Annotated in this window: 54 protein-coding genes, 1 tRNA gene and 2 pseudogenes (2 of these 57 cut by a window edge); 45 read left to right on the top strand and 12 right to left on the bottom strand. The window is 46.5% G+C overall.

Going from position 1 to position 57,391, the window contains the following annotated elements; translation table 11 throughout:
• A protein-coding gene (locus tag QM657_RS10610) for an NADP-dependent isocitrate dehydrogenase (RefSeq protein ID WP_415066618.1) crosses the window boundary here: on the bottom strand, window positions 1–726 show its 5' portion. It extends 471 nt beyond the left edge of the window; only the first 726 of its 1,197 coding nucleotides appear in the window; its start codon is at window positions 724–726; its stop codon lies off the left edge, out of view.
• Window positions 727–796: 70 nt separating this feature from the next.
• Complete coding sequence (locus QM657_RS10615; RefSeq protein WP_415066619.1) at window positions 797–1,216, bottom strand: metal-dependent transcriptional regulator; 420 nt, start codon at window positions 1,214–1,216, stop codon at window positions 797–799.
• 196 nt (window positions 1,217–1,412) lie between these two features.
• Between QM657_RS10615 and QM657_RS10620 the strand changes: the two genes are divergently transcribed.
• The 7 genes from QM657_RS10620 to QM657_RS10650 all read left to right on the top strand — a co-directional run bounded on the left by QM657_RS10620 (window position 1,413) and on the right by QM657_RS10650 (window position 6,372).
• Window positions 1,413–2,708, top strand: a complete 1,296-nt coding sequence (locus QM657_RS10620) for a cytochrome c biogenesis protein CcdA (RefSeq protein ID WP_415066620.1) — start codon at window positions 1,413–1,415, stop codon at window positions 2,706–2,708.
• Window positions 2,709–2,826: 118 nt separating this feature from the next.
• On the top strand, window positions 2,827–2,982 hold the full coding sequence (locus QM657_RS10625) for a hypothetical protein (protein ID WP_415066621.1): 156 nt from the start codon (window positions 2,827–2,829) through the stop codon (window positions 2,980–2,982).
• Window positions 2,983–3,813, top strand: coding sequence for an N-acetylmuramoyl-L-alanine amidase (locus tag QM657_RS10630; RefSeq protein ID WP_415066622.1), 831 nt, complete (start codon window positions 2,983–2,985; stop codon window positions 3,811–3,813).
• 477 nt (window positions 3,814–4,290) lie between these two features.
• Complete coding sequence (locus tag QM657_RS10635; RefSeq protein WP_415066623.1) at window positions 4,291–4,797, top strand: RNA polymerase sigma factor; 507 nt, start codon at window positions 4,291–4,293, stop codon at window positions 4,795–4,797.
• A 109-nt stretch (window positions 4,798–4,906) separates the two neighbouring features.
• The gene (locus QM657_RS10640; protein ID WP_415066624.1) at window positions 4,907–5,422 is read left to right on the top strand and encodes a zf-HC2 domain-containing protein; all 516 of its coding nucleotides are present in this window, start codon (window positions 4,907–4,909) and stop codon (window positions 5,420–5,422) included.
• A gap of 216 nt (window positions 5,423–5,638) precedes the next feature.
• Window positions 5,639–5,818, top strand: coding sequence for a hypothetical protein (locus tag QM657_RS10645; protein ID WP_415066625.1), 180 nt, complete (start codon window positions 5,639–5,641; stop codon window positions 5,816–5,818).
• Window positions 5,818–6,372, top strand: coding sequence for an AAA family ATPase (locus QM657_RS10650; RefSeq protein WP_415066626.1), 555 nt, complete (start codon window positions 5,818–5,820; stop codon window positions 6,370–6,372). The genes QM657_RS10645 and QM657_RS10650 overlap by 1 nt, the downstream gene beginning before the upstream one ends.
• Window positions 6,373–6,485: 113 nt before the next feature.
• Here the strand turns inward: QM657_RS10650 and QM657_RS10655 are convergent.
• Window positions 6,486–6,557 (bottom strand) — tRNA-Arg (locus tag QM657_RS10655).
• A 111-nt stretch (window positions 6,558–6,668) separates the two neighbouring features.
• On the opposite strand from QM657_RS10655, the gene QM657_RS10660 reads away from it, so the two are divergent.
• The 9 genes from QM657_RS10660 (at window position 6,669) to argH (ending at window position 17,499) form a co-directional block, all read left to right on the top strand.
• Window positions 6,669–7,457, top strand: coding sequence for a hypothetical protein (locus tag QM657_RS10660; RefSeq protein ID WP_415066627.1), 789 nt, complete (start codon window positions 6,669–6,671; stop codon window positions 7,455–7,457).
• Between the two features lie 64 nt (window positions 7,458–7,521).
• Complete coding sequence (gene queA, locus QM657_RS10665; RefSeq protein WP_415066628.1) at window positions 7,522–8,568, top strand: tRNA preQ1(34) S-adenosylmethionine ribosyltransferase-isomerase QueA; 1,047 nt, start codon at window positions 7,522–7,524, stop codon at window positions 8,566–8,568.
• A gap of 24 nt (window positions 8,569–8,592) precedes the next feature.
• Window positions 8,593–10,302 (top strand): ABC-ATPase domain-containing protein, encoded by a 1,710-nt coding sequence (locus QM657_RS10670; protein WP_415066629.1) that lies wholly within the window; start codon window positions 8,593–8,595, stop codon window positions 10,300–10,302.
• A gap of 26 nt (window positions 10,303–10,328) precedes the next feature.
• Complete coding sequence (locus QM657_RS10675) at window positions 10,329–10,997, top strand: redox-sensing transcriptional repressor Rex (RefSeq protein WP_415066630.1); 669 nt, start codon at window positions 10,329–10,331, stop codon at window positions 10,995–10,997.
• A gap of 57 nt (window positions 10,998–11,054) precedes the next feature.
• Entirely contained in the window at window positions 11,055–11,852 is a 798-nt protein-coding gene (locus QM657_RS10680) for a sirohydrochlorin cobaltochelatase (RefSeq protein WP_415066631.1), read from the top strand.
• Window positions 11,849–12,847: an FAD:protein FMN transferase gene (locus tag QM657_RS10685; protein ID WP_415066632.1), complete on the top strand. Its 999-nt coding sequence runs from the start codon at window positions 11,849–11,851 to the stop codon at window positions 12,845–12,847. Before QM657_RS10680 ends, QM657_RS10685 begins: the two co-directional genes overlap by 4 nt.
• A gap of 84 nt (window positions 12,848–12,931) precedes the next feature.
• Window positions 12,932–13,369, top strand: coding sequence for a GtrA family protein (locus tag QM657_RS10690; RefSeq protein WP_415066634.1), 438 nt, complete (start codon window positions 12,932–12,934; stop codon window positions 13,367–13,369).
• Between the two features lie 6 nt (window positions 13,370–13,375).
• Entirely contained in the window at window positions 13,376–16,099 is a 2,724-nt protein-coding gene (locus tag QM657_RS10695) for a YfhO family protein (RefSeq protein WP_415066635.1), read from the top strand.
• A 23-nt stretch (window positions 16,100–16,122) separates the two neighbouring features.
• Window positions 16,123–17,499: an argininosuccinate lyase gene (gene argH, locus QM657_RS10700; RefSeq protein WP_415066636.1), complete on the top strand. Its 1,377-nt coding sequence runs from the start codon at window positions 16,123–16,125 to the stop codon at window positions 17,497–17,499.
• 65 nt (window positions 17,500–17,564) lie between these two features.
• On the opposite strand, the gene QM657_RS10705 is transcribed toward argH, so the two are convergent.
• On the bottom strand, window positions 17,565–18,362 hold the full coding sequence (locus QM657_RS10705) for a histidinol-phosphatase HisJ family protein (protein WP_415066637.1): 798 nt from the start codon (window positions 18,360–18,362) through the stop codon (window positions 17,565–17,567).
• A gap of 215 nt (window positions 18,363–18,577) precedes the next feature.
• Between QM657_RS10705 and gap the strand changes: the two genes are divergently transcribed.
• From gap to QM657_RS10770, 13 genes are all read left to right on the top strand, one after another.
• Complete coding sequence (gene gap / locus QM657_RS10710; RefSeq protein WP_415066638.1) at window positions 18,578–19,609, top strand: type I glyceraldehyde-3-phosphate dehydrogenase; 1,032 nt, start codon at window positions 18,578–18,580, stop codon at window positions 19,607–19,609.
• A gap of 85 nt (window positions 19,610–19,694) precedes the next feature.
• Window positions 19,695–20,906, top strand: a complete 1,212-nt coding sequence (locus QM657_RS10715) for a phosphoglycerate kinase (protein ID WP_415066639.1) — start codon at window positions 19,695–19,697, stop codon at window positions 20,904–20,906.
• 81 nt (window positions 20,907–20,987) lie between these two features.
• Window positions 20,988–21,740, top strand: coding sequence for a triose-phosphate isomerase (gene tpiA / locus QM657_RS10720; protein ID WP_415066640.1), 753 nt, complete (start codon window positions 20,988–20,990; stop codon window positions 21,738–21,740).
• Between the two features lie 291 nt (window positions 21,741–22,031).
• Entirely contained in the window at window positions 22,032–23,570 is a 1,539-nt protein-coding gene (gene gpmI, locus QM657_RS10725; RefSeq protein ID WP_415066641.1) for a 2,3-bisphosphoglycerate-independent phosphoglycerate mutase, read from the top strand.
• A 150-nt stretch (window positions 23,571–23,720) separates the two neighbouring features.
• Window positions 23,721–24,956 carry a hypothetical protein gene (locus QM657_RS10730; RefSeq protein ID WP_415066642.1) on the top strand — a complete coding sequence of 412 codons (1,236 nt, stop codon included), beginning with the start codon at window positions 23,721–23,723 and terminating at the stop codon, window positions 24,954–24,956.
• 8 nt (window positions 24,957–24,964) lie between these two features.
• Window positions 24,965–26,746 carry an ABC transporter ATP-binding protein gene (locus QM657_RS10735; RefSeq protein ID WP_415066643.1) on the top strand — a complete coding sequence of 594 codons (1,782 nt, stop codon included), beginning with the start codon at window positions 24,965–24,967 and terminating at the stop codon, window positions 26,744–26,746.
• 12 nt (window positions 26,747–26,758) lie between these two features.
• Window positions 26,759–27,625: a DegV family protein gene (locus tag QM657_RS10740; protein ID WP_415066644.1), complete on the top strand. Its 867-nt coding sequence runs from the start codon at window positions 26,759–26,761 to the stop codon at window positions 27,623–27,625.
• Window positions 27,626–27,630: 5 nt separating this feature from the next.
• On the top strand, window positions 27,631–29,082 hold the full coding sequence (locus tag QM657_RS10745; protein ID WP_415066645.1) for a sensor histidine kinase: 1,452 nt from the start codon (window positions 27,631–27,633) through the stop codon (window positions 29,080–29,082).
• 16 nt (window positions 29,083–29,098) lie between these two features.
• On the top strand, window positions 29,099–30,073 hold the full coding sequence (locus QM657_RS10750; protein WP_415066646.1) for a GerMN domain-containing protein: 975 nt from the start codon (window positions 29,099–29,101) through the stop codon (window positions 30,071–30,073).
• A 62-nt stretch (window positions 30,074–30,135) separates the two neighbouring features.
• Window positions 30,136–32,580 (top strand): ComEC/Rec2 family competence protein, encoded by a 2,445-nt coding sequence (locus QM657_RS10755; RefSeq protein WP_415066710.1) that lies wholly within the window; start codon window positions 30,136–30,138, stop codon window positions 32,578–32,580.
• A 42-nt stretch (window positions 32,581–32,622) separates the two neighbouring features.
• Complete coding sequence (gene holA, locus QM657_RS10760) at window positions 32,623–33,594, top strand: DNA polymerase III subunit delta (protein WP_415066711.1); 972 nt, start codon at window positions 32,623–32,625, stop codon at window positions 33,592–33,594.
• Window positions 33,595–33,704: 110 nt separating this feature from the next.
• Window positions 33,705–34,019: a FeoA family protein gene (locus tag QM657_RS10765; protein ID WP_415066647.1), complete on the top strand. Its 315-nt coding sequence runs from the start codon at window positions 33,705–33,707 to the stop codon at window positions 34,017–34,019.
• Window positions 34,010–35,347: a FeoB small GTPase domain-containing protein gene (locus QM657_RS10770; protein ID WP_415066648.1), complete on the top strand. Its 1,338-nt coding sequence runs from the start codon at window positions 34,010–34,012 to the stop codon at window positions 35,345–35,347. The genes QM657_RS10765 and QM657_RS10770 overlap by 10 nt, the downstream gene beginning before the upstream one ends.
• Here the strand turns inward: QM657_RS10770 and QM657_RS10775 are convergent.
• Window positions 35,344–36,717 carry a recombinase family protein gene (locus QM657_RS10775; RefSeq protein ID WP_415066649.1) on the bottom strand — a complete coding sequence of 458 codons (1,374 nt, stop codon included), beginning with the start codon at window positions 36,715–36,717 and terminating at the stop codon, window positions 35,344–35,346. The two genes, QM657_RS10770 and QM657_RS10775, sit on opposite strands and share 4 nt — an antisense overlap.
• A 233-nt stretch (window positions 36,718–36,950) precedes the next feature.
• Window positions 36,951–37,454 (bottom strand): hypothetical protein, encoded by a 504-nt coding sequence (locus QM657_RS10780; protein ID WP_415066650.1) that lies wholly within the window; start codon window positions 37,452–37,454, stop codon window positions 36,951–36,953.
• A gap of 662 nt (window positions 37,455–38,116) precedes the next feature.
• Here QM657_RS10780 and QM657_RS10785 point away from each other — a divergent pair.
• Complete coding sequence (locus QM657_RS10785) at window positions 38,117–38,311, top strand: hypothetical protein (protein ID WP_415066651.1); 195 nt, start codon at window positions 38,117–38,119, stop codon at window positions 38,309–38,311.
• Between the two features lie 254 nt (window positions 38,312–38,565).
• Here QM657_RS10785 and QM657_RS10790 read toward each other — a convergent pair whose 3' ends face one another.
• Window positions 38,566–38,742 carry a hypothetical protein gene (locus QM657_RS10790; protein WP_415066652.1) on the bottom strand — a complete coding sequence of 59 codons (177 nt, stop codon included), beginning with the start codon at window positions 38,740–38,742 and terminating at the stop codon, window positions 38,566–38,568.
• A 478-nt stretch (window positions 38,743–39,220) separates the two neighbouring features.
• On the opposite strand from QM657_RS10790, the gene QM657_RS10795 reads away from it, so the two are divergent.
• From QM657_RS10795 to QM657_RS10805, 3 genes are read left to right on the top strand one after another with little or no spacing between them, the layout of a single operon-like run.
• Window positions 39,221–39,415 (top strand): hypothetical protein, encoded by a 195-nt coding sequence (locus QM657_RS10795; protein ID WP_415066653.1) that lies wholly within the window; start codon window positions 39,221–39,223, stop codon window positions 39,413–39,415.
• 24 nt (window positions 39,416–39,439) lie between these two features.
• Entirely contained in the window at window positions 39,440–39,991 is a 552-nt protein-coding gene (locus QM657_RS10800) for a hypothetical protein (protein WP_415066654.1), read from the top strand.
• Entirely contained in the window at window positions 39,984–40,190 is a 207-nt protein-coding gene (locus tag QM657_RS10805; RefSeq protein WP_415066655.1) for a hypothetical protein, read from the top strand. Before QM657_RS10800 ends, QM657_RS10805 begins: the two co-directional genes overlap by 8 nt.
• Window positions 40,191–40,280: 90 nt before the next feature.
• Here QM657_RS10805 and QM657_RS10810 read toward each other — a convergent pair.
• Both QM657_RS10810 and QM657_RS10815 read right to left on the bottom strand, forming a co-directional pair.
• Window positions 40,281–40,429: pseudogene (locus tag QM657_RS10810) on the bottom strand (conjugal transfer protein); the annotation flags it as partial.
• A gap of 294 nt (window positions 40,430–40,723) precedes the next feature.
• Complete coding sequence (locus QM657_RS10815; RefSeq protein WP_415066656.1) at window positions 40,724–40,924, bottom strand: cold-shock protein; 201 nt, start codon at window positions 40,922–40,924, stop codon at window positions 40,724–40,726.
• 193 nt (window positions 40,925–41,117) lie between these two features.
• On the opposite strand from QM657_RS10815, the pseudogene QM657_RS10820 reads away from it, so the two are divergent.
• Together QM657_RS10820 and QM657_RS10825 are read left to right on the top strand one after the other, a co-directional pair.
• Window positions 41,118–41,966, top strand: a pseudogene (locus QM657_RS10820) (nucleoside recognition domain-containing protein); the annotation flags it as partial.
• A gap of 67 nt (window positions 41,967–42,033) precedes the next feature.
• The gene (locus QM657_RS10825) at window positions 42,034–42,261 is read left to right on the top strand and encodes a hypothetical protein (RefSeq protein WP_415066657.1); all 228 of its coding nucleotides are present in this window, start codon (window positions 42,034–42,036) and stop codon (window positions 42,259–42,261) included.
• Window positions 42,262–42,324: 63 nt separating this feature from the next.
• Here the strand turns inward: QM657_RS10825 and ilvD are convergent, their stop codons facing one another.
• On the bottom strand, window positions 42,325–44,040 hold the full coding sequence (ilvD, locus tag QM657_RS10830; RefSeq protein ID WP_415066658.1) for a dihydroxy-acid dehydratase: 1,716 nt from the start codon (window positions 44,038–44,040) through the stop codon (window positions 42,325–42,327).
• 185 nt (window positions 44,041–44,225) lie between these two features.
• Here ilvD and QM657_RS10835 point away from each other — a divergent pair, with 185 nt between their 5' ends.
• Window positions 44,226–44,948, top strand: coding sequence for a FadR/GntR family transcriptional regulator (locus QM657_RS10835; RefSeq protein WP_415066659.1), 723 nt, complete (start codon window positions 44,226–44,228; stop codon window positions 44,946–44,948).
• Between the two features lie 124 nt (window positions 44,949–45,072).
• On the opposite strand, the gene QM657_RS10840 is transcribed toward QM657_RS10835, so the two are convergent.
• Window positions 45,073–45,471, bottom strand: a complete 399-nt coding sequence (locus QM657_RS10840; RefSeq protein ID WP_415066660.1) for a bacteriohemerythrin — start codon at window positions 45,469–45,471, stop codon at window positions 45,073–45,075.
• Between the two features lie 183 nt (window positions 45,472–45,654).
• On the opposite strand from QM657_RS10840, the gene QM657_RS10845 reads away from it, so the two are divergent.
• The 7 genes from QM657_RS10845 to QM657_RS10875 all read left to right on the top strand — a co-directional run bounded on the left by QM657_RS10845 (window position 45,655) and on the right by QM657_RS10875 (window position 53,935).
• Entirely contained in the window at window positions 45,655–46,464 is an 810-nt protein-coding gene (locus tag QM657_RS10845) for a pseudouridine synthase (protein ID WP_415066661.1), read from the top strand.
• On the top strand, window positions 46,454–48,412 hold the full coding sequence (gene ligA, locus QM657_RS10850; protein WP_415066662.1) for an NAD-dependent DNA ligase LigA: 1,959 nt from the start codon (window positions 46,454–46,456) through the stop codon (window positions 48,410–48,412). Before QM657_RS10845 ends, ligA begins: the two co-directional genes overlap by 11 nt.
• Window positions 48,413–48,415: 3 nt before the next feature.
• A complete protein-coding gene (metA, locus tag QM657_RS10855; RefSeq protein WP_415066664.1) occupies window positions 48,416–49,342 on the top strand; it encodes a homoserine O-acetyltransferase MetA in 927 nt (308 codons plus the stop codon).
• 24 nt (window positions 49,343–49,366) lie between these two features.
• Window positions 49,367–50,503: a diguanylate cyclase gene (locus QM657_RS10860; protein ID WP_415066665.1), complete on the top strand. Its 1,137-nt coding sequence runs from the start codon at window positions 49,367–49,369 to the stop codon at window positions 50,501–50,503.
• Between the two features lie 279 nt (window positions 50,504–50,782).
• Window positions 50,783–51,319 carry a V4R domain-containing protein gene (locus QM657_RS10865; protein ID WP_415066666.1) on the top strand — a complete coding sequence of 179 codons (537 nt, stop codon included), beginning with the start codon at window positions 50,783–50,785 and terminating at the stop codon, window positions 51,317–51,319.
• A gap of 46 nt (window positions 51,320–51,365) precedes the next feature.
• On the top strand, window positions 51,366–52,613 hold the full coding sequence (locus QM657_RS10870) for a diguanylate cyclase domain-containing protein (RefSeq protein WP_415066667.1): 1,248 nt from the start codon (window positions 51,366–51,368) through the stop codon (window positions 52,611–52,613).
• Window positions 52,614–52,765: 152 nt separating this feature from the next.
• The gene (locus QM657_RS10875; protein ID WP_415066668.1) at window positions 52,766–53,935 is read left to right on the top strand and encodes a glycoside hydrolase family 18 protein; all 1,170 of its coding nucleotides are present in this window, start codon (window positions 52,766–52,768) and stop codon (window positions 53,933–53,935) included.
• A gap of 62 nt (window positions 53,936–53,997) precedes the next feature.
• Here the strand turns inward: QM657_RS10875 and QM657_RS10880 are convergent, their stop codons facing one another.
• A complete protein-coding gene (locus tag QM657_RS10880) occupies window positions 53,998–55,548 on the bottom strand; it encodes an oligosaccharide flippase family protein (protein WP_415066669.1) in 1,551 nt (516 codons plus the stop codon).
• Window positions 55,549–55,793: 245 nt separating this feature from the next.
• Here QM657_RS10880 and nifS point away from each other — a divergent pair, with 245 nt between their 5' ends.
• Both nifS and nifU read left to right on the top strand, forming a co-directional pair.
• Complete coding sequence (gene nifS, locus QM657_RS10885) at window positions 55,794–56,978, top strand: cysteine desulfurase NifS (protein WP_415066670.1); 1,185 nt, start codon at window positions 55,794–55,796, stop codon at window positions 56,976–56,978.
• A 68-nt stretch (window positions 56,979–57,046) separates the two neighbouring features.
• Window positions 57,047–57,391: the 5' portion of a Fe-S cluster assembly scaffold protein NifU gene (gene nifU, locus QM657_RS10890; protein ID WP_415066671.1), read on the top strand. It continues 93 nt past the right edge of the window; only the first 345 of its 438 coding nucleotides appear in the window; its start codon is at window positions 57,047–57,049; its stop codon lies off the right edge, out of view.

The raw sequence follows: 57,391 nt of genomic DNA on the forward strand, positions 1-57,391 counted from the left end.
AATCCCGGCTTCTTTAAACGTGTCTGCAAATTCTGCGTCAAAAATATCCTGGAAAATGTCCTTAAAGGTGTGGTCATATTTTTTTGAAATGGTGTCCTTGGTGGCAAACCACAAATCCTGCTTCGTATCCAGAGCATAGTTGAAACAGCTTTTTGCAAAGCTTTCAATAGAGCCGTTTAAGTTGTGCATTCCCTGAATGATTCCAGGCCCTTTAAAAGTGTGGACGGTTTCTCTGGTTTCAGTTCCGTCTGCTGCGGTGTAAACCAGTTCCACCTTGCCGGCTCCCGGAATCTTCATTTCCGTTCCCTTGTAGACGTCGCCGTAAGCGTGTCTTGCAATGGTGATGGGTTTCTTCCAGCTTTTTACACATGGATCAATTCCTTTGACAACAATGGGCGCCCGGAATACGGTTCCGTCTAAAAGGGCTCTGATGGTAGCGTTAGGGCTTTTCCACATTTCCTTTAAGCTGTATTCCTTTACACGGTCTGCGTTTGGGGTGATGGTGGCGCATTTGACGGCGACTTTGTATTTTTTCGTGGCATTGGCAGAATCCACGGTAACCTGGTCATCGGTCTGGTCGCGATAGGGAAGTCCCAGGTCATAATACTCTGTCTTTAAATCAATATAAGGCAAAAGAAGATTGTCTTTGATCATCTGCCAGAGAATTCTGGTCATTTCGTCACCATCCATTTCAACAATGGGAGTTGTCATCCTGATCTTATCCATGTGCTTGTCCTCCTTAAGATTATTGGTGTAAGCTATAGTATACGATGAATTATAAAATCACACAAGTATTCTATGTAAATTTATTCAGCCATTTTTGAATATTATACACTGTTTCCGGGGCGATAAAATGTTCTACTTTTTCCACCTGCTCCAGTTCGTCGGAATTCTGGTTGATGTAGCAGAAAAAACGGTGGAGCACATCGTGGCGGAATAATAAATATTCACCCATCTGCATACCGGTCTCTGTCAGGGAAACGGTGCCGTACTTTTCAAAGCGCACGAGGCCCTGTTTTCTTAGGTTTCCGGTCATTTTGGAAGCGGAGGAGGGCTTTACGTGAAGGCCTTCTGCCAGTTCCTTGATGCGGACAGGCTGGCCGTCTTTATGAAGGCGGCAGATCATTTCCAAATAATCCTCCATGGAGGAGGTGATTTTTGTGTGCTCTAAAAGAGAATAGCCCTTTAGGGTATAGAAGTTGGGGGAGGTGGACATGGGGACTCCTTTGTGCAGACTGTTATTTATATTTATTCCCTTATCGTACATTCTATGAGACAAAAGGGGAACCCACATAATGCTTGACACTCTGGCATCAAAATGGTATAGTTTTACTACATAAACTGTAACTGAAAATAGTACAGAACAGAGGGTTTTTATTCAGAACCATGTGCCATTGAGAGGAGGCTTTATTTTGGGATTTACACTAGACGTGAGTGTTCCGGTTTTGACCGTATTTGTGCAGGGGCTGGTCAGCTTTTTTTCACCCTGTGTCCTTCCCCTGATTCCCCTTTATATCGGGTATTTATCGGGAGGAACGGGAGTGAAGGGGGAAGATGGAAGCATTTATTATGACCGGAAAAAGGTCATGCTGCATACCGTCTGCTTCGTCATTGGAGTCAGCTTTGCGTTCTTCCTTCTGGGCCTTGGATTTTCCGCCCTTGGAAGCTTTTTTAAATCCAACCAGCTTTTGTTTGCCAGAATCGGAGGAATCCTTGTTATCATGTTCGGCTTGTACCAGCTTGGCTTCTTTGGACAGTCCGCCATTTTAAGCAGGGAGGGACGTCTGCCTTTTTCAGTCAATACCCTTGCCATGTCTCCCTTTACGGCCCTGGTCATGGGCTTTACTTTCAGCTTTGCCTGGACCCCCTGCGTGGGACCGGCGCTGGCAAGCGTGCTGATAATGGCGGCTTCGGCTTCTACAAAGGCATGGGGCTTTGCCCTCATCGGTGTATATACTCTGGGCTTTATTCTGCCCTTTTTGGCAGTGGGCTTCTTTACGACAGCCGTGCTCGAATTTTTCAAAACCCACAGCAATGTGGCAAAGAATGCGGTAAAAGCAGGCGGTGTGCTCATGGTGCTCATGGGAATTATGATGTTTACCGGAAAGATGAACGGAGTGACCGGATATTTATCCGCTATTCCGGGGCGGACTGTGGAGGAGACAAAAGCGGAAGAAACTACAAAAGCGCCGGTTCAGACTTCTGAAGAGGAAACAAAAGAGAGCACGGAAGCGGCTTCTGAAGAGGAAAGCGAAAGCCAGCCTCTGCCGGCCATTGATTTCACTTTGACGGACCAGTTTGGCAATACCCACTCCCTTTCTGATTATAAAGGAAAGACCATATTCTTAAACTTCTGGGCCACCTGGTGTCCACCCTGCCGGGCAGAGATGCCGGATATCCAGAAGCTGTATGAATCCTATGAGAAGGAAGGGGACAATGCCCTGATCGTTCTCGGTGTGGCTGCTCCCAATTACGGACAGGAAAAGGATGAGGAAGGGATTAAGAAGTTTCTGGAGGAAAACGGGTATACTTATCCGACTCTGATGGATACTACCGGGGAATTGTTTGAGGCTTACGGAGTATTTTCTTATCCTACCACCTTTATGATTGACCGGGATGGGAATGTATTCGGCTATGCCAGCGGCATGCTGTCTGAGGATACCATGCACAGCATAGTGGAACAGACCATGAATGGAAAGAGAAACTGACGGAGCAATAAGATATATATGAAGCAAGGGAGCAGTGGAGACAGACGTCTCTGCTGCTCCCTTTCTCACTTTCGTGTCCTTCTTATCATATGATAAATAAAAAGGACAAGGGGATTTTATGATAAAAAGTGAGGCCACAAAGGATATGACCAGCATAGAACTTCTGGGAATACGGGAAAACTTAAAAAACTCCGATTACGCGGAGATTGAACGTTTCCGTGAATCCTTTGATGCGGATGAAATGGGTTTTGCGGAAGAAAGGGAAGGGATTTAAATGGATGTTCATAAGCTATTGACCCCTTATAATTACAGCAATGGACAGGGACGCTCTATCCGGTATATTGTGATTCACTATGTAGGGGCTCTGGGGGGAGCGGAGGCAAACTGCAAGTATTATGCTTCCGGGTATATCGGAGCCAGCGCCCATTATTTCGTCGGATTTAAGGGGGAAATATGGCAGTCCGTTGAAGATCGGGATATTGCATGGCATTGCGGGGCGAAGATATACCGCCATGCAGAATGCCGCAACAGCAACAGCCTGGGGATTGAGCTCTGCGTCAGAAATAAGGGCAGCCAGTCAGGCACCAGCAGGGACTGGTATTTTGAAGACGCAACTGTAAAGGCCGGTATCCGGCTGACAAAGGAGTTGATGAAGCAGTACGGGATTCCTGCCGACCATGTAATCCGCCACTACGATGTGACCGGAAAGATTTGTCCTAATCCTTACGTATACAATCATACTCAGCATACCTGGGACAGTTTTCAGGCGGAATTGAAAGCAGAACCTCAGTTTAAATCCGGATGGAAAGAGGAAGACGGGGGCTGGAGATTTTATTTGGGGAATACGGGCAATTATGTCAGGAACGACTGGTATCAGGATGGGGAAGACTGGTATTGGTTTAATGATGCGGGATTTATGGAAAAGGATACGTGGAAGACTGGGGCGGATGGGAAGTGGTATTATTTAAATAATGACGGTGTCATGGCAAAAGATCAGTGGATTGTCTGGAAAGGGGAGCTTTACCGGGTTGCAGAGGATGGGAGTATGTTTGAAGGGAATATGTATTTGACTACGGATGACAGAGGGTCGCTGCATATTGGATGAAGGGGTTTTACCATGTGAAAATATGCTTCTTCATGCTTTGAAATTGAGGACTGGTAAGAATTTGCTGGAGGATTGGATATAAAGCCTGAGTGATTTTATGAAGGTTGATTTCTCAACCCCTCCATTGTATAATTTACCTAAAAAGGTATCGGAATTGAGTTTCCGATTGCCCTCAGTCGACAAAATAGCTTATAGAAATAGCATCCTGGACTTTGGACGGTATAGGATGCTATTTCTTTTTTTAGAATACCAAAAAAGTTTTCCATGCCGAAATTATCATGAGAGGAATATATTAGTATCAGAAAATAGGGCTTTCCCTGCAAAAATTTCTTCACCGATATTGTAACATTTTTATCTTTAAAAGAGTCTAATAATTGAGAGACAGTATTTTCGAATATAAAAAGACCGGTTGATGAAATAATATAAGTTGATTATGTTTTATGTTAACATAAATTGGTCAGTATAGGAGGGGGTTGTGTGAGTAAAGATATTGGTGACTTATATGTTCAGTATTATGATGAGATTTATCGATATATATATTTATTTACATTAAATCGATATGATACAGAGGATATTCTACATAATACATTTGTAAAAGTGATGCAGGGAATTAATTCTTTTAAGGGTAAGTGTGATGTAAAAACGTGGCTGTTAGCCATTGCTCATAATGAATGCGTAAATTATTTTAAAAAACATAAGATGGAAAAAGTAAATATTGACAATCTTGAAGACGTGGTTTTAACAATTGATGATGACATTGGAAAGAGACTTTTGTATAAAGAAGAAGTCAAAAAAATAATTAATTATATTCAGATACAAAAGGAGCCAATAAAATCTTTAATAATACTTCGCTTAATGGATGAGCGTCCATTTGAGGAAATAGGTAAGATATTAAATAAATCTGATGTATGGTGCAGGGTCACCTTTTTTAGAAACAAGAAAAAAATAATGGATATTTTAGAAACAGATAAAGATACAATATAAATTAAACGGAGAGCATTGAATATACACGATTATACATCATGGTGAAAGGTGCGCACCATTTTTCAATATTATTAATGCCGCAAGCGTCAGTGGCAGAATGGAGATTGTCATGAAAGATGAAAGGTGTGTTATTGTTGAGGAATTATTACCGTTATACATTGAGAATGAAACCAGTCCAGAAGTGACGAGTTTAATTGAAGAGCATTTAAAATTATGTAAAGGCTGTAACAGCGTTTATAAAAAAATGACAACAGGTATACATATTTCAGCGGAAACCGCTAAACCCGATAAGCGAACAGTGCGTTATATAAATGGCATAAAACTCTGGTATTTATTATGTCCATTATTTGCATTGTTTTTGATTAATATGGGCTGGGGGAGTGCTTTAAGAATATATGAAGGGGCGCTGACTTTATTTTTTGTCTCCTGTATTGCATCAGACGTATTTCATAAAGGAACATGGTGGGATACAGAATGCGTACAGCTGCAGGATGAGATACGAGAAGATACAAAGAAAAGATTGGGCGATTTTTATATAAGACCTTTCTTTATTGCAATCCCAGCGATTCTTGTTGTTCTGGTTTTAGAATTGCCTTGGATAATTACTTATATTAGTTATAAGTGAAATAAGTGTCTGGTGAAGGTTATTTAGAACGATTATTTTATCCGCTTAATTTTCAGTAAAACTAGCAGAAAACAGCAAAACCTGGGAAGAGAAAAGAATAGCAAACGGTGATGTAAGCGTTGCTTTTGGATCATCAACCTTCTTTAAATGGTTTCGTTGCATTTCATGATATATCTATGATATAATTAATTTAATTACCAAGAAGGGAGTGATGATATGTCAAACAATAATGCCTTGAAGATGTTATACGAAGAGTGTCTGAAATTAGAGCCGGATGAGGCGGTACAGTTAATTCTTGGGGCAGAGACTGAAGAAGAACAGGAGTTTTATTCCATGGTCAGTGACCTCGTCCTCCAACAGAGACAGAGAAAAGCGATTGAGGAGAACCGTTTTTAATGAAACGATATGTTATCTTTGCAGGAGTGAATGGAGCAGGGAAGTCTACACTGTATCAAACATTTCCGCGGTATCAGCAGATGCCCAGAGTTAATACGGATGAAATTCTCAGGACATTCGGAGACTGGAAAATTACCAGTGATGTTATGAAGGCTGGTAAGTTGGCTGTTCAGGAACTGAACCGATGTCTATCTGACGGACTTTCCTTTAACCAGGAAACCACACTTTGTGGAAAGACCATTTTCAGAACCATAGAAAAAGCCAGAAGCCAGGGGTATTACATTGAACTTTATTATGTTGGGATTGATTCAGTAGAATTAGCAAAGCAGAGAATCGCATACCGTGTATCCAAAGGCGGTCATGGAATTCCAGATGAGGATGTGGAAAAACGGTATTTGGAAACATTTTTGAATCTGAAGCGGGCTCTCCCTATGTGTAATCTGGCATCTTTATATGATAATACCAGGGAATTTAGAAGAATCGCCATTTATAAAGATGGAATTCCAGTTCGCATTTCTCATAATGTTCCTGACTGGTTTCAACGTATACAGTAGAAGAATCCTTTGTAGTATAGGGAGGAAGAAAAGTCCTGAATGAAAAAACTCAATTAAAAACAAGAAAACGGCGTAATACTGATCCATTCCCAGTATTGTGCCGTTTTTAATCATGCATCTGATAGGAATCGAACCTACGCACGCAGCTCCGGAGGCCACTGCTCTATCCACTGAGCTACAGATGCATCTTTTACATTCTACTATAGATTGTTTTAAAGCGCAAGAGTTATTTGTTGATTTTTGGTTGTTTTTTTGCTAGAATGTATGAAGATTGATGTCCGGGAGGTTGAGCCTGTATGAAGGATTTATTGGAAAAATGGAATACAAAATTGACAGCAGAAACCAGGCGTTTTTTGAAATTCCTGGCGATTCCATTGGCAGCGGTTTTATTGATCGTTGTCATAATTGTGCTGGATAAATCCGGGCCGGAACAGGGACCGGCGGGGAATATGGGAACAGGGTCTGAGGCGCAGCCGCCGGGAAATGAAGGCGGAGAAAGTACGGACCAGGAACCTGCAGAAGCAGATTTTACCCTGCAGGAGGAAGCCATACCCGAAATTCATGATTTAATGGAATCTTATTTTAAAGCCAGAAAAATCTGCGATCCGGAGCTTTTAAATCAGGTGTACGGAGGGACCTATTCCCAGGAACAGATTGGGGAGCAGATTGCCAGAATGGAAGAAGAAGTGAAATTCTACCGAGGCTTTGAGAACCTGATCTGCTATACCGTTCCCGGAGCAGATGATGGGGATTATCTGGTTTATGCAAAATTTGATATCATGTTCCGCCAGGCAGACACTCTGGCTCCCAGCTTGATTTTGTGTTACGCGAAGACCGCTGAGGCTGGAACGTATTATCTGGTGGGAGAGGTGAGCCCGGCCCAGTCTAAGCATATGGAAGAAGCAAATCAGTCCGAGGCTGTTCAGGCCATGGCAAAAGAGGTAAATGAAAGCCTTGAAAAAGCCTTAAAATCAGATGAAAACCTTCTGGCTGTTTATCATACCCTGACAGACGAGATCGAAGAGACAGAAGAAACAAGTGAGACAGAAGAGACAGAGTCAGGCAGTCAGCCGGACAATATGTAAAACATATGCTTCTCTGCGTGGTACCGTGCAGAGGAGCATTTTTGGCAAAGGAGAGAATTGCTTTATGAACGTGAAAGACTTTTATTTTGATTTACCCCAGGAGCTGATTGCCCAGGACCCTTTGGAGGACCGTTCCGCTTCCAGGCTTCTGGTGCTCGATAAGAATACGGGAGAGCTGGAGCATAAGCATTTTAAAGATGTTCTTTCTTATTTAAATAGGGGTGACTGTCTGGTCATTAATGATACCAAGGTGATCCCGGCCAGACTGTTTGGCGTCAAAGAGGGAACAGAGGCAAAGATTGAAATACTTCTGTTAAAGAGAAGAGAAAATGATATCTGGGAAACCCTTGTAAAGCCTGGGAAAAAGGCAAAGGTGGGAACTGTGATCTCCTTTGGGGACGGGCTTTTAAAAGGCACTGTGATAGACATTGCGGAGGAAGGAAACCGGCTGATTCAGTTTTCTTATGAAGGGATATTTGAAGAGATTTTAGACCGTCTGGGACAGATGCCCCTGCCTCCTTATATCACCCACCAGCTTCAGGATAAGAACCGTTATCAGACGGTATATGCAAAGCATGAGGGCTCTGCGGCAGCTCCCACGGCAGGACTGCATTTTACAAAGGAGCTTTTGGAGGAAATTGAGGGTATGGGAGTTTCCATCGCCAGGGTGACCCTTCATGTAGGGCTTGGAACCTTCCGCCCGGTAAAGGTGGAGGAAATTGAGAATCACCATATGCATTCGGAGTTCTATGTGGTAGAAGAGGAAGAAGCAAAGAAAGTCAATGATGCCAAAAAACAGGGAGGAAGAATTATCTGCGTGGGAACCACAAGCTGCCGTACTGTGGAGTCTGCCTCCACAGAAGATGGAATCTTAAAGGCAGGGACCGGATGGACGGAGATATTCATTTATCCGGGATACCGTTTTAAGGTTTTGGACAGCCTGATCACCAACTTTCATCTGCCGGAATCCACTCTGGTGATGCTGGTTTCAGCCCTGGCAGGGCGGGATGCGGTTCTTCGCGCTTATAATGAGGCCGTGCAGGAGAAATACCGCTTTTTCAGCTTTGGAGATGCCATGCTGATTACGGATTTGAAAGAAACAGGAAAGTAAGCGGAGAAAAAGGGGGTAGAACGCATGAAAATGGCTGAAGATTTAAGACAATTTCTCCGCTCCATAGACAGGAAGGGATATCCGGCTTACAAGGGGGCCAAAGGGGAGTACTGTTTTCCCGATTATGTCCTTTCCATAGACCATGTGCAGGGAGACCCTTTTGCATCTCCTTCCAGAATCAGCCTTCATGTGGAGGGGAAAAAAGCAGGGTTTCCCTTATCTTCTTATGACCAATACCACAAGAGGATTGCGCTGGAAGACCATCTTTTAAGACGGTTTGGAAAAAAGGCGGAGCAGTTTAACTTTAAGGCAAAGGGTTCCGGAAAAAGCGGACTCCTTTCTGTAAATATTCCCGGACAGGAGATTTTAGAGCGGACGGCCTGTTCTGTCAGGGAAAGAGACGGAAGCGTGGTGATCCGGCTGGAGGTCGGATTTCCGGCTGATGGAAGGACCATTAACTCCGGGGAGCTGATGAAGATTCTTTTTGATTTTCTTCCCTCCTGTGCCGCGGAAACCTGTTTTTACGGAACGTATCCGGCAGGGGAGAAACATAGGATTGAAGAGGTTCGGAAGCTTTCTGAAGACCAGGAGGAAATCAGAAGGCAGATCGCTGCCAGGGATTTGGCGGCCTTTGTTGCAAACGGCTCCATTCTTCCCAGAAAATCAGGGGTTTCCAAAAGGCCATTGGAAAAGGCCGTGCCGTTTCAGTCTCCGGCTTCCATGGAAGTGGAGATGAATCTTCCAAACAGGGGAAGGATAAAGGGAATGGGGATTCCAAGGGGCGTCACTCTGATTGTGGGAGGCGGATACCATGGAAAAACGACTCTTTTGGAAGCCTTACAATGGGGCGTTTATAATCATATTCAGGGAGACGGCAGGGAGCTTGTCATTGCCGATGCTTCGGCTGCCAAGCTGAGAGCAGAGGATGGAAGAAGCATTCAGGAGGTGGATATTTCCTTCTTTATAAAAGACCTTCCGGATAAGCGGGATACGCTTCGTTTCTGCACCGGGGATGCCAGCGGAAGCACCTCACAGGCTGCCGGTGTCGTGGAGGCCATGGAAAGCGGGGCAAAGGTATTTTTGCTCGATGAGGATACCAGTGCCACTAATTTTATGGTGAGAGATAAGCTGATGCAGCAGGTGGTGAGCCGGGAAAAGGAACCGATCACTCCTTTTATCGAAAGGGTGAGAGGGCTTTATGAGCAGCAGGGGATTTCTACCATCCTGGTTGCAGGAAGCTCAGGAGCTTATTTTCATGTGGCTGATTACATTGTCCAGATGGATTCCTATGTGCCAAAGGACATTACGCAGCAGGCCAGGAGAGCGGCCAAGGAGTATGGAGAAGAGGTTTCTTCTCTGCCTCTGCCAGAGGTGGGATTTTCCCGGATTCCAGCCGGTCTTTCCACAGGAGGAAAGACTGGGCGCTCTAAAATGAGGGTTTTAGGTCAGGACAGCCTTCAGATTGATAAAGAGGTGGTGGACCTGCGTTTTGTGGAACAGCTTGCAGAGCCTGGGCAGATCACGGCTCTGGGATATTTCCTCAAATACGGGGCAGAGCATTTGATAGACGGAAAGAGAACTCTGGTTCAGATCGTAGAGGAACTGGAAAAGCAGGTCTGCAGCCATGGGCTCATTTCCCTGGGAAAGGGAGATGGACTTCCTGCCAATCTGGCTTTGCCCAGAAGGCAGGAGATTTTTGCGGCCTTTAACCGGTGCCGCAGTTTGAGGTTTTAAAGAAAAGACAGGGGAATGCATTTATTATGGAAGAAAAGAAACATATGGTGGGAGGCATTTCCAAAAAGACGCTGGAACGCCTCCCGGTCTATCATCACTATCTGGAACAGAAGAACAGGGAAGGAACGGAGACCATATCATCGCCGGCCATTGCCCTGGAGCTTAAGCTTAACGAGGTTCAGGTGCGAAAGGATCTGGCAATCGTGGCAAGAACAGCCGGAAAGCCTAAGATGGGATATCTGGTTAAAGATTTAATTGGGGACATTGAAGAGTTTTTAGGGTTTCACAATGCCAATCAGGCGGTTTTAGTGGGCGTGGGCCACTTGGGGAAAGCCCTGCTGTCTTATAGGGGGTTTGAGCAGTACGGTGTTGACATTGTCATGGCATTTGATTCCGATGGAAGAAAGGTGGATACAAAGGTGGGGGAGAAAATGATTCTGCCTTTGGAAAAGCTGGAAAATCTGTGCCGGAGAATGAAAATTCATATCGGCATTATTACAGTCCCTGAAAAAAGTGCCCAGGAGGTTTGTGACCGGCTGGTGGCTGGAGGCGTGAAGGCCATCTGGAATTTTGCCCCCATCCATTTGTCGGTGCCCAGTCACGTGCTGGTGCAGAATGAGAATATGGCGGTGTCTTTGGCGGCCTTGTCAAAGTATCTCTACGAGGCGGATAAGCAAGGCATAAAAGAGATTTGACAGCAAATTTCATCTATGATATGTTATTCAGGAAAATGGAAGAAAGGGATTTTAAAGATGAAACAGGCAATTTTAGCGGTTAGCTTTGGAACCACCTATCATGAGAGCCGAATGAAGACCATTGAGGCCATTGAGGCTGATATAAAGGAAGCATTTCCTGGCTTTGAACTGCGCCGGGCTTTTACCAGCGGAGTTATCATCAATATTTTGAAAAAGCGGGATGGCATATACATTGACAGCGTGCCGGAAGCTCTGGAAAAGCTGGCAGCAGAAGGCTTTGAACGGGTTATCATACAGCCCACCCTGGTCATGGGCGGGGAGGAAAATGACATTATGCTGGCAGCGGTCCGGGAATATGAGGGGCGGTTTAAGCAGGTTGTATGCGGAAAGCCTCTGCTTTCTGAGGAAGAGGATTACCGGAAGCTGGCTGATATTTTAAATGAGGATACAAGGGAATATGATTCTGAGGAAACGAAGATCATATGGATGGGCCATGGCACAGAGCACGAGGCCAATAAGGTCTATAAGCGCCTGAACCAGGTTTTTGAGGAAAAGGGTTATGACAGGCATCACGTGGGAACTGTGGAAGCGGAGCCTGCTTTTGAGGATGTCAAGGAAGAAGTGAAAAAAACAGATTTCAGCCGGGCTGTGCTCCAGCCTCTCATGATCGTCTGCGGGGACCATGCCCATAATGACATGGCCGGAGAGGATGAGGATTCCTGGAAAAGCCAGTTGGAAGCGGAGGGCTATGAAGTGGTCTGCCGGTTAAAAGGGATGGGAGAGCTGGCCGGTGTGCGTCGGCTTCTTGTGGACCACGCAAAAGCGGCTATACAGAGTCTGGAGGATATTGCATGAAAGGGAGAAGAGCGGTTATCCTGATTGCAGGTGTACTTTTGCTGCTTACAGGATGCGAACGGAAAGCAGCGCCTGTCAGCAAATCAGGCTTTATGCTGAACACCTTCGTAACCGTGACTGTTTATGATAAGGATGATCCGGAAATTTTAGAAGGCAGCCTGGAGCTGTGCCGCTCTTATGAAAATATTTTCAGCAAAACTCTGGAAGGGAGCGAGGTCTACCGGCTGAATCACAGGCCTCTCAATCAGCAGACCGTGACCGTATCAGAGGATGTGGCAAATCTGGTTTCCAAAGGGATTTTTTATTCTCAGATGTCAAACGGCGGCTTTGATGTGACAATAGAACCCCTGTCCTCTTTATGGGACTTCACCTCCCCTGATCCTGTGATTCCCGGAGACGGTGAGATCAGGAAGGCAGCAGATAAGGTAGGGTATGAGAACTTAAAGCTGGAAGGAAATGCCCTCACGTTTTTATCCCCGGATACAACCCTTGATTTCGGCGCAATAGCAAAGGGTTACATTGCGGACCGGATAAAGGATTATCTCCTGGAAAAGGGGGTAAAAAGTGCGGTGATCAACTTAGGCGGAAATGTGCTCTGTGTGGGAGTAAAGCCTGACAAGGAGCCTTTTAAAATCGGGCTTCAAAAGCCTTTTGCTGACCGGAATGAAACCATAGAAATCCTGGATATCCGGGATTTGTCGGTGGTGTCATCAGGCGTCTATGAGCGCCACTTTGAAAAAGATGGGGTCAATTACCACCACCTTTTAGACCCGGAAAGCGGATACCCTTTTGACAACGGACTGGTGTCGGTGACCATTATTTCCGATTTGTCCGTGGACGGAGACGGCCTGTCCACCGCCTGTTTTTCTCTGGGACTGGAAAAGGGACTGGAGCTGGCTGATTCTTTAGAGGATGTATATGCCGTGTTCATTACGGAGGATGGAGGAGTCCATTATTCTGAGGGAACGGAGCAGTTTCTGTCCGAAAGAAAGTAGAAGCCCTTGAATTTCTTTACATTTTTCCTTCCTTATAATACAATAGAGAAAATATCTTGAAGGTGTGGTTCTACAGGAGAATGGATGATGATTAAAAAAATATGGGACAGGCTGATGAACCGTGAAGTCATTTCCTATCTGATATTCGGTGTGCTGACAACGGCGGTAAACTGGGTGGTTTACGTCCTGATGGTGAAGGCCGGTACAGATTACCGGATTGCAACAGCGGGGGCCTGGGTGGTATCGGTTCTGTTTGCCTTTCTTGTAAATAAAATCTTTGTTTTTCAAAGCTATGACCTGCAACCGGGAGTTGTCATAAAGGAAGCTGTTTCTTTTACCGCATGCAGGGTATTGTCCGGCATCATGGAAATGGTCTTTATGGTGATCATGGTTTCCTGGCTCAGTTGGAATGAATATGGAAGCAAGGTGCTGGTGTCCGTAGCTGTTGTGATTGCTAATTATGTATTCAGTAAGCTTTTCATATTCCGGAAACATGAGAAAAACCCCTGTAAAGAGAGGTAAGCAAAAATGGAACACGATGACGAGATTGCAAAAATTTCGAAAGAGCTAGAGGATATGCTTAAGATGACGACAGATGAAAAAGAAGACATGACAGAAGACCTGGATTTGAAAACAGAAACCGGGGAGCCGGAGGCTGATTTTCTGGAAGTTTTGCCGGAGGATGAGACAGAACCGGAAGACGGATATGAGGAAGTTTCAGAGGAAGAACAAGATCAGGAAGAGGAAGCTGATACGGTTTCTCACGGTCACGGAATTGTCAGGCCCTGTGATGGCCTGATCGCAGCCTTTCTCGTTCCGGTGGTCATTATGATCATCATATTTGCCCAGAGAGGGATATTTCCCTTTGGAGAGGAAAGCTTTCTCAGGACCGATATGTACCACCAGTACGCCCCTTTCTTCTCGGAATTCCGTTATAAGCTGACTCATGGAGGAAGCCTGCTCTATAGCTGGAATATGGGAATGGGAGTGAATTTTGCAGCTCTTTACGCCTATTATCTGGCCAGCCCCTTGAACTGGCTGATCGTTCTCTGGCCGAAGAATTACGTCATCGAGTTTATGACGTATATGATTGTATTTAAAATCGGACTGAGCGGCCTTTCCTTTGCATGGTATCTGAGAAAGCATAATGGGACCAGTGATTTCGGAATTGCATATTTTGGCATCTTTTATGCGCTGTCCGGGTATATGGCCGCGTATAGCTGGAATATCATGTGGCTGGACTGCCTTCTTCTCTTTCCCCTCATCGTGCTGGGCCTGGAGAGGCTTGTGAAGGAAAAGAAGTGCTTTTTATATTGTCTCACTCTTGGGCTGTCAATTTTGTCCAACTATTATATATCGATCATGATATGTATTTTTATGGTGTTTTATTTCGGGGTTCTTCTCATTTTGGAAGGCAGAAAGCCCTGGAAGGAATGGTTGACCCATATATGGCATTTCACCCTGTTTTCTTTGCTGGCAGGAGGCCTTGCGGCAGTGGTGCTGCTTCCGGAAATTTATGCCCTTCAGTTAACGGCTTCGGGAGATTTTAACTTTCCCCAGACCGTCAGCTCTTATTTTTCCATATTTGACATGATCGCCAGACATCTTCCGGCGGTGGAAACGGAGATCGGGCTGGACCATTGGCCCAATATCTACTGCGGAACCGGAATTTTGCTGTTTTTCCTCCTGTATCTGGGATGCCGCCAGATCAGGCAGAGAGAAAAGATCGTGATGTGCGGGCTTTTGCTGTTTTTCTTTGCCAGCTTTTCTGTCAATGTGCTGAATTTTATCTGGCATGGATTTCACTTTCCAAACAGCCTTCCATGCAGACAGTCCTTTATTTATATTTTCCTCATGCTGCTGGCCGGGTATCAGGCTTACATTCATTTAGACCGGATTCCCTGGAGCCATGTCGTGCGGGCCATGTTCGCTTCAGTGGCCTTTGTGCTTATGGCTGAGAAGCTGATTGATGATGAGGCTTACCACTTTTCCATATTTTATGGGGCGGTTATCCTTCTCTTTGTCTACGGAGGGCTGATCAACCTATACAAGAGGGGACACGGCAGGAACATGCTCATCCTGCTGACTTTGGGTCTGGTGGCCCTGGAGGCGGCGGTGAATACGACGGTGACCAGCGTGACCACCACCAGCAGAACCAGCTATGTAAAGGATAATCAGGCTTCCAGAGAGCTTATGGAGGAGCTGATGCCGGATTCATCCTTTTACCGGGTGGAAAAGGTGAGCCGGAAGACGAAAAATGACGGGGCGTGGCTGAACCTTCCCACAGTGTCCTTATTTTCTTCCACAGCTAATGCGGACTTATCTGAATTCTTTAAAAAGCTGGGCTGCGAAAGCTCCACCAACGCTTACAGCATTACAGGAAGCACGCCTCTGGTGGATTCCTTATTGGCAGTCCGTTACGGGCTGTATTCGGAAAGCACCCAGGACACAGAGACCTCTGTCCTGGTGTCTGAAAAGGATGATATGTACCTTAAGAAAAATTCTTATACCTTACCTTTGGGCTTTATGGTTCCCTATGATCTGGAAAGCAACTGGCGTCTGGAGCTGTCCAATCCGGCTGAGGTTCAAAACGATCTGTCGGTGATTCTGGGAGCAGGTTCTGTGCTTGAGAAAGAAAACGTTGATATCACCGGAAAGAGCCTCACCTTTACACCGGAGGAGGCCGGGGAATATTACGTGTATGTCAGCAACAAAAAGGTGGAAAAAGTGGCGGTTCTTCTGGGAGAGAAAACCAAAAACTTTGATAATGTAAACAGGGGATATTTGCTGGAGCTGGGATATTTGAACTCAGGTGAAGAAATCACCCTGCGAAATGATGACAATGATCAGGATATGGTGGCAGAAGTCTACCGGTTCCTGCCTGAGGGACTGGAATCAGTCCATGGCATATTGAATGAGAGTCCATTAAACCTGTCTGAGCGGACGGACACCCGGATATCGGGAACCGTAGAAGCGCAGCGGTCAGGTCTGCTGTTTTTAAGCATTCCCTATGACAAGGGCTGGACCATTCTGCTGGATGGAAGAGAGGTAGAGCCTTATAAGATATTTGATACGTTTTTAAGCGTTCACGTGTCTGCCGGGTTCCATGAGATTTCCCTGCAGTATATGCCTCAGGGGTTAAAGACCGGAGCAGTGATGACTGCCGTCAGTGTGTTCATCCTGCTGGTTCTGGCCGGAATTTCTGTAATGCGGGAGAGGAAGCATAAGCCCATGAGGAGCCATTCAATATAATAACGGAAAGAGGAGATTTGATTATGAAATTATGGGGCGGACGCTTCACGAAGGAAACCAACCAACTGGTTCACAATTTTAATGCATCCATATCATTTGACCAGAAATTTTACCATCAGGATATTGAAGGCAGCATTGCCCATGTGAAGATGCTGGCGAGACAGGGAATTTTAACAGTAGACGACCGGGATGTGATTGTAGAAGGGCTTTTGGGCATCAGGGCTGATTTAGAAAGCGGAGCCCTGGTCATCACCCCGGAGCATGAGGACATTCATTCCTTTGTGGAAGCTGTTCTTACAGAGCGCGTGGGAGAGGCTGGAAAACGCCTTCACACCGGGCGCAGCCGCAACGATCAGGTGGCCCTTGATATGAGGCTGTATACGAGAGACGAGATTTCTGAGCTTGACCAGTTGGTAAACGGGCTGTTAAAGGAGCTTTTAAAGCTGATGGAAGAGCATTTGGACACCTATATGCCAGGCTTCACCCATTTACAAAAGGCCCAGCCCATCACCTTGTCTCACCACCTGGGCGCTTATTTTGAAATGTTTTACCGGGATTTGACCCGTCTTCATGATATCAGAAAGAGGATGAACTACTGCCCTCTCGGCTCCGGTGCCCTGGCGGGAACGACGTATCCTCTGGACCGGGAATATACGGCAGAGCTTCTTGGCTTTGACGGGCCGACCCTCAACAGCATGGATTCGGTGGCTGACAGGGATTACTTGATCGAGCTGTTAGGCGCTCTTTCCACCATTGCCATGCATTTGAGCCGGTTTTGTGAGGAGATCATCATCTGGAATACCAATGAATACCGTTTTGTGGAAATCGACGATTCCTACAGCACGGGAAGCAGCATCATGCCTCAGAAGAAAAATCCCGATATTGCAGAGCTGATCCGGGGCAAAACAGGCCGGGTTTACGGCGCCCTGGTATCCCTTCTCACCACCATGAAGGGAACTCCTCTGGCCTATAATAAGGACATGCAGGAGGATAAGGAGCTGACCTTTGATGCCATTGATACGGTAAAGGGCTGTCTGGCTTTATTTACGGGCATGATTTCCTCCATGACCTTCCGAAGGGATGTGATGGAGAAAAGCGCTAAAAACGGCTTTACCAACGCCACGGATGCAGCCGATTATCTGGTAAACCGGGGAGTGGCTTTCCGGGATGCCCATGGAATCGTGGGACAGCTTGTGCTTTTCTGCATTGAGAAGGGAATTGCTCTCGATGATATGAGCCTGGAAGAGTATAAGGCCATCAGCCCGGTGTTTGAAAATGACATTTATGAAGCCATCAGCTTAAAGACATGTGTGGAAAAGCGGATGACCGTCGGAGCTCCCGGCCAGGAGGCTATGAAGAAGGTTATCACCATCTATAAGAGAAGACTTGATCTGGAATAAGCGTTTTTAACAAAAGAAAACCGGAAAACATCAGCAGGAAAGGGCTGTGTTTTCCGGTTTTGTGATTACAGAGGCTTAAATTCCGGTTTTCTCTCTTTAAATTCCGTGTAATAGGAAAATCCGCATTCCAAAAGTAAGTCTCTGGATCTTTGAAAGTCTGCTCCCAGGTCCTGGGGGACGTGGGCATCGGAGCCGATGGTTAAGATTTCCCCGCCCAGCTCCCGGTAGCGCTTGAGAATGGGAATACAGGGATTTGGCTGTCCGATTCCCTTTCGAAAGCCTGCGGTATTGCACTCGATTCCCTTTCCCCGTTCAATGATGGTCCTTAAAATTTCATCCAGAATATCCTGGTATCCTTCATAGCTGTAGAATCTGGATTTGTTGGGTCCATAGCGGACAACGTAGTCAATATGGCCTGCCACGTCATAATGATCCAAATTCCTTACATTATCCAGCGTGGTTTGGAAATACTGGAGATAGGCATCCCTCTCTTCCCTTCCTTCAAAGAACTCTGGGTACGCAGTATCTTTCTTATTGACGAAATGGGTGGAGCCGATGATAAAATCAAAGGAAAAGGCGGAGAGCAGCCAGTCAAAGTAATCCTTTAAATGGGTCTGAAGGCCAAGCTCGATCCCGATGCGAAGATCAATTCTGCCTTTGTATTCCTCCTTTAATAAAGGCATGGTTTTCATATACCGGTCAATGTCGAGGGTGAAATCAATCGGGCATTCCACGTCATAGTCATGGTGGTCAGTAACGCAAAGGGACTCCATTCCAAGCTCGATGGCCCGCTTTATCTGGGCGGTTATGGGAGTGGAAGAATCCCCTGAAAAATCGGTGTGAAAATGATAATCTGGTAGCATAAGGTTTCCTTTCAACATCTGTTTTACGTGGTAAGGGCAGAAACTTAAATTCATTATAATCAATGGGAGGAGGAAAAGCAATCAGATATTATGGGAAAGATTTCCTGAGAAATTAAAAAAAGGACTTGCTATTTACCGGTAAATTAGGTAAAATGAAGAGTAGTTGATTAATATTTAACGATCACTTTAATTTTATTCTTTAGGAGGAATGAATTATGGCAGTAAAAGTAGCGATTAACGGTTTTGGACGTATTGGCCGCCTTGCATTCAGACAGATGTTCGGTGCAGAAGGATACGATGTAGTTGCAATTAACGATTTAACAGATCCAGCAATGCTGGCCCACTTATTAAAATATGATACCGCACAGGGAGGTTATGCCGGATATTATGGCGAGGCCACTCATACGGTAGAGGCTTCCGCAGATTCCATCACTGTAGACGGAAAGACCATTAAGATTTATGCACAGGCAAAAGCTGCCGAACTTCCATGGGGAGAAATCGGCGTTGACGTTGTTCTTGAGTGTACAGGATTCTACTGCTCCAAGGACAAGGCTCAGGCTCATATCGATGCAGGCGCTAAGAAAGTTGTTATCTCCGCTCCGGCTGGAAGTGATCTTCCAACCATCGTTTACGGCGTAAATGAGGACATTCTGACAGCAGATGACAAGATCATCTCTGCAGCTTCCTGTACAACCAACTGTCTGGCTCCTATGGCTAAGGCTCTTAACGAGTATTCACCGATCCAGTCCGGTATCATGAGCACCATTCATGCTTACACAGGCGATCAGATGATCCTTGACGGACCACATAGAAAAGGCGATTTAAGAAGAGCAAGAGCAGGCGCAGCTAACATCGTTCCTAACTCCACCGGTGCTGCAAAGGCAATCGGTCTGGTTATTCCGGAATTGAGCGGCAAGCTGATCGGTTCCGCACAGCGCGTTCCGGTTCCTACAGGCTCCACAACCATCTTAACAGCAGTTGTTAAGGGCGCTGATGTGACCAAGGACGGCATCAATGCAGCTATGAAGGCAGCAGCAAGCGAGTCCTTCGGCTACAACACAGATGAGATCGTTTCTTCCGATATCATCGGTACAAGATTTGGTTCCATCTTCGATGCTACCCAGACCATGGTGTCTAAGGTTGGCGATGACTTGTCTCAGGTTCAGGTTGTTGCATGGTATGACAATGAGAACTCCTATACAAGTCAGATGGTTCGTACAATCAAGTATTTTGCTGAATTAGGCTAATGATCCACCAGGGGTCCGGTCGTTATGGACCGGGCCCTTTTATGTTGAAAAGAAATAACAGTAAACCGGAAAGGAGCATCCAGACATGCTGAATAAGAAAACAGTTGATGATTTAACAGGATTGCAGGGAAAGAGAGTTTTAGTAAGATGTGACTTTAACGTACCCTTAAAGGAGGGCGTGATCCAGAACTACAACCGTATTGACGGAGCCATTCCTACCATTAAGAAATTACTGGACCAGGGCGCAAAGGTGATCCTCTGTTCCCACCTGGGAAAACCAAAGGGAGAGCCCCTTCCTGAGATGTCCCTTGCACCTGTTGCACCGGCTTTGAGCGAAAGACTTGGCGTGGAAGTGAAGTTTGCAGATGATCCTAAGGTAACAGGTCCGGAGACCTTAAAGATGGCTGAAGAATTAAAGGACGGCGAAGTGCTGCTTCTTCAGAACACCCGCTACAGAGTGGAGGAGACTAAGTACGGCAAGGATGAGAATGCAGAAGCCTATGCCAAAGAGCTGGCTTCCCTCTGCGACGGCATTTTTGTCAACGACGCTTTTGGTACGGCTCACAGATCCCACTGCTCCAACGTAGGCGTTGCAAAGCATGCTGATGTGAACGTGGTTGGATATCTGATGGAAAAAGAGATCAAATTCTTAGGCCAGGCAGTAGAAAATCCGGTTCGTCCTTTTGTGGCAATTCTTGGAGGCGCAAAGGTTTCCGATAAGATCAATGTAATCAACAACCTTCTTGACAAGGTGGACACCCTGATCATCGGCGGCGGAATGGCTTATACATTTGCAAAGGCACAGGGCAAGGAAATCGGCAATTCCTTATGTGAGGAAGATAAGGTGGATTACGCTCTGGAGATGATCAAGAAAGCAGAGGCCAAAGGCGTAAAGCTGCTGCTTCCTGTGGACAATGTGGAAGGAAAAGAGTTTTCCAACGATACGGAGCGTAAAATTGTGGAAAACATTGACGAAGGCTGGTCAGGCTTTGATATCGGCCCCAAGACTATCGAGATTTTTAAAGATGCATTAAAGGATGCCAAGACCGTTGTATGGAACGGACCGATGGGCGTATTTGAGTTCTCTAATTTCGCAGAAGGAACCCTGGAGGTATGCCGTGCGGTTGCCGCCCTTTCCGATGCGACAACAGTCATCGGCGGCGGTGATTCCGTCAATGCTGTGAAGAGACTTGGCTTTGCCGATAAGATGACCCATATCTCCACAGGGGGCGGCGCTTCCCTTGAATTCTTAGAGGGCAAGGAGCTTCCGGGAGTGGCTGCGGCAGATAATAAATAAACAGATAAATAAACTGTACTGCAGGTCCGGGCAGGCTCATGCTGACCGGGCCCTACAGGCATGGAAAGGAAGGAAAAAAGTATGTCCAGAAGGAAAATTATAGCAGGAAACTGGAAGATGAATATGACTCCCACCGAGGCAGTGGAGCTTGTCAATACCTTAAAGCCTTTGGTGGCAAATGATGAGGTGGATGTTATTTTCTGTGTACCTGCCATCGATATTATACCGGCTATGGAAGCCGCTAAGGGTTCTAATATCAACATCGGCGCTGAGAACATGTATTATGAGGATAAGGGCGCTTATACCGGCGAGATTTCTCCCGCCATGTTAAAGGATGCAGGTGTTAAGTATGTGGTAATCGGCCACTCTGAGAGAAGAGAGTATTTTGCAGAGACTGATGAAACCGTAAACAAGAAGGTTTTAAAGGCCTTTGAGTACGGTATCACTCCCATTGTCTGCTGCGGAGAGTCCTTAACCCAGAGAGAGCAGGGAATTACCCTTGACTGGATACGTCAGCAGATCAAGATCGCTTTCTTAAATGTAACTGCTGCACAGGCGGCAGAGGCTGTGATCGCTTATGAGCCCATCTGGGCAATCGGTACAGGCAAGGTGGCAACGACGGAGCAGGCACAGGAAGTTTGTGCTGCCATCCGCGTATGCATTGGAGAAATCTATGATGCAGCTACCGCAGAAGCAATCCGCATTCAGTACGGCGGCTCTGTTTCCGCTGCAAGCGCACCGGAGCTTTTTGTACAGCCGGATATTGACGGCGGCCTGGTTGGCGGAGCCTCTTTAAAGCCGGAGTTCGGCACCATTGTGAATTACAATAAATAAAAAATCAACGATGCTGCCTTCTTGCTGTATTTATGGGGAGGCAGTTTTTTCTTTCTATTCACAGGTTGCGGGAAATGGATAAATCGTGTAGAATATAGCTTATGAGAAGTTGCTTTTTAACTTCTCATAAAAGGTGCCGTTTTGGCACCGTCCATCCGATTACGAAAACTTGTTTTCATAATATAGCTTATGAGAAGTAGGTTTTCAGCACATAGTGTTATAAGGTATTGATAAATAAGATGTAAGGATTACACCATTATAGAATGAACATAAAGAAAAGGAGAATCAGCTATGAGTAAAAAGCCGGTTGTATTGATGATACTTGATGGTTACGGATTAAATGACAACTGTGACCATAATGCCGTTTGTGAAGGAAAGACCCCGGTCATGGACCAGCTTATGAATCAGTGTCCTTTTGTAAAGGGCAATGCCAGCGGTCTGGCAGTAGGACTTCCTGACGGACAGATGGGAAATTCCGAGGTAGGCCATTTGAACATGGGTGCAGGACGGATCGTGTACCAGGAGCTTACCAGGATCACAAAATCCATAGCAGACGGAGATTTCTTTGAAGTTCCGGAATTTTTAGAGGCAGTGGAAAACTGCAAGAAGAATGATTCCGCCCTTCATATGTGGGGGCTGGTGTCTGACGGCGGTGTTCACAGCCACAACACCCATATTTACGGCCTTCTGGAGCTTGCAAAGAGGCATGGCCTTGAAAAGGTCTATGTCCACTGCTTTTTAGACGGACGTGATACCCCTCCGGCTTCCGGCAAGGGCTTTGTGGAAGAAATGGAAGCTAAGATGAAAGAAATCGGTGCAGGAAAGGTAGCTTCCGTCATGGGACGCTACTATGCCATGGACAGGGATAACCGCTGGGATCGTGTGGAACGGGCCTACAACGCCCTGACAAAGGGAGAGGGAAAGCAGGCAGAATCAGCACCTGCCGGAATCCAGACTTCCTATGACGCATCGGTTTACGACGAATTTGTGGAGCCTTTTGTTGTGACAGAGGATGGAAAGCCGGTTGCAACGGTAAAGAATCAGGATTCCGTGATCTTTTTCAACTTCCGTCCGGACCGTGCCCGTGAGATCACAAGAGCTTTCTGTGACGACGAGTTCAAAGGCTTTGACAGAGGAGAGCGGTTAAAGCTGACCTATGTCTGCTTTACGGATTACGACACCACAATCCATAACAAACTGGTTGCCTTTAAAAAGGAATCCATAACAAATACTCTGGGACAGTTCCTGGCAGATAACGGAAAGACCCAGGCCAGAATTGCTGAAACAGAGAAGTATGCTCACGTGACCTTCTTCTTTAACGGAGGCGTGGAAGAGCCCAATCCGGGAGAAGACAGGATTCTGGTTCCCTCCCCCAAGGTTGCCACCTATGACCTTCAGCCGGAGATGAGCGCTCCCATTGTCTGCGATAAGCTGGAAGAGGCCATCCGGTCCGGAAAATACGATGTGGTCATCGTCAACTTCGCAAATCCGGACATGGTGGGACATACAGGAATTGAAGCCGCAGCCATCAAGGCCATTGAAACCGTAGATGCCTGCCTGGGAAGAACCGTACAGGCGGTAAAGGATATGGACGGCGTCCTCTTTGTCTGCGCTGACCATGGAAATGCAGAGCAGCTTCTGGATTATGAAACAGGGGAGCCATTTACAGCCCATACCACCAACCCGGTTCCCTTTATACTGGTCAATGCAGACCCCTCCGTAAAGCTGAGAGAGGGCGGCTGTCTGGCTGACATTGCACCGACTCTCATCGAACTGATGGGACTGGAGCAGCCAAAAGAGATGACAGGAAAATCTTTACTTGTAAAATAAGTTCAAGAAATTGAAATAAGGGCTTTTCGGTTATCTGCCGGAGCCCTTATTTTATCAGGAAAAATTAATATTTGTCCCTGGGGGTTTTATGCTTCCATTTCCGGCAGAAATACGATAGAATAAAGAAAGGTGTTTTAGAAGGGGTTATTGATGAGTATTCGAATCAGATTTTCTTTAGAGCCGAAAAGAACGATTTTATTTGGAAACAAATTTAATTACCAGATGGCGGAAACCGTGGCAAAGGAAATGGGCCACAGGTGTTTCCGGATGGATGGTTTTTTGCTGGTACAATTATGCCCGGAGGGCTATGTATGGTTAAAATGGAATAAACATAAGCTTCAGGGGGAGAGTCAGACCAATATTGCAGGGCCGGGCTTTCATGCGGCTGTCATCGATTATCTGGAACGGCTGGCTAAGCGGGATAAGATGAAGCTGAAGGTGGATGATAAGACCGGATATTTTTTTAAAAAGGATTTTCTGGCCATGAGGCAGAAGTATTTTTACCAGTGGTTTTCAGAGCTGATTGAGCTGGTGTCAGGCTGGGAGGGCAATGAGGAGTTCACCTTTTGCTGGCCCGCCCTTTACTACGTTCCGGACCGCCAGGCGGGAAGGCTGATCACCCATATCCGCTCATTTTCCTTTCAGGAGTTAAGGGGAATGCTTGGGTCTGGAATAAGCGTGGCCTTTGCAAAGGACTTTTTTATATGGAATGAATTGGAAAAGGATGCTTATTTTTACCGCAACAGCGCATTGGTTTTGTTGAATCAGTCCTGTTACTTTATGCCCTCAAAACGCAGCTCCCAGGATAAGGCTGTGAACCGGCTCATTATTGAGATGCTGGAAACGGCCCTGTCCATGAATCCCAGGATTTCCTTTCCGAAAAAGGAGTATCTGGAGGTCTGCAAACTGGATGGGCATGAGCCGGTGAATTTAAGGGAGGCAATCTCCATGCCTGAGGAGCTTTCCGTGGGCTGCCGCAGGCATCTGATCTACAGAAAGATCGGCAATATGAGCTTTGGAATTCCGGGGAATTTTCTGTATGATGAGACGGATAAGGGCTGCATGGATCATTATTACGACGGGAAGGAATACGGGGGCCACGATTATTACATCTATGCGGCTGTGTTTGAGGGGCGTCCGGCAGAATTTAAAAACAAGTGGTTTGAAGAAGGGGAGGCGGATGAGCTCCTGGACTTTGAAGTAGGAGAAGCCAGGGCCAGGGCGGCCTTTTATAAGCCTGAGGAAAAAGATGGGGAGACTCTTTATGGGATGACGGCCCAGGTGCTTTATGGGGAACAGCGGATGAACATTAAGATTATAAGCAGAAAGCCAGGGGAAAGGGAATGGGCTTTGGGGCTTATTAAGAATATTACCATTACAGAATAGAGGACTTCATGAAAGAGAAAGAGATGAAAACGGGCACATTGCTGAAACGTTTTGTGCCCTATTATAAAAAATATACGAAAATCATGGTCATGGACTTGTTTTGTGCGTCCCTTACCACGATTTGTGAAATGGTGCTGCCGCTGATTCTGCGCTACATCACCAATCAGGGAATGAGAAATTTGACCACGTTAACGGTGCAGACTATCATTGCAATCGGAGCTCTGTATTTCGGGCTCAGGATCATCGACGGCATGGCCAGTTTTTACATGGCTTACACCGGGCACGTGATGGGAGCTGCCATTGAAACCGACATGAGAGAGGATGCCTTCGGCCATCTGCAAAAGCTGTCGGATAATTATTTTAACAACACAAAGGTGGGGCAGATCATGTCCCGGATCACCAGCGACTTGTTTGATGTGACGGAATTTGCCCACCACTGTCCGGAGGAGTTTTTTATAGCCCTTTTAAAGACAGTGGTATCCTTTATTATATTGTCAGGCATCAACCTGCCGCTGACTCTGATTATTTTCCTGCTGATTCCGGTTATGGCGATCTCCTGTACGTATTTTAACATTCAGGTGAAAAATGCATTTAAGCACCAGAGAAATCACATCGGGGAGCTGAATGCCAGGATCGAGGACAGCCTTTTAGGAAACAGGGTGGTCCGTGCTTTTGCCAATGAAAAAATCGAGATTGAAAAGTTTAACAAGGATAACATGGAGTTTCTGGAGATCAAGCGCAAGACGTATAAGTATATGGCGGCTTTCCAGAATACTATCCGCATGTTTGACGGCCTCATGTATGTGGTGGTCATCGTTGCCGGCGGTATTTTTATGATCAAGGGGATCATTGAGCCGGGAGATTTAGTGGCTTACACCTTATATGTGACCACCCTTTTGGCTACTATCCGCAGGATCATTGAATTTGCGGAGCAGTTCCAGAGAGGTATGACAGGCATCGAGCGTTTTATGGAGCTGATGGATGCCAATGTGGATATTTTTGATGAGGAAGGGGCAAAGCCTCTTTCGGAAGTGAAGGGAAACATTTCCTTTCAGAATGTATCCTTTGAGTATCCTGATGACCACAATCCGGTGCTGACCAATATAGACCTGGATATAAAGCCGGGAGAAAAGGTGGCCCTTGTAGGCCCTTCAGGCGGCGGAAAGACGACTCTCTGTAACCTGATTCCCCGTTTTTACGACCCGACAGAGGGAGAAATTCTCATTGACGGCCAGGATATTAAAAACGTGACCCTGGACAGCCTTAGAAGTACGGTAGGCGTGGTCCAGCAGGATGTTTACCTGTTTTCAGGAACTGTTTTTGAAAACATTGAATACGGCCGTCCGGGAGCTTCCAAAGAGGAAGTGATGGAGGCGGCAAAGATGGCAGGAGCCCATGAATTCATTACAGGGCTTAAAGATGGATATGAGACTTACGTGGGAGAGAGAGGCGTGAAGCTTTCCGGAGGACAGAAGCAGAGAGTCAGCATTGCCAGAGTATTTCTTAAGAATCCTCCGGTGCTGATCCTTGATGAGGCAACCTCTGCTCTGGACAATGAAAGCGAGCATCTGGTATCCCAGTCCTTAGACAGGCTGGCAGTGGGGCGTACCACCCTCACCATTGCCCACCGCCTGACCACCATTCAGAATGCGGACAGGATTCTGGTTCTGTCTGACAGCAATATTGTGGAAGAAGGAAATCATGAAGAACTGCTTGAAAAACGAGGCATGTATTATCAGCTTTACACGTCTGCCAATGAGGCAGAGGAGGATGCCGGGAGCCAGAAATAAAGGAGAACAGAAATGAAGGCAGCAATCGTTACGGACAGCAACAGCGGAATCACCCAGAAACAGGGGGAAGAGGCGGGAATTTACGTGGTTCCCATGCCGTTTATGATGGATGGGGAAGCATATTTTGAGGATGTCAATCTGACACAAGAGGAATTTTTTAAGAGGCTGGAGGCAGGGGCGGACATTTCCACCTCTCAGCCTTCTCCTGCTGATTTAATAGATTTGTGGAAAAAGCTGCTGGAGGAATACGATGAGATCGTTCACATTCCCATGTCCAGCGGTTTAAGCAGTTCCTGTCAGACGGCCATGATTCTGGCGGAGGAGTTTGACGGAAGGGTTTTTGTGGTCAATAACCAGAGAATATCCGTGACTCAGAGGCAGTCCGTGTTAGAGGCCAGGAAAATGGCGGCTTCCGGAATGAGTGCCGGAGAAGTCAAGGAGATTTTAGAGGAGACAAAGCTGGATTCCACCATTTATATCACTGTGGATACCCTGGAATATTTGAAAAAGGGCGGAAGGATTACGGCGGCGGCAGCCCTGCTTGGCACATTTTTGCGGATCAAGCCGGTTCTTACCATTCAAGGGGACAAACTCGATGCTTTTGCAAAGGCCAGAACTATGAAGCAGGCCAAGTCCATCATGGTGACTGCGGCAAAAAAGGACATGGAGGAGCGCTTCGGGGATTCGTCGGGAAAAGGTACAAACATTGCCGTTGCCCACAGCAACAGCCTTGAAGCTGCCATGGAGTTTAAAAAGGAGCTGGAGGAGATTTTTCCTGAGGCAGAAGAAATCTATGTGGACAATCTCTCTCTCAGCGTTTCATGTCACATCGGGCCCGGTGCCCTTGCAATTGCATGTACGAAAAAGCTGGAGGTATGACGGGAATGAATCTGGAGGTACAGGGAAAAGCCTTTCGTCCCCGGTATGCCATAAGTCTGCGGCTTGTCCTTGTTCTTATCTTCCTGGTGGTTGGAATGCTGCCTGTGCTGATTCAGGGACAGGTTATGGCCGGCACTTACCGGCAGAACCTCATTGAATCCCGAATGCAGGAGGTTCAGAACCAGTGCTGGATTTTAAGCAACAAGATGACAAGGGCCGGATATCTGACCATGGAGCCAAGGGATGCCCTTCTGGACAATGAGATGGCTGTAAAGGCGGGGATGTTTAACGGGCGGATTGTGGTGGTCAACCGGAATTTCAGGATCATCAGCGACACCTTTTCCCTTTCCGTGGGAAAGATCAACGTATCGGAAGAGGTGATCCGCTGCTTTAACGGAGAAAACAGCAGTAAATACAACTCGGAAAAGCATTATTCTGCAATGGCAATTCCCATCTATTCCAACAGCCAGGAAAAGGAAATTGCCGGGGTGATGATTGCCACAGCTTCTACGGAGGACTTGCTTGACCGGATTACAGATGTGGCGGAAAAGGGAATGTTTCTTCACCTCATGATATTTTCCGTATTGGCGCTGCTGGTATTTTTCCTGGCAGCCCTTGTGATGAAGCCCTTCCGGGGCTTGCAGCGTATGCTTGACCGGGCGGCAGAGGGGAATCTGGATGAGGACATCAGCTCCAGGGCCTATAAGGAGACGAGGCAGATATCCGATTCCATTAACATGACTTTAAAGAAGCTAAAGGCAGTGGACCAGTCCAGGGAGGAGTTTGTTTCCAATGTTTCCCATGAGCTGAAAACGCCCATCACTTCTATCCGGGTGCTGGCAGATTCCCTTATGGGGATGGAGGATGCACCGACAGAGCTGTACCGGGAATTTATGAGCGATATTTCCTATGAGATCGAGAGGGAGAGCAAGATCATCGATGACCTGCTGACTCTGGTCCGCATGGATAAGACGTCAGGAGGAAGCTTAAACATCGCCCAGGTGAATATCAACGGGCTGATGGAGCTGATTTTAAAACGGCTTCGCCCCATTGCCGGAAAACGGAATGTGGAGCTGACCTTTGAAAGCATCCGGGAGGTGACTGCTGATGTGGATGAGATGAAGCTGTCTCTGGCCCTCAGCAATCTCATGGAAAATGCCATTAAATACAACATGGAAGGCGGCTGGGTCCGGGTGACTCTTGATGCGGACCACAAGTTTTTCTATGTGAAGGTGGCAGATTCGGGAATCGGTATCCCGGAGGAGTTCCAGGAGCATGTATTTGAGCGGTTCTACCGGGTGGATAAGGCCAGATCAAGGGAAACAGGCGGTACGGGTCTGGGGCTTTCCATTACCAAGAAAATCGTCCTGATGCACCAGGGGGCCATTAAGCTTCAGAGCAAAGAGGGGGAGGGGTCCACATTTACCGTGCGAATTCCTCTCACCTACATATCATAGAGACAGGAGGCATTTCATGAAAGGACGAAAGAATATTCTGATCCTCCTGGCATTTTTAGTCTTCCTGACAGGCTGCGGGAAAAAGCCCGGCCAGGGAGAGACGGCTGCGGATGGTGTATATAAGATTTATTATTTAAATTCTGCCATGACAAGGCTGGAGCCTCAGGAATATACCATGCCCCAGAAGCCGGAAAATTCCTCTCTGGAGGAAATGGACTGGAAGATCACCAGCCTGCTGGAGCAGCTTCGCACGGTTCCAAAGGATTTGGACCGCCAGGCCGCAGTGCCGGACAAGGTGGGATTTGAGAAGTATAAGCTGGAGGATACGGTTCTCTACCTTTACTTTGACAATAATTATGCCATGATGAACGGGACCAGGGAAATTTTGTGCAGGGCTTCGCTGGTCAGGACCTTAACCCAGATTAAAGGGGTGGATTATGTGGCCGTCTATACGGCGGAGCAGCCCCTTATGGATGTTCTGGGAAACCCGGTGGGCCCTATGACGAATACGGATTTTATCGACAATATCAGCAATGTGAACACCTTTGAAAAGACGGAGCTGTCCCTGTATTTTTCCGATGAAGCCGGAGAAAAGCTGGTAAAAGAGACGAGGGAAGTGGTTCACAGTGTCAATACTTCTCTGGAAAAGCTGGTCATTGAACAGCTCATTGCAGGGCCGGGAAGGCCGGGCATGAATCCTACCCTTCCTAAGGACACAAAGCTTTTGAGTGTGTCGGTCAATGAAAATATATGCTATATCAATTTTGATTCCTCATTTCTAAACAACAGTCTGGAGGTCAAGGAATACATTCCCATTTATTCCATTGTAAACTCGCTGGCAGCGGTTTCCTCCATCAACAAGGTGCAGATTACGGTCAATGGGTCTCAGGAAATGATGTTTCGGGATTCCATTTCCCTAAATCAGCTCTTTGAAAGGGACTTGGATTACAATGCGGAAAATGAGGAAGAAACAGGAGGAATAGAAGAATAAAACGCCCATTATGTCTGATAGCAGGGGGACTTGTACTTGGAGAGACTGCCGCTTTGCTGACTTTGACATCCTGGATTTTTATCCCGGCCCTTTTGGCCGCTGGGATTATTTGTTATGGTTATATGAGAGGCAGAAATACCCTTTGGGTCTTTTTGCCCCTCATTTTTTTGTACCTTGGCGCAGGCCGGGCCGGGTATGATTGCAGAAGGTGGGAGGAACGGGAAGAGGTCATAAGAGGGCTTTCCGGGAAGTATGCGGAGGCTGAGGGGAGGGTTTCTTCTTTTGAGGAGAAGGATGGGACTCTTCAGATTGTTTTGAAGGAAAACAGCGTGGAGGAGAAGGGGAGATATTACTCTGTTTCCGGGCTTATGGTGTCGGTGAAGCTGACGGAGGGGCAGGGAATGATTTATGGAGAAGGTGGGCTGAGGCTGGGGCAGACGATACGGGTGAGGGGGGAGATACAGCCATTTTCGGAAACCAGAAATCCGGGCGAGTTTGACAGCCGGAGGTATTATCAGGCGTTGGGGCTTGACGGAAAGATGTTCGGGGAGGAAATGGAGGTTTGTGATTCCAGGTACAGCCCTCTTTTTGAAGGGCTGCGATGGGGCCGGGAATGGGGGAAGGGGATTATTTACCGGTATACTTCTGAGGAAGACGGAGGGATTTTGACAGCGGCTGTTTTGGGAGATAAGAGCGGCCTTCCTGAAGAGATTAAATCTCTGTATCAGAAAAGTGGGATTGCCCATCTTCTGGCAATCAGCGGGATGCATATGTCTTTTCTGGGGCTTTCATTTTATAAGATTTTGAGAAAGGCCGGGCTTGGGTATGGAAAGGCTGGACTGGCGGGGGCTGTTCTGGTGGTATTGTATGGGATTCTGACCGGAAGCGGTTCTTCGGTAGTAAGGGCGGTTATTATGATGTGTGTGGGATTTTTGGCTTCTTATCTTGGAAGAACTTATGATCTTTTGTCTTCTGCTTCTCTGGCCCTGGTGCTTTTGGGAGTTCAGTCGCCTCTGCTTCTTACTCAGGGTGGGGTTCAACTGTCTTTTGGGGCTGTTTTTGCGATTGGAGGACTCAGTCCTGTACTGAGAAACTGGCTGGGAAGAGGTCATTTTTTGTCAGGGGCAGTTTCTACGGGAATCGCTGTCCAGGTGGTCACCATTCCTTTTACGCTGTATCATTTTTACCAGATACCTTTTTATGGACTGTTTTTAAACTTAATTCTCATTCCTCTGATGGATGCGGTGGTCTGTTCCGGGATCGGTGTGATTTTCTTTGGGAGTTTCAGTGCTGTTCTCGGTACAGGAGCGGCTGGGACAGGGCATTATATTCTTGGGTTTTATGAATGGATTTGTAAGGAGATGGAAATGCTTCCGGGATATAATTTGACCTTTGGGCGGCCGGAGTTGGGGAGAATTGGGGCTTATGGTTTGGTTTTGCTTGCGGGGGTGGTTTGTTTGAAGATGTGGGAGGAGTATCAGACGGGGAGGGAGGAAGAACGGAAGAAAGAGGGGGAAGAGGTAGGGAAGAAGGCAGGCAGGAGAAAGACGGTGGGGAATAAGGAAGATGGAAAGGTGGAAGACGAAGAAGTTAAGGAAAATAAGGTGCTTTTTTATTGCTTCAAATTGTTTTCCTTGATTGGAGTATACTGCCTCTGTATCCTGCTTTTAAAACCTGGTCCGGTAAATGGGCTGGAAGCGGTATTTCTTGATGTGGGACAAGGGGATGGAATCCTGCTTCGGACAGGGAAAACTGCGGTTTTGGTTGATGGGGGAAGCACCTCTAAGAAGTCTCTAGGAAAGTATTCCCTGGAGCCTTGTCTGAAAAGTCTGGGTGTTTCCATGATTGATTTCGCATTTATCAGCCATGGAGATCAGGACCATGTGAGTGGAGTTGCTTATCTTTTGGAAACAAGTGAGGATATAAAGATTGAAAACCTTATGCTCCCCTACCATGGAAAGGAGGATGAAGCGGTAAAGAAGCTGGAAGTTCTTGCTAAGAAAAGAGGAACCAGAGTGCAGTATGTAGCTGGAGGAGATACATTCCAGGCGGAAGAACTGCGCATTGCCTGTCTCTATCCAGGAAAAAAGGACAGTCCGGCAGATGCCAATGAGGGATCATCGGTTTTGAGAATAGATTATGGAAGATGTAAGGTGCTGTTTACAGGAGATATAGGAGAAGACAGCGAAACACAGCTTTTGGAGCGGGCAGGAGAAAAGCGGCGGCTTGAGGAAGTAAACGTACTGAAAGTAGCACACCATGGTTCCAAGTATTCTTCCGGAGAAGCATTTTTAAATACAGTAAATCCCCGCTGGGCCGTGGTTTCTTATGGAGAAGGCAATTCTTATGGTCACCCTCACAGAGAGGTTTTAGACCGTTTCAAACAGAAGGGAACAGAGGTTTTTCATACAGCAGAAGGCGGGGCAGTCATGATGTGGACCGATGGAGAGAGAATCCGGTTTTCAAGTTTCGTTGACGGAGATGGCTTATCCCGGTATAATAATTAAAAAGCAAGCATGAAAGAATTTTTGACAGAGAGGAAAAATGTGATGCAGACTCTGGCTCTTGATATAAAAAATCACAGCTATAGATCCGTCTATCTTATCTATGGAGAAGAGGCATTTTTAAAAAACAGCTATAAAAATCAGATGAAGGCCGCTATTGCAGGTGATGATACCATGAATTTCAACCAGTTTTTCGGAAAAGGGATTGATGTGAAGGAAATCATCAGTCTGGCTGATACCATGCCCTTTTTTGGGGAAAAACGCCTGATTCTGGTGGAGGACAGCGGATTTTTTAAATCAGCGGCAGAGGAACTGGTGTCTTACCTGCCCTCTATTCCTGAAACCACCTGCCTGATTTTTGTGGAGTCTGAGGTGGATAAGCGGAGTAAAATGTTTAAAAAGGTAAAGGAACTGGGTTATGCAGCGGAAATGGGCCGCCAGGATACGGCCCAGCTTGCCAGATGGGCGGGAAGCCTCCTCGCCAGGGAAGGAAAGAAGATCACTGGAAATACCATGGAATTACTCCTTCATATGACAGGTGATGATATGGAAAACATCCGGATGGAGCTGGAGAAGCTGATAAGCTTTACCTTGGGACGGGAAGTGATCACGGATAAAGATGTGGAAGCCATCTGTACTGTGCGCATTACAAATAAAATTTTTGATATGGTGACAGCCATGGTGAACCGCCAGCCCGGAGTGGCCATGGAGCTTTACGAGGACCTTCTTGCATTGAAGGAGCCGCCTATGAGAATACTGTTTCTCATTGCCAGGCAGTTTAACCAGCTTTTGCAGGTGAAGGAGCTGATGGGAAAAGGAGCGGACCGGGGGAGTATTGCGTCTAAGCTTAAGATTCCACCATTTGCTGCCGGAAAGCTGATGCCTCAGGCCAGGTCCTTTTCCAGGGAACAGATAATCGCCTGTGTCAGTCTGTGCGTTGAAACAGAAGAGGCTGTAAAAACGGGAAAGTTAAATGAGCGCATGGCAGTGGAGCTGCTGCTGACTTATCAGTATTAGGGCGGAAATAACTTCGGTGATTCAGATTCAATCGTAAAAATGGAACCTGATTTTTATCAGGTGCATATGTTAGGATATGGAAACATCTGGAAATACGGGGAGGTTAAAAAATGTCTGATAAGGCTTGTTTGACAGATTTAAAAAGAGGTGAAAAGGCAGTCATCGCTGCGTTGTCTGCCTGTAATGATATGAGAAGGCGTTTGCAGGATATAGGCCTGATTGAGGGAACTGTTGTGGAGTGTCTGGGAAAAAGTCCTTTGGGCGATCCTACGGCATTTTTGATCAGAGGAGCGGTCATTGCTCTCAGAAGTGAAGATTCAGGAAGTGTTTTGATCTCAAGGACAGGCGGTGAAAAGGAAAAACGCTGTTATAAAGAAGAAATAGCAGCGGCCTCTGTAGTGATGGAGGACCAGGTATGGGATTGAGCAGGGATTCAATGGGAATTAAATCCGTGGATTTCGGACTGGAAATCAGGAAGCGGAGAGAAGATGACAAGGTCATTGCCCTGGCCGGAAATCCCAATGTAGGGAAAAGCACGGTCTTTAACCAGCTCACTGGGATGCACCAGCATACAGGAAACTGGCCGGGGAAAACGGTAGCTAATGCCCAGGGGTGGTGCAGTGACGGCTCCCAGGGATACGTTATGGTGGATATACCGGGCTGTTACTCTCTGATGGCCCATTCCACGGAAGAAGAAGTGGCCAGGGATTTTATCTGTTTTGAGAATCCTGACGGCGTGGTGGTGGTCTGTGACGCTACCTGTCTGGAGAGGAATTTAAACCTGGTGCTGCAGATTATGGAGGCGGCTTCTAAGGTAGTGGTGTGTGTGAATTTAATGGATGAGGCCAAAAAGAAAAAGATTCACATAAATCTTGATCTTTTAAAGCAGCGCCTTGGAGTGCCTATAGCAGGAACGGCAGCCAGGAGTAAAAAGGGCCTGGACCAGATTTACAGCAGCTTAAGGCTTTGTCTGAATGGAGAGGTAAATGAAGAAGTGCCAAATACTCCTCTCATCCAATATCCTGACTATGTGGAAGAGGCAATCGCCAGGTTGTCGCCTCTGGTGGAGGAAGCAGGAAGTGGGAAGGTAAATACCCGCTGGCTGTGTGCCAGATTGCTGGAAGCCAACGAAAATCTGATGGAGGCGGTAAAAAAGTACTTAAAGCCTGTGGCAGAATCGGAAGAAGTTGCCGAAGCTTTGGAGGAGATTTACAGCCAATGGCAGTCAGAGGGCATTACCAGGGAAAAGGCCAGGGACGATATGGCCGCGGTTTTTGTAAAACAGGCGGAATGCTTGTGTAAAGACGTGGTGACATATGCAAACCAGACCTATAACCGGAAAGACAGGAGACTGGACCGTCTTTTTACCAGTAAACTTACCGGCTTTCCAATCATGTTTCTGATTTTGCTGGGCGTTTTCTGGCTCACCATTACAGGAGCCAACTATCCGTCGGGAATGCTGAGCAGCGCCCTGTTTGGACTGGAAGGAAGCCTGATCAAAATGGCGGATTCAGCAGGTGTGCCGCCCTTCCTATCAGACCTCTTAATCCGGGGAGTCTACCGGGTTCTGGCCTGGGTGGTGTCGGTTATGCTTCCCCCCATGGCTATTTTCTTTCCTCTTTTTACTCTTTTGGAAGATTTCGGATACCTTCCGAGAGTGGCCTTTAATCTGGACCGCTGTTTTAAGAGGTGTTCTGCTTGTGGAAAACAGGCGCTTACCATGTGCATGGAGTTTCTGAACTTGCAACTCTAAATTTGCCTCATGATGATATTGACCTGTTCATCGTTTACAATGACTTTATCGATGAGTATAGTGAGATAGCAGCGTTTTTCTTGGAGGTCTCCGGAAAGGAGCATCTCTGCGAAACGGTCCTTTGCGGCTTTTAAATCAGCCAGGGTAAGTAAGGCATCGTTGGCTGAGTCCATACTGTCTTGGAGTATGCTCTTTTCTTTTGTCAGTGCATTGATCTTTTCGGTAATGGTATGTATGGGGATGCTCCCAACCTGATATAGGTCTATGAGTTTTTCAATCTGTTTTTCAATTTCTTTTATTCGGTTGCTGTAATCGGGTTTGTCTGGTTCTTCATGTCTTAATTCTTCCAGTTTATTGAAGTCGAGGCCGGCTATATAGTCAATGACCATCTGGTCTAATTCTTCTGTTTTCCATTTTTTGTTTTTGCAGTCAGGGTCAAGTACATATCGTTTATCGCCTTTAGTACGGCTGTAGCATGAGTATTTCCCGTGCTCACCGTGAAACTTTGCGCCGCATTTTCCGCAGTAGACAAGGCTGGAAAGGAGGGTGCTGGCTTTGAAGGGGGAACGTTTGAAGGAATCCATGTCTTTTCTGGAGGTGCGGAATATTTCCTGTACCTCATTGAATAGATCATCCGAAATAATGGGAGTGTGATTTCCTTGGTAGATTGCATTCTTAAATTTCACTTTCCCGATGTATATCTGATTCTTAAGGACGTTCCGGATCAGGGTTTCACTCTTCCATGCTCCGTGCTTTGCGGCGTATTTTTTGCTCATGTACTTCCAGCAGTCATGGACCGTGTGGCCGTTTGCGAATCGTTGAAAAAGCTCCTTGACCTGCAGGGCTTCATAATCGTTTATGACGAGATTTCCTTCAATATAATCGTATCCGGTAGGCGCGTATCCGCCGCCGTGGAAATATCCGCTCTTTGCCCGGCCAATCCTTCCCATGGTGAAGCGTTCTGTGATCTGATCTTTTTCCAATTGGGCGAAGACAGAGAGGATGCCGATCATGGCCCGGCCAAAGGGAGTTGAGGTGTCAAAGTTCTCGTTGATGGATATAAAATCCACGCTGTTGGCAAGAAATTTGTCCTCGATCAGCATGAGGGTGTCCTTCTGGCTTCGGGACAGGCGGTCCAGTTTATAGACAATTACGGCATCCAGGCTTTTATTTTCCACATCGGAAAGGAGCTGCTGCAGAGCCGGGCGGTTTATGTTTCCACCTGAGTAGCCGCCGTCGGTATAAAATTTGACGATGGTGATATCCTTGGCTTTGCAGTATGCCTTCAGGCGGTCTGTCTGTTCTTCTATGCTATAGTTTTCCAACTGATTATCCGTTGATACACGGACATAGCAGGCACCTTTTATCATGATATCATCTCCTTGGTTTATTGTACGTTTGCGCCCTCAGGACTATGAGGCGGGTTTAAAAATGAGTACAAAAATAACGCCCCTTTTCAGGAAGCGTTGGAAATGATATAATTCCGCTGTCTATATAGTTATATTTTTCCGGAAGTCCGGCAAGAAAATATCTATGTAAAGCCGCCCCGATTGCAGCCGGGGCGGCTTTTCAATTTCATGGTTAATCTGACTGTACTTTTAGGTTAATAACATTTTGAACAAGGTGTTCTTCCATCTGCCTCTGCTTCTGACTGTGTTACATGTGAAGGATTTTTCATATTGCTGCAGTTTGGGTTCGAATGATACTTTGTACCGGTTCTCGATTTCCACACCATTTTTTCCTTGTTATTGGTGGTTGCGGTGTTCTGAGAAGTCCCCTGAGTCGGCTGTGCAGCAGTTGTTGTGCTGGCAGCGGTGGCCTTAGTTTGGACAACACCGGAAACGATCAGCGCCCCGTCTGAATTTACGGTTTTTCCATCAGGGGTGGTGGTGTTCATTAAGCAATAACCATTTTCGTTGAAATAGTAATATTCTGATACACCATCTGAGTTACCATCAATCCATTGCCAACTGTTAGCTGAATAGGTCCCATCATCATTTTGATACCACCAACCGACAGTATCCTGTTTCCACTGCCCGGCAAAAGAAACAACGCTCATTGCCAGGGACATGGCTGTGGTTAAGAGTAACAGTTTGAACTTTTTCATCTCATTACCTCCGTAATTGTTTTTTATTAAAAAGCCATTGGCTATTTAATCTCCCCTTGTTTAATAGTGATCATTGTATGTATTTGAAGGTTCGGCTCAAGCTGTAAGAAATAGTTGCCAGCCGTAACTTCTGTTCCATGAATTTGGCAATAACACTCAAGAGCGTCTTGAAGGAAACCTTCCGTCTCCCCCTGGATAATCTGCCATATCCCAGTCAGTGTGGCAAATTGCTCTGAAAGCAGAGATAATTCCAGTAAGACCTATTTGTTTATTATAGGCCCAAAGTCTGGTTATCCACTCTTATTTTCTGTTTCGTATATCTTTTAAATTTAGGATATTTCCAATGCCGGTGTGATGGTGGACAAGTTCTTCGGCAAGGCTGCAGGCCTTTTCCACTGTTGTCAAGTTTTGATGTATAGACATGTTTCCATTTATTAAGTTTTACCACAAGTGACTGAATAAAACAATAAGAAAGGAAGGGTGATACATATAAAATCAGCAGTAAAAGAAATATCTGACGTGGTAATGAACCGCTCAAGAAAGTCCTGCCGATACCAGCCCCGTTGCTTGGATCGCAGTCTGCCGTATCCGTGTAAGGATTATAAACGCAAGGGAAACAAGTACAAACCATGAAGCATAGGATTTACTGGGAGGTGGTGCATATGACAGTTACTGCGGCTAAGAAGCGAAATAATGAGATATATGCAGACCCAAGCAAGGCAGTAGTTACAATTACGGGACCAGATGGGAAGGTATATACTGATCCAAGTCAAATAAAGATCACGAGGGAAGATTTCCCGGAACTTTACAGGTTGATGGAAAACTATAAACCTAAACCGAACGAGAAAACCGGCTGAGGCCGGAACTGGTGGACAAGCTTAATCAGGTGCTTTCTGCTAACGAACTGACACCGGAAGAGGAAAAGTGTTCTTGTGGCTTAGTGGCTGGAATTGTTTCACAGTGGATAATGTCGTTTTTGTCACGGAGAAGGTAAAGAATCAGACCGTTAAAAAAGACCCGGTGGCAACAGCCACCCAGGTCGATAAATAGAAAAACCGATGCAAAGAATAACAAGGGAGGTTTAAACCTCCCTTGCATTACCGGATGATATCTAATTAGATGTAATTTTTGGTTTAGGACCTTCACCCGGAGGAGTAAAAAATGGATTAATATAATCGCTGTCTGGAGGAGTTTTCGAACGATTATCTGCATGGGTAACATTTTTATTACTGACATTATTGTCTGTAGTACCGCCCTGTTTGTTGGAAGATATATCTTTGCTATTCATGATTGATGCTCCTTTCGCTTTTTAGTAGTGTCTGTAGAACAAGAAATAATATACAAAATGTTAAGGATTCAGCAATGGAACAGGTAGAGGAATACATATTTTTGATACAGAAAAACAACCAGATTGGAAGGTGAGGTGATGGCAGTTTTTCTAACGAATAAAACAATCCGTTTCCGCCTACACTAGGATCGAGGTGATAATATGGATAAACATGATCTGGGGAAAGAACAGAAGAAACCAAACAAGTCATTTAACAGTATTACGGAAAAAGTGAAACCAGAGAACCAGAACCAAACCCACAATTCTATTCGGGAAGGAATGGGGCCAAACACGAAGAGAAAACCAAGTTGAGCATCCGGCAGGGTGCTTTTCTTTTACCCCAAAACAAACATAAGTAAGGCGGTGATGCCTGGCAAAGGCTCCGGATGAAAGAATAAAGCAGACCGCCGCTGATCAGGAGACAGAAAAGACCGCAGGAATGATGGCTGTTAAACATAAGGCCAGTACTGAAAAAATAAATGGACAAATCTCACGGAATATGCCGCAGCTCTTGGACCAGTCAGCAGACAGGCAGCCGCATAAACGGTATAAAGAAATATTGGGCAAAGCGTTTGTTTCCGAAAAGTTTCACGAATTTCAAAAAATAAAATATAATGGTAGTAATGAGTTTTGAATATTAAAGGCGCAAGTAAAGGGGATGTCGTACTATAACAAAGCTGTTAAAAACGAACCAGAGATAACAGCCCATATCAAGCAGATCGCAGCGCAATTGGGTGTGGAGGCTACAGGGCTCCAATATCGAGTTAAGTCAAAAGATTCATATCTTATAAAAATCCGAAGAAAATATGATCCATCAGGGAATCAGTATGAGGTGAAAGATATTTTGCGGTATACATACACGGATGCTCCGGAATATCTTGTAAACAAAACCTTGGACGCCCTTGATAAACATAAACAACTGGGATATAATACGATTGAGGTGAAAAACTATTGGCTGGATAAGCTAAGTCCATACAATGGCATCAATACAGTCCTAAGGGCGCCAAATGGGCAAGCCTTTGAGATACAGTATCACACCACTGAAAGCTTTAACGTGAAAAATGGTAAAATGCATGAGTTGTATGAAAAGCAACGCCTGATTAAAGATACAAGCAGCAAAGGGTATATTGATTTGGATGATGAGATGTTCGAGCTTTCAGATTCCATGGTGGTTCCGAATGGTATTGAAAGGGTGAAAGATTATGGATAATGTAAGATATCTGAAACTGACTGATTACGATAATCAGGGAACGATAATCAAACAAGAGGGTCGCAAGTTCTTTGATTATAAAAATGGGGAGTGGAGAAGACGGGGATTGTCTTTGGGATATTTTTATCCAGATGCACCAGAATTTGATTGCTATGAAGTAGTCAGTGAAGAGGAAGCTTTCAGAATAACAGGATCATAATACCATCAGTCACCAATGACCGGTGGTATTTTTACATTCAGGAATTGTGATATAGAAATGGAAAGGAGAAACGGTATGTTTCAGCGGTTAAGCAATTTCTTTGAGCTTGCCGGTGACTTCATTTTTAGAATGTTCTTGTGCAGAACTAATGCTGTAATGCTGGATTCTGTACTAATCTGTACAGAATGAATTTTCCCATCACGATTTTGTGCCATAAGCTGTCTAAACGAATCATGCACCTATGCAGCAGAAGACAGATGATCAATGGTTTTTCTTTAAACCGGAACAGATCATGACCTGGAATGTATATATATGTAACTGATAAAAACAGATCGCAATACATAGCTGTATTTCAAACTGACTAATTTAGGTTGAGCCAGCAAGGAATAATAATAAACCCTGCTGGCTTAGCTGTAATAATAAACATAGCTCTGACTCTTTAATATACAGATTCTTGGTACGTATACATTTTATCAATTTGGTATTTTGAAGAAAATGGATAGATTAGATGTGAATATTAGTTTATCAGAAGATTATGCGATGTGTACATTAACAGCTTGTAAACCACGATTTCCATTGGTTGTTTCAAAAGTAACGGACTGACCATCTTCTAAAGATTTGTAGCCCTCCATAGCAAGACCGGAAAAATGTACGAATATATCGTTGCCTTTTTCGTCGCAGATAAAACCAAAACCTTTTTGTGCATTAAACCATTTCACTGTACCTTTATTCATAAAAGATACCTCCTTAAAATTATTGCATTTTCATAAAATAAAAAATCGCATACATGTGTAAATCATCAATAGAATAATGACTTACCAATATATGCGAAATCAAAACTTTATTAAAACACCTGCTGAGTATAGCATGGAAGTACGGGCAAGTCAAGGGATATTATAAAAGTAATGTTTTTACAAATTCAAAAATACCATGTGCATGGGCTTCGGCTGCAACGCAGCCGGAATCATAGGCTGCCGCATCATCGACTCCCCAAGGGAACGCCTGATTGCCATGATTACCAATAACTTCGTGCCCTGTAATGGACGTTACCCCACCATGATCGCCATAATAGCCATGTTTTTCGTCAGCGGAGCCACCGGCCCCTTTTCCTCCGTACTGTCAGCGGCCATTCTGTCAGGTGTGATCATCCTGGGAATATTCATGACTCTTTTCATTTCCAAGCTGCTGTCAATGACCATATTAAAAGGAGTTCCTTCTTCCTTCACCTTGGAACTGCCTCCTTACCGCCGCCCACAGATCGGAAAGGTCCTCCTGCGTTCCGTGCTGGACCGCACCCTATTCGTATTGGGCCGCGCCGTAGCAGTGGCAGCCCCCGCAGGCCTGGTCATCTGGTGCATGGCGAATATCACCATAGGGGATGCCACCTTGCTGGCTCATTGCTCCGGCTTTCTGGACCCCTTTGCCAGACTCATGGGGCTTGACGGAGTCATTCTACTGGCCTTTATCCTGGGATTTCCGGCCAATGAAATCGTGGTTCCCATCATCATCATGACCTATATGGCAGAAGGAAGCCTTCGGGAAATTCACGACCTGTCCGTTTTAAAGGAGCTTCTCACCGACAACGGATGGACCTGGATCACAGCAGTCAGCACCATGCTGTTTTCCCTGATGCACTGGCCCTGTTCCACGACCTGCCTCACCATCCGAAAAGAGACCCAGAGCATGAAATGGACGGTTGTTTCCTGGCTAGTGCCCACTGTGACCGGATTTGTAGTGTGCTTTTTGTTTACAACAGTAGCAAAGGCCTTCCTTTGATGTTTAAAGCCCCCTCCTTCTGACAACAATAGTAATATATGTATCCAGCAGGAAAGGAGGAGAAAGCTTGCACAGGAGTTATCGTGTTTATTCGCTGTCGGACCGGATAAAGGCAAGAAAGATCCAGCGTGAACTGGTCAAAGTGGATGGGGTGAAGACAGTAAAGTTTTCGGAAGATTTAAAAGAAATGAACATCGAAATGGAAGCGGGGAAAATTTCAGCCGTCATGGAACGGGCGGTAAATATCTGCCACAGAATCTCTTATGGCTGTGAGTTAAGGTATAAGTTCATTTGAATCCGAAACAAAAAGAGGGAACCGGCAGAAAATCACATTTCTGTCAAGGTTCCCTCTTTTTTGTTACTTCATATATCCGCCCTTCATAGGAGAAACAGCGTGTTCAGAGAAAAGCTTTAAAACGCCGGAAGGATATTTGGCAGGCTTTGGCTGCCAGTTTTTCCTCCGCTCGGCCAGAATCGCCTCCATTTCCTTAGGAGTCTTCGGCTCCCCTGCAACTCCCACAATGGCAAGAACCCGGTTTGGGATGTCAATTTCAATAATGTCATCCAGCTCAACCAGGGCAATAGGTCCTCCTTCTGCAGCCTCCGGAGAAACGTGTCCGATGGCCGGGCCTGTAGAAGCGCCGGAAAAACGCCCGTCCGTAATCAATGCCACTGATTTTCCCAGCTCTTTGTCTGAGGAAATAGCTTCCGAAGTATAGAACATCTCAGGCATACCGCTGCCTTTCGGCCCTTCATAGCGGATAAATACCGCATCCCCCGGCTGGATTTTACGGGTCAGAACGGCATCGAGAGCCTCTTCCTCACTGTCAAAGGGACGAGCCCGTAAAGTGGCCTTAAACATTTCCCTGGGACAAGCCGTGTGCTTGATGGCTGCTCCTTCGGGAGCCAGGTTGCCTTTGAGAATAGCGATTGCGCCGTCTGTGCCGATGGCCTGATCAAATGGACGGATAATATCCTGCCATTTTAAACCAATCCTTGCGCAGTATTCGTCACACTTGTCATAAAAACCGTCTTTCTTTAAATCCTTCAGGTTCTCTCCCAGAGTCTTTCCCGTAATGGTCATCACATCCAGATGGAGAAATGCCTTGATCTCCTCCATCACCCTTGGCACGCCGCCTGCATAATAAAAATACTGTGCAGGCCATCTTCCGGCAGGTCTGATATCTAAAAGATAGTGAGCCCCGCGGTGAAGGCGGTCAAACATTTCTGCATCCAGTTCAATTCCGAATTCATGGGCAATGGTCGGGATATGGAGCAGTGAGTTGGAGGAGCCGGAAATGGCGGCATGGACCATGATGGCATTTTCAAATGACTTCATGGTGACAATGTCCCTGGGCTTTAATCCCATCTTTGCCAGACGGACCGCCTGCTGTCCAGCCTTATAAGCCACGGTCTTCAAATCCTCACACGTTGCAGGCATAAGAGCAGAGCCCGGCAGCATCAGCCCCAGAGTTTCGCCCATGACCTGCATGGTGGAAGCTGTACCCATAAAGGAACACGCTCCGCAGGAAGGACAGGCATTGTGTTTGTAATAGGTGAGCTTGTCCTCAGTGATCTCACCTCTTTGATACTGGGCGCTGTAAATGCCCACCTGCTCCAGAGTCAGCAGATCGGGGCCTGCATCCATGACGCCGCCCGTAACCAGCACGCAGGGGGTATTGACCCGTCCGATTCCCATTAAATGAGCGGGAACACCCTTGTCACAGCTTGAAACGAACACAGCCCCGTCAAAGGGAGTCGCTCCTGCGTGGATTTCAATCATGTTTGCGATCATGTCACGGGAGGCCAGGGAATAATTGATGCCGTCGTGTCCCTGTGCCATTCCGTCACAGATATCGGTGGTAAAATAGCGGGCCGGGCGGCCGCCCTCTTTGCGTGTTCCTGCACAGGCCTCATCCACCAGCCCCATCAAATGCGCGCTTCCCGGATGGCTGTCTCCAAATGTGCTTTCAATCATGATCTGAGGCTGAGCGAGCTCATCCACGGTCCACCCCATGCCCATGCGCAGCGGGTCCAGCTCCGGTGCAACTTTACGGATATCCTGACTAATCATACCTTTTCTCCTTTTCTTAAATTCATCAGATGAATTTCTGTTATTTCATTCTAAGTCATCGGTTGATTCCTTGTCAATTGATTTTGAAAAAATTTTTGAATTATCTATAGTGTATATATTGGTTGCTTTTTAAATGAGCATAATATACAATATAATCAATATATTTGAAAGGTGAGAGCTGATTTATGTATGAACCCTCAAAAAATAACCGTCTGCTGATTGATCAGACAGCAGATAACATTACCGATTATATCATCAAAAATGATCTAAAGCCCGGCGACCGCCTGCCTCCGGAACATGAGCTGGCCGAGCTGCTGGAGGTAGGGCGGAGCACCTTAAGAGAAGCCATCCGCATGCTGGCCTCCCGCAATGTTCTGGAGGTGCGCCACGGAGCAGGCAGCTTCATCTCTCAAAAGGCCGGTGTGGCAGACGACCCCTTTGGCTTTTCCTTTATCAAGGACAAGCGGAAGCTGGCCGAGGACCTGATAGAATTTCGTCTGATGATTGAGCCCCGCATTGCAGCAGCAGCGGCCTCTGCCTGCACCGAAGAAGAGAAGGCCGGTTTAAGGGCTCAGTGCGAAAAGGTGGAAGAGCTGATCCGGTCCGGAGTGTCCCACGCCGAAGAGGACAGCCGCCTCCATACCATGATTGCCATTTGCAGCCGCAACTGCGTGATACCGAAGCTTCTTCCTATTATCACTGTATCCATTGACAACCTGATTCAGATTACCCACGCCTCTTTGAGGGAGGAGACCATACGCACCCACCGGGCCATTGTGGAAGCCATCTGCGAAGGCGACAGTCTGGCCGCCTCAGATGCCATGATGCTGCATTTGATCTATAACCGGGACTGTCTGCGGACTCAGCCTTTGATTGCCTCTTTGCGGGGGGATATGGATGAAATTTAAGGGTGATTCATTGGAATCTCTAGAAAAAATCATAAAAAGAAATGGCGCAGCCTTTACGCTGCGCCATTTCTTTTACATTTATACTGTCTTATGACAGCCTGTTATGAATCGCCTTTTTAATCAATTAACGGGCATTCTTCGCAAATTCCCCGATTTTTTTATCCATGTTGGAAATATGCTGTGTGAGCCAGTTCAATACCATCTGGTTAGCATTTAAAATGACCAGCAGATTGCCGCCTGATGTCTTGTAGTCACTGCGCAGCTTATCAAGCTGTGCGATAAAGGCAGTATGAGCCTTTTTCTGCTCATCAAATCCGGGATAGCGAATGCTCTGCATGTATTTCTCTTCATCTGCAAAATGCTTTTTTGTATAGCTGTCCAGGAAATCCAGGAGATCTCCCACGTATTCCTTGGCATTGTTGTTCTTTCCTGCATCAAAAAGCTTTTCTGCATGGCTGAACCATGTTTTGTGCTGATCGTCAATCATTGTTATCCCTACGGATAAATTTGGTGTCCATGGCATAGCGATTCCTCCTAAGTATGTAAAGACTTTTTTATTATCCTTATATTATAATAAAAACAGCCATTATTCAAGCGAATTATGCAGAAACAGGAAAAAAGCGGCCAAACAATGAGCGGTTAAAATTGACGTACCCTTCCGGCAATGCTATAATTTTTATTTAGTATATAGTAAGGGAGAAAAAACATGGAGTCAGAAGGAATCCGCCTGAATAAATTTTTAAGCGAAGCCGGAGTCTGTTCCCGCAGAGAGGCGGACAGGCTTGTGGAAACGGGAAAGGTGCGTGTGGACGGCGTCTCCCCAGTGCCCGGCCAGAAGGTCCTTCCCGGCCAGAAGATCACGGTCAATGGACGGGTTGTGGAAAACGGAAAAGGGGAGAAGGATCACAAAGCCCGCCCCGTCTTTTTGGCTGTCCATAAACCCAAAGGCATCGTGTGCACCACCTCGGAAAAAGACCGCGCCCCCAATATTGTGGATATGGTGGGATACCCTGTGAGAATTTATCCCGTAGGCCGTCTGGACAAGGACTCGGAAGGGCTGATTCTCATGACGAATCAGGGCGACTTAGTGAATAAGATGATGCGCAGCGGAAATGCTCATGAAAAGGAGTATTTAGTAAAGGTAAACCGCCCGGTCACCGATGATTTCATCCGGAAAATGAGAAAGGGAGTCCTTCTCTCAGAGCTTAATGTAACCACCAATCCCTGCTTTGCTGCAAAGGCAGGAGAAAAGACATTCCGCATCATTTTGACCCAGGGCTTAAACCGCCAGATCCGCCGGATGTGCGGGGAGCTGGGATATGAGGTGAAGATGCTAAAACGAATGCGTGTCATGAACGTAGAACTTGGAGATTTAAAGCCCGGCGCTTACCGGGAACTTTCAAAGAAAGAATACCACCAGATGAAGGAAGCCTTAAAAGGCTCCACAAATCTTTCTTATAAAGAGGCCCCCTTAAGGGGGAGAGATGGGAAAAAGGAGAAGTCTGATGGACGGTAAAATAAACAGAATCAAAGAACTGATTCAGGTGCTCACAGAGGCTGGAAAGGCCTATTACCAGGAAAACCGGGAGATCATGAGCAATTATGAATACGATAAGCTCTATGATGAACTGCAGGCCCTTGAACAGGAGACAGGAATCATCCTTTCCAAAAGCCCCACCCAGAACGTGGGCTATCAGGTTGTAGGCGTGCTTCCTAAAGAGGCCCATGAAAGCCCCATGCTGTCTCTCGATAAAACCAAAAGCCCGGAAAGCCTGGAGGAATGGCTGGGAGATCAGCCCGGAATCCTTTCCTGGAAGCTGGACGGTTTGACGGTGGTTCTGGTCTACAACCACGGAACCCTTCAAAAGGCTGTAACAAGGGGAAACGGAGAGATCGGCGAGGTCATCACAAACAACGCCAGGGTATTTTCCAATATTCCCGTCAATATATCCCACCGGGGAGAACTGGTTCTCAGGGGAGAAGCGGTGATCAAGTATTCCGAATTTAACCGCATCAATGAGGAAATCGAAGATGTGGCCGCCAGATATAAAAACCCCAGAAATTTATGCAGCGGCTCAGTCAGACAGTTAAACAACCAGATCACAGCCAGCCGGAATGTGAACTTCAATGCCTTCGGCCTGGTAACGGCAGAAGGAGTGGATTTTGAAAATTCCCGGAGAAGTCAGCTTCAGTGGCTGAAAAACCAGGGCTTTGATGTGGTGGATTATAAAATGGTAACAAAGGACACCCTGCGGGAAGCTGTAGAGGAATTTGCCAAAGAGGCCCCAGGATATGATTTCCCTTCCGACGGCCTGGTTCTCATGTTTGATGACATCGCTTACGGAGAATCTCTCGGCAGAACGGCCAAATTTCCCAGAAACGCCATCGCCTTTAAATGGGCCGATGAAATCAGGGAAACAAAACTGAATTACATTGAGTGGAGCGCTTCCAGAACCGGCCTCATCAATCCGGTAGCCATCTTTGACCCGGTGGAGCTGGAAGGAACCACGGTGAGCCGGGCCAGCGTCCATAACTTAAGCATCATGGAGGCCCTGGAGCTGGGAGAAGGAGATCAGATCACAGTTTACAAGGCCAATATGATCATCCCCCAGATCGCCGATAATCTGACCAGAAGCAATACGGTCCATGTGCCGGAACAGTGTCCCGTATGCCAGGGAAAGACGGAAATCCGCAAGGCAGGGGAGGTAAAAAGCCTCTACTGCACCAATCCCGACTGCCAGGCCAAACGGATCAAAAGCTTTTCCCTCTTTGTCAGCCGTGATGCCTTAAACATTGACGGTCTGTCAGAAGCTACTTTAGAAAAATTCATAGGCGCCGGATTCATCCGGGAGTTTAAAGATATCTTTCATTTGAGGGATTACGAGGAAGCCATTACCACCATGGAAGGCTTTGGAAGAAAGTCCTTTGACAACCTCATTGCAGCCATTGAAAAATCTTCCCACACCACCCTGCCCAGAGTGGTCTACGGCCTGGGTATCGCCGGAATCGGTGTGGCAAATGCCAAAATGCTGTGCAGGGAATTCAAATACGATTTCGAGAGAATGCGCCGGGCAGAGGAAGAAGACCTTATGGCCGTAAACGGCATCGGAAAGGTGCTGGCCGAAGGCTGGATCAATTATTTCAAAGAAGATAAAAACAATGAAGCCGTGGACCGCCTTTTGTCGGAACTCACCTTAAAGCAGGAAGCAGCCGCAGAGGGAGCCGGGAAATTTGACAACATGGTATTTGTCATCACCGGCTCTGTGGAGCGTTTCGCCAACCGGAAGGAGCTTCAGGAGGTGATCGAGGCCCAAGGAGGCAAGGTGACCGGTTCCGTGACTTCTAAAACCACTTACCTGATCAACAACGATACCATGTCAGCTTCTTCAAAAAATAAAAAGGCCAAGGAACTGGAAGTGCCCATTATTTCAGAAGAAGATTTCATGAGAATGCTGGAGGAGTAAAATATGCCGATTAAAGTACAAAAAGAATTGCCCGCAAAAGCCATACTGGAGAGGGAAAATATCTTTATGATGGACGAAGACCGGGCGATGAGCCAGGATATTCGTCCTCTGGAAATTCTGATCGTCAACTTAATGCCTGTAAAAGAAGAGGCGGAAACCCAGCTTCTCAGAGCCCTTTCCAACACTCCCCTGCAGGTGGACTGTACCTTCCTCATGCTGGAGAGCCATACTTCAAAAAACACATCTGCCAGCCATTTAAACAAGTTTTACGTCTATTTTGACGAGGTGAAGAAAAAGAAGTTTGACGGCATGATCATCACCGGAGCGCCGGTGGAGCACATGGAATTTGAAGAAGTGAATTACTGGGAAGAGTTAAAAAAGATCATGGAGTGGAGCAAAACGTATGTGACCAGCACTTTTCACATCTGCTGGGGAGCCCAGGCCGGTCTTTACTACCACTATCAGGTGCCGAAATACAAGCGCAAAGATAAGCTGTCCGGCGTTTACTGCCACAAGGTATTAGACAGAAAAGTGCCCCTCGTGCGCAGCCTGGATGACTACGTGATGGCCCCTCATTCCCGTTATACCGAGGTTCGCAGAGAAGACATTGAAAAGCATCCGCAGCTGAAGATTCTGGCAGAATCCAAGGAAGCCGGAATCCTTCTCGTCATGAGCCTTGACGGAAAGCACATCTTCATCCAGGGCCATCCGGAATATGACCGCATGACCTTAAACGGAGAATACCACAGGGATCTGGATAAAGGCCTGAATCCGGATATCCCCTGCAACTACTACGAAAACGACAACCCGGATACCCTTCCAGTGCTGAACTGGAGAAACGGGGCCAATACCTTATACGGCAACTGGCTGAATTTCTACGTATACCAGATGACTCCTTACATTCTGGACGAAAACGGCGAAAAGATCTGATCACTTTGACGGAGGGAGTTTTTGATGCATTCTGATAAAAGTCCCGTAACCATCCGGGATAAAGCTGACAGGAACACCGGTTACTGGTGTCTTAAACTGATTTCCGTATGCTATATAACAATTGTGATCAATCTGCTGGTGCTGATTGTGATCTGGTATCTTTTTTCATTCAATACAGAAGGCCATGATCTGGCCGGATATTGGATGCGCTATATCATACTGCCTTCCTCTGCCATGCTGATTGCCAATATTGCAGCGGATGTGCTTGTCCGCGCAGACTGGGTTTCACTGACCGCAAAAAAATATATCTCGATTTTCCTTATGCTGGTCTTTTGCACCCTGCTTTGCATGCAGCACACCATCGTTGCAGTTTTGCTGACCTCTTTTATCGTGCCGGTCATGCTTTCCACATTATATGCAAATATAAAGATCACAAGACGGACCCATTTGCTGGCACAGGTCCTTCTCATCCTGAGCAGCTTGCGGATGCACGCTTCCGCAAGCCGCGATTTCGGTCCATGGATTTGGATGGAAATGCTCACCGCCTCCGGACTGCTGCTGGCCTCCTATTTTCTGGCTGAGGTTCTCATCATCTACGGAAGGGATACCATATCCAACCTTCACACCATGGAAAAGGATAAAATGGAATTGGAGGAGGAGTTGAAGCTGGACCCCCTCACCGGCCTGTACAACCGCAAGGCCTATGATGAATACCTTCCCAGAATCATGGAAGAATGCCGGCTGGCCAATAAGAACTTATCCATGGCAGTGCTGGACATCGATGATTTCAAGCAGGTAAATGATGTCTATGGCCATGCTGCCGGAGACCGTGTGCTCCTTCAGTTTTCTGAAATATTAAAAAGGCTTGTGCATGAGAGAATCGATGCATTCCGGGTGGGAGGAGAGGAGTTTGTCCTTTTGTTCAAGGGGTATTCTGTTCACGAGGCTGTCAAGGTATGCGAGAGCGTTCTGATCATCATGAAGGAAGTGAGGATGTCTGAACTGGATGGCAGGGTCATAACCTTCAGCGGCGGTGTCGCAGATATGGCCTCTGGAAAGACAGACCCCCTGGAGCTTTTCCGGGCGGCTGACGCTGCCTTATATGCGGCTAAGCAAAGCGGTAAAAACAAAATAGCAGTACAAAAGGATTCTAAGATATAGCTGATTTTTAAAACACCTCATTCTCAAATAACACTGGGAATGGGGTGTTTTTTCTGTCCTGTTTTCCCCCTGATCAGGAGATTTTGAGACTATAAACGGGAAAAAGCGCGTTGTTAAAGAAAAAGTAAGAAAAAAGTGTCGATTTATGGGACATATCCTTCCGGCATTTGTTGAAACCCTGTATTTTTTATGGTAAAATGCATATTATATGACAATTTTGCTCAAAGACGGGAACGTGAGGCAGTGTGAGAAAAAGTGCGAAAGAGAAAGGAGCATACTATGATGGAAAACGTGCTTTTACAGGAGAACAGCAGGGAAGGTTTTACCTGGAAATCTCTGGGGAACATTAAAAAGGGAAGGGGAGCCCTGGGAGAGGAAATGCCGGTATTGGTATACCGCCTGATGCAGTACACCCTTTTGGAGGTTTTAACCAAGGCCCACGGCAAGGATCAGGGAAATGAATATTTTCGGGAGGCCGGATATCTGGCCGGCTTGGAGTTTGCAAAAAATGTTCTGGATTTAAAAGCTGATTTTGGCACCTTTGTGGCAAACCTTCAAAAGAAGCTTCGCGAACTGAAAATCGGAATTCTCCGCATGGAGTTTTTTGACGAGGCTTCGGGAGAAATTGTGCTGACCGTAGGCGAGGACTTGGACTGCAGCGGACTCCCCATCACAGGAGAGACCGTATGCTATTATGACGAAGGATTTATTTCAGGAATTTTGGAGGCGTATACAGGGAAAAAATATTACGTGCGTGAGATTGATTGCTGGGCAAACGGCGATAGAGTATGCAGGTTCCGCGGAGAACTTCGATAGAGAGAACAGTTTTATGCCGCAGGGACAAAAGGGGAGGAAATGTGTTATGGAGACCGTTGCCAGAATTTTGCTGACTTATTTAAGCAATGTAGTATATGATCCTGAAAGTGCTGTTCTGGATTTAAATGAGCTTCCTGAAGAATTTCAGGAGTTTGGGAGAGGACTGATGTACTTTTCCAAATGTGTGTTGGAAACTACGGAATTGGCCAGTGCCCTTTCAAAGGGCTGCCTGGATGTGAATCTGCCTCCGGCAAGCAATGAACTGGCTTCACCTGTCAAGAACCTTCATGCAGCCTTAAAGCATCTGACATGGCAGACCCAGCGGGTAGCCCGCGGAGATTACCAGCAGCGGGTGGACTTTATGGGAGACTTTTCCGATGCGTTTAATTCCATGACAGAGCTGTTGGAGCAGCAGCGCTTTGCCCTGTTGAGGGAAATTGAAAGCAGGCAGAGGGAAATACATATGCTGGCGCGGAACAAGAGCTTATATGAACTGCTGGTAGGAAAGATCGCACAGTGGATCGTCGTGACGGATGCGGATACGGCAGAATGGCTGTTTGTCAGCCATGAGATGGACAGCACCTTGACGGGCATTCATTCCGACCAGAGGCTGCGCCAGTGGATGAAAAGGCAGGCTGAAGAGATGAAAGGAAAAGAAGAGCCCCGTGTGACGGAGCTGGAGTTTTCCGAAGAGGATGGAGGCCAGTACTATTCCGTGTCCATTCATCCCATGCGCTGGCATAAGCGCAACGCCCTTGCATTTGTGATTTCCGATGTCACCAGAGAGAGGGAGAGGCTGAACAATTTACAGAATATTGCCAATTACGATACCTTGACCCAGGTATACAACAGGCATTACTGCATGGAATTACTGGATCAGTGGCTCGACGAGGGACAGGCATTTCTCTTGTGCTTCATAGATATAGACAATTTAAAGCACGTCAACGACCAGTTCGGACACATAGAGGGGGACAATTATATCATAAGAGTCTCCAGCGTTTTGCAGGAGTTTTCACCTGAGGTGATCACATGCCGGATCGGAGGAGATGAATTCGTACTTCTGGTACAAAACTGGACTGCCAGGGCGGCCCAGGAGAGGATGGAAGATATCCGGGGCCGTTTGAATGTGGCAAACAGGGAATCAGGGATGTCCTTTGAATACAGCATAAGCTATGGCGTGATTGAAGTGGCAGAGGATAACCTCTTATCTGCAGTCGACCTGCTCAATGCTGCTGATGAAAAAATGTATGAATATAAGAGGGCGTATAAAAAGCGGCTCACAGAGAAATCATGATGCTGCTTTACCCCCCGCCCTCTGCCTGATTTGGGAGCTGGATCATAGTCATATGGTTTGGCTTTTTTATTTTTTCCATATTTTTCCCGCTATTCAAAGAAAAACCAGCATGTTATACTTGAAAAAATAATTGAGAGAAAAAGGAAAATGAAATGAAAAAGAAAATAGTGAAAACGACAATTCTGCTGGTTTCTGTTTTTCTGCTGATCATCTGCACCGGCCTTCCAAGGCAGGAAGCCTTTGCGTCAAATCCTTCCGAGGATATCCCGCCGGGAAAAGTCGTTGGCTACTACGGTGCATGGGCTGCATATTCCGGCTATAAACCGGATCAGATCGATGCAGGCAAGCTGACTCATATTAATTACGCCTTTGCCAATATAGGCCCGGACTTAAAAATCACCCTGGGATATCCCGACATAGACCCTGAGAACATAAGGCTCTTAAACTCTTTAAAACAGAAAAACCCCGATTTAAAGACCCTGATTGCCGTAGGCGGCTGGACCTGGTCCGGCAGGTTTTCCGATGCTGCGCTGACTGAGGAATCCAGAACCGCATTTGCGGATAGCTGCGTTGAGTTCATCACAAAATACGGGTTTGACGGGGTGGACCTCGATTGGGAATATCCCGTAAGCGGAGGTCTGGCATCCAATGGCAGGAGGCCGGAGGATAAGCAGAACTTCACGCTGCTGCTTAAAAAGCTGCGGGAAAAGCTGGATGAAAGAGGAACGTCAGATAACAGGCACTACCTTCTGACCATTGCAGGGGGAGCTGACAGCTCTCAGATCAATAATCTGGAGCTGCCTCAACTGGCTCAGTACTTAGACTATATAAACATCATGACTTACGACCTTCACGGAACCTGGGATTCCAGGACAGACCTTCTGGCCCCCCTTTATGACAATAACGATCCATCTCCCCAGTACAAAATCAGCGTGGACAAGGTCGTGAATTCCTGGCTGGACAAGTCCGTTCCTGCAGAAAAGCTGGTCATGGGCATTCCGTTTTACGGATACTTATATTCCTCTGTCAGCCATTCAAACAATGGGATGTATCAGACCTTTGGCGGCGCCAATTCCATCAGCTACCGGGACATAAAAGCCAACTATCTGGGGAAAACCGGTTATACGAATTACGTTCACGCCCAGTCCAAGGTACCCTGGATGTTCAATGGCACCATATTTATCAGCTACGAAGACCCTCAGTCCATCGCCCTTAAGACCGCATACATAAAATCCAAGAAATTGGGCGGCGCCATGATCTGGGAGCTGAGCCAGGATTCCGATGGAGAGCTTCTCAATGCAATGCACAATGGAATGAAATAAAATATCAATATAAAAAAGGCTGCCTGGAGATTTAATCCGGCAGCCCTTTTTAAAGGGTTATATCACTCTTTTTCCGCTTTTTCGCCCTTAAAGATATGGGCAAAGGCCAGCAGCACGAGATAAATGCCGCTTAATACAGCGATATGTAAAGCTGTTTTTATGAATAAGGGAGTTTCCTGAAACGGATCTGCTTTGGAAAACACTGCAAAGTAAATGCCTATGGAAAGCAGCATTAAGAAAGCCGGCTTTACCACCATATCCCAGGCATTCCACACGAAATCCACCTTTTTTCGCAGTGAAAGAACGTGCATCAGGGCAAGAAGCACCTCGCTGATTAACGCCCCCACCAGATAAGCCAGAATTCCAAACCTCGGAATGCCAAAGAAGACAAAGCTTAAGCGGACCATCAAAGCGACGGTGTTCTGCACAAAGGTGACTGAGGTGCGCCCCAGACCGTTTAAAATGCTTCCCAGGGTGGTGACCAGATAAAGAAAGGGACAAAGCCAGGCTAAAACAGTCATATACGTTCCGGCTGTCTTATCCTTAAATACGCTGACACCCAGGTCGTTGCCGAATAAAGTGAAGATGCCAATGCAGAGGATTCCCACATACAGGCAGTACCGAAGGCACATGGAAATGGCTGCCCCGATCCTCCTTTCATTTCCTTCTGACTGGGCCTTTGCTACAGTCGGAAGCAAGAGCACTGCCAGAGAATTGAAAATGGTGGATGGGAACAGAATAAAGGGCAGAGCCATTCCGGTCAGGACGCCGTATACGGAAAATGCCCCCGAATCAGAGAGTCCCGACATTTTCAGCCTGCTGGGAATTAAAATGGCTTCCGTACTTGCCAGAACATTTAACACCAGCCGGTTTCCCATAAGAGGAAGGGCAAGCTGCATCAGATCAGGAGCGGTTTCCCGGAAAGAAGCCGCAGTTTCCGTAATGCCCTGAGGAATCTTAGGCGGGAAAAACCGGTGGGCAATGACCGTATAAAGGGAAGAAGCGATCTCTCCGATCAGATGCCCCATAACTGCCAGATGAACCGTGATTTCAATACCCGATTCGATCATAATATCAGCAATTAAAAATACAGCTCCAATTCTTATGATCTGCTCTGTCACCTGAGCTGCTGCCGGAACTTTAGGACGCTGCATTCCGTAATAATATCCATTGATACAGGCGTGAATGGCTGCACAGGGAACGGATACGGCGATAAAGGTTAAAAGGCCCTCGCAGCGGGGCTCCATCAGGATGCTGGCAGCGATGAAGGTTTTAAACTGGATGATGACATACGCCAGAACCGTGGAAATAGCCAGCGAAATAATAAGGCCGGTCCTGAAAATGGAACGGCCCTTTTTTACATTGGCTGCTACTGACTGGGATATGGCAGTTTGGATGGACCCGGCACATAAGGCAAAGCAGACGCCGAATACCGGATGAAGCAGATTGAAAACTCCCAGCCCTTCGGCGCCGATGGTACGGGAAAGAAAGATGCGGTAAAAAAACCCCAGTATCCGGGTGATGAGCCCGGATGAGGTTAAGAGAAGAGTGCCGGTTAAAAGGGCATATTTTCTTTCAGAAAGTTGTTGGGGAAACTTCAGGGAACCATTCATGAAATCTCCTGAAAATGAGAATTATTATAAATATATGGAGCGGCGGGAGTCTTCATGACAAATTCCCGGCCAGGAGCCGGCTGCATACCATAATAATATCCATTTAACAGGTATGAAATGTATTTTTTTCTGACATATTTATAATGAGAATCATTCCTATTGAAATTCTAGGAAATATGTGTATAATAGAAATTGTAGATGAAGCTTTTAACTTTAGGACTACAGAAAGGCGGAACTAACAAATTATGAAGCAACTGATTTATCTTGACAACGCTGCGACTACCAAGACGCGGCCTGAAGTCGTGGAGGCCATGCTGCCGTATTTCACGGAATTTTACGGAAACCCATCATCAGTATATGAGTTTTCCGGCAAGTCTAAAAAGGCTGTTACAGAGGCCAGAGAGACCATTGCCAATGCTTTAGGAGCAAAATCCAATGAGGTCTATTTCACAGCAGGAGGTTCGGAAGCCGATAACTGGGCGCTGATTGCCACTGCCGAAGCCTATTCAGGAAAAGGAAAACACATCATCACCAGTAAAATTGAGCATCATGCCGTGCTTCATACGTGTGAATACTTAGAAAAACACGGTTTTGAGGTAACTTATTTAAATGTTGATGAAAATGGAGTTGTAAAGCTGGAAGAGCTGAAAAAAGCCATCCGCCCTGACACCATCCTCATTTCCATCATGTTTGCCAACAACGAGATCGGAACCATTCAGCCGATCAGGGAAATCGGCGAAATCGCAAAAGAACACAAAATCATCTTCCACACTGACGCGGTTCAGGCTTTCGGCCATGTGCCCATCAACGTGGATGAATACCATATTGATATGTTAAGTGCCAGCGGCCATAAGATCAACGGTCCTAAAGGCATTGGATTTCTTTATATCCGTACAGGAATCAAATCCCGTTCCTTCATTCACGGAGGCGGACAGGAGAGAAAGCGCCGGGCAGGCACGGAAAATGTACCTGGAATCGTCGGCTTTGGAAAAGCTGTAGAGCTGGCAGTGGCCGGCATGGATGAAAGAATCCGCAAGGAAACGGAACTGAGAAACTATCTGATGGAACGGGTCATGGATGAGGTTCCTTATACAAGGATCAACGGCCACAGAAAAAACAGGCTGTCCAACAACGTCAGCTTTGCTTTCCAGTTTATCGAGGGAGAATCTCTTCTCATCATGCTGGATATGAAAGGCATCTGCGGTTCCAGCGGTTCCGCCTGCACCTCCGGCTCCTTAGACCCATCCCATGTAATGCTTGCCATCGGCCTTCCTCATGAGATTGCCCATGGTTCTTTGCGTTTGACTCTTGATGAAGAAAATACAAAGGAAGAAATGGACTACGTGGTGGAATCCATTAAGGAAATCGTGGCAAAGCTGCGCAGCATGTCACCCCTTTACGAAGATTTTATCCGTCATCAGGCGAAATAAAGAGATACAGTCAAACCAATATCCGGCAATGGGCCGGATACATTACCTGGAAAGAGAGTTGATAGATTATGTATACAGAAAAAGTAATGGATCATTTTGAACACCCCAGAAATGTGGGAGAGATAGAGAACCCCAGCGGCCTTGGAACCGTAGGAAATGCCAAGTGCGGCGATATTATGAGAATATATCTGGATATCGATGAAAACCAGATCATCCGCGACGTCAAATTCAAGACATTTGGCTGCGGAGCAGCAGTAGCTACCAGCAGTATGGCGACAGAACTGGTAAAGGGAAAATCCATTCAGGAGGCCATGGAAGTGACCAATCAGGCCGTTTGTGAAGCCCTTGACGGACTTCCTCCTGTAAAGGTTCACTGTTCCCTGCTGGCAGAAGAAGCCATTCACGCCGCTTTA

Origin of the sequence: Lacrimispora sp. (assembly GCF_047605665.1) — a bacterium.
Lineage (GTDB): Bacteria > Bacillota > Clostridia > Lachnospirales > Lachnospiraceae > Lacrimispora.

Bases quoted from the DNA above. Each gene is read 5' to 3' on its own strand.
- QM657_RS10615 (WP_415066619.1), bottom strand. From the start codon at position 1,216: ATGTCCACCTCCCCCAACTTCTATACCCTAAAGGGCTATTCTCTTTTA.
- QM657_RS10625 (WP_415066621.1), top strand. From the start codon at position 2,827: ATGATAAAAAGTGAGGCCACAAAGGATATGACCAGCATAGAACTTCTG.
- QM657_RS10630 (WP_415066622.1), top strand. From the start codon at position 2,983: ATGGATGTTCATAAGCTATTGACCCCTTATAATTACAGCAATGGACAG.
- QM657_RS10640 (WP_415066624.1), top strand. From the start codon at position 4,907: ATGAAAGATGAAAGGTGTGTTATTGTTGAGGAATTATTACCGTTATAC.
- QM657_RS10645 (WP_415066625.1), top strand. From the start codon at position 5,639: ATGTCAAACAATAATGCCTTGAAGATGTTATACGAAGAGTGTCTGAAA.
- QM657_RS10650 (WP_415066626.1), top strand. From the start codon at position 5,818: ATGAAACGATATGTTATCTTTGCAGGAGTGAATGGAGCAGGGAAGTCT.
- QM657_RS10660 (WP_415066627.1), top strand. From the start codon at position 6,669: ATGAAGGATTTATTGGAAAAATGGAATACAAAATTGACAGCAGAAACC.
- queA (WP_415066628.1), top strand. From the start codon at position 7,522: ATGAACGTGAAAGACTTTTATTTTGATTTACCCCAGGAGCTGATTGCC.
- QM657_RS10670 (WP_415066629.1), top strand. From the start codon at position 8,593: ATGAAAATGGCTGAAGATTTAAGACAATTTCTCCGCTCCATAGACAGG.
- QM657_RS10675 (WP_415066630.1), top strand. From the start codon at position 10,329: ATGGAAGAAAAGAAACATATGGTGGGAGGCATTTCCAAAAAGACGCTG.
- QM657_RS10680 (WP_415066631.1), top strand. From the start codon at position 11,055: ATGAAACAGGCAATTTTAGCGGTTAGCTTTGGAACCACCTATCATGAG.
- QM657_RS10685 (WP_415066632.1), top strand. From the start codon at position 11,849: ATGAAAGGGAGAAGAGCGGTTATCCTGATTGCAGGTGTACTTTTGCTG.
- QM657_RS10690 (WP_415066634.1), top strand. From the start codon at position 12,932: ATGATGATTAAAAAAATATGGGACAGGCTGATGAACCGTGAAGTCATT.
- QM657_RS10695 (WP_415066635.1), top strand. From the start codon at position 13,376: ATGGAACACGATGACGAGATTGCAAAAATTTCGAAAGAGCTAGAGGAT.
- argH (WP_415066636.1), top strand. From the start codon at position 16,123: ATGAAATTATGGGGCGGACGCTTCACGAAGGAAACCAACCAACTGGTT.
- QM657_RS10705 (WP_415066637.1), bottom strand. From the start codon at position 18,362: ATGCTACCAGATTATCATTTTCACACCGATTTTTCAGGGGATTCTTCC.
- gap (WP_415066638.1), top strand. From the start codon at position 18,578: ATGGCAGTAAAAGTAGCGATTAACGGTTTTGGACGTATTGGCCGCCTT.
- QM657_RS10715 (WP_415066639.1), top strand. From the start codon at position 19,695: ATGCTGAATAAGAAAACAGTTGATGATTTAACAGGATTGCAGGGAAAG.
- tpiA (WP_415066640.1), top strand. From the start codon at position 20,988: ATGTCCAGAAGGAAAATTATAGCAGGAAACTGGAAGATGAATATGACT.
- gpmI (WP_415066641.1), top strand. From the start codon at position 22,032: ATGAGTAAAAAGCCGGTTGTATTGATGATACTTGATGGTTACGGATTA.
- QM657_RS10730 (WP_415066642.1), top strand. From the start codon at position 23,721: ATGAGTATTCGAATCAGATTTTCTTTAGAGCCGAAAAGAACGATTTTA.
- QM657_RS10735 (WP_415066643.1), top strand. From the start codon at position 24,965: ATGAAAGAGAAAGAGATGAAAACGGGCACATTGCTGAAACGTTTTGTG.
- QM657_RS10740 (WP_415066644.1), top strand. From the start codon at position 26,759: ATGAAGGCAGCAATCGTTACGGACAGCAACAGCGGAATCACCCAGAAA.
- QM657_RS10745 (WP_415066645.1), top strand. From the start codon at position 27,631: ATGAATCTGGAGGTACAGGGAAAAGCCTTTCGTCCCCGGTATGCCATA.
- QM657_RS10750 (WP_415066646.1), top strand. From the start codon at position 29,099: ATGAAAGGACGAAAGAATATTCTGATCCTCCTGGCATTTTTAGTCTTC.
- holA (WP_415066711.1), top strand. From the start codon at position 32,623: ATGCAGACTCTGGCTCTTGATATAAAAAATCACAGCTATAGATCCGTC.
- QM657_RS10765 (WP_415066647.1), top strand. From the start codon at position 33,705: ATGTCTGATAAGGCTTGTTTGACAGATTTAAAAAGAGGTGAAAAGGCA.
- QM657_RS10770 (WP_415066648.1), top strand. From the start codon at position 34,010: ATGGGATTGAGCAGGGATTCAATGGGAATTAAATCCGTGGATTTCGGA.
- QM657_RS10775 (WP_415066649.1), bottom strand. From the start codon at position 36,717: ATGATAAAAGGTGCCTGCTATGTCCGTGTATCAACGGATAATCAGTTG.
- QM657_RS10780 (WP_415066650.1), bottom strand. From the start codon at position 37,454: ATGAAAAAGTTCAAACTGTTACTCTTAACCACAGCCATGTCCCTGGCA.
- QM657_RS10785 (WP_415066651.1), top strand. From the start codon at position 38,117: ATGACAGTTACTGCGGCTAAGAAGCGAAATAATGAGATATATGCAGAC.
- QM657_RS10790 (WP_415066652.1), bottom strand. From the start codon at position 38,742: ATGAATAGCAAAGATATATCTTCCAACAAACAGGGCGGTACTACAGAC.
- QM657_RS10795 (WP_415066653.1), top strand. From the start codon at position 39,221: ATGATGGCTGTTAAACATAAGGCCAGTACTGAAAAAATAAATGGACAA.
- QM657_RS10800 (WP_415066654.1), top strand. From the start codon at position 39,440: ATGTCGTACTATAACAAAGCTGTTAAAAACGAACCAGAGATAACAGCC.
- QM657_RS10805 (WP_415066655.1), top strand. From the start codon at position 39,984: ATGGATAATGTAAGATATCTGAAACTGACTGATTACGATAATCAGGGA.
- QM657_RS10815 (WP_415066656.1), bottom strand. From the start codon at position 40,924: ATGAATAAAGGTACAGTGAAATGGTTTAATGCACAAAAAGGTTTTGGT.
- ilvD (WP_415066658.1), bottom strand. From the start codon at position 44,040: ATGATTAGTCAGGATATCCGTAAAGTTGCACCGGAGCTGGACCCGCTG.
- QM657_RS10835 (WP_415066659.1), top strand. From the start codon at position 44,226: ATGTATGAACCCTCAAAAAATAACCGTCTGCTGATTGATCAGACAGCA.
- QM657_RS10840 (WP_415066660.1), bottom strand. From the start codon at position 45,471: ATGCCATGGACACCAAATTTATCCGTAGGGATAACAATGATTGACGAT.
- QM657_RS10845 (WP_415066661.1), top strand. From the start codon at position 45,655: ATGGAGTCAGAAGGAATCCGCCTGAATAAATTTTTAAGCGAAGCCGGA.
- ligA (WP_415066662.1), top strand. From the start codon at position 46,454: ATGGACGGTAAAATAAACAGAATCAAAGAACTGATTCAGGTGCTCACA.
- metA (WP_415066664.1), top strand. From the start codon at position 48,416: ATGCCGATTAAAGTACAAAAAGAATTGCCCGCAAAAGCCATACTGGAG.
- QM657_RS10860 (WP_415066665.1), top strand. From the start codon at position 49,367: ATGCATTCTGATAAAAGTCCCGTAACCATCCGGGATAAAGCTGACAGG.
- QM657_RS10865 (WP_415066666.1), top strand. From the start codon at position 50,783: ATGATGGAAAACGTGCTTTTACAGGAGAACAGCAGGGAAGGTTTTACC.
- QM657_RS10870 (WP_415066667.1), top strand. From the start codon at position 51,366: ATGGAGACCGTTGCCAGAATTTTGCTGACTTATTTAAGCAATGTAGTA.
- QM657_RS10875 (WP_415066668.1), top strand. From the start codon at position 52,766: ATGAAAAAGAAAATAGTGAAAACGACAATTCTGCTGGTTTCTGTTTTT.
- QM657_RS10880 (WP_415066669.1), bottom strand. From the start codon at position 55,548: ATGAATGGTTCCCTGAAGTTTCCCCAACAACTTTCTGAAAGAAAATAT.
- nifS (WP_415066670.1), top strand. From the start codon at position 55,794: ATGAAGCAACTGATTTATCTTGACAACGCTGCGACTACCAAGACGCGG.